Raw genomic sequence first — 57671 nt, 5'->3', positions numbered from 1 at the left:
CCTCGGGCTGATCGCGCTCGAGGCGCTCGCGCTCGCGCTCATCCACCGCTGGTCCGGCAAAGGACTGCCGCCGGCGGAGGTGATCGGCTTCCTGCTCTCCGGGGCCTTCCTGATGCTGGCGCTGCGCGCAGCCCTGACCGATGCCTGGTGGGGCTGGGTGGGGCTGTGGCTGACCGCCTCGCTGTTCGCCCACCTGTTCGATCTGATCCGACGCTGGCGCGACCACTGAAGCGCGCCCGAGCGGTGTCTCAGTGACCCGGCGTCCCGTCACCCTCGTCACGCCCCTCGCCGTCCTGGCGCTGGGCGGCATACCACAGCAGCCGCTCGAGCAGCGTGGTGGTATGACTCACCGAATGCTCGAAGCCCTCGAACACCGCAGGCACACGCTCCAGATCGACCCCGTCGGCGACCTCCTCGGCGGCGAGTCGGGCGTTGCCGATGATCGCGGCGAACAGTTCGCGATAGCGTTCGCCGTCGCCGCCGCACAGCGGCGCGCTGGTACGGTGTTGGCGCGCGGCGATCCCGGCATGGAGCCGCTGGCGGGCATCCTCGGCGGCCTTGATGCCGGTGAGGTCGGTGAACAGGAACATGAAGCCGAGCACCCGCCCCGGCGCCGAGAACACCGGGTCGGCGCGTAACAGCACCGGGGTCTTGCGCCCATCGGCGCCACACACCTCGAGCTCGGCGTGCCAGGGCTGGTAGTCGTCGCGGAGCGCGGCCAGCGCGGCACGCACCGTTGCAGGATCGCTCACCAGTCCGGGCAACGCGTCGAGAGACTCCAGACGTCCGGCGCCGAACAGCCGCTCGAGCGAGCGGGTGGCCAGTACCAGCCGCCCCTCGGGGTCGGTGATCAGCATCGGCTGATCGGAGATCCGCACCCGCGCCTGGGCCTCGGCGAGCTGCGCCTGGGCGATCAGCAACCGTACCGAGCGGAACTGCTGGAGCACGTCGGTCACCGATTCACCCAGCAACCGGGCGATGGCCGTCTGCCCCGAGTTCCAGGGCACCGCCCGGCCGCGCACCTCGCGCTGCTCACCGGCGAGCGCCGGGGCGCGGTTGAGTTCAGCCCCATCGGCACAGAGCAGCGGGCTGGCGCCGAGGATCAGGGTCCGCACCCGCTCGGGGCGAAACCACACCAGGTACTCGCCGCAGCCGCTCGACAGCGGCACCGCCAGCACCCCGCTGGCGGTCTCCTTGAGCGTGGCGAAGCGCGGGTCCTCGCGCATCAGCGAGGAGGTGGCGATCACCGCCGCGCGCGGCTGGCGATCGAGCCAGGCGCGGATGCGCAACAGTCCACCCTGCTCCGGGACCCGACCCAGGGTCTGCAGCTCACCGTCACAGAACAGCGCCGCGCCGCTCGCCTCGAGGCTCGCGAGCAGGGCATCACCATCGGTGACCAGCGCCGAGCGCCAGTCGCCGCTGCACGAGATCGCCTCGATCATCCCCCGCTCGAGGCGCCGCACCGCCAGCTCCGCCTGCTCCTGGATGAAGCTCTCCAGTGCCGCGATACGCGTGGCCACGGTCTCGGCGAGCAGCTCGCAGAGCGCGCGGATCTCGTAGTGGACGAAGCGCGGCGTGCGATGGTGACAGGCGATCAGACCCCACAGCCGTCCGCCCACCACCAGGGAGACGACCAGGGTGGCGCGCACGTCCATCATCTTGAGGATCTGGATGTGCAGCGGCGAGACACTGCGCAGGGTGCACAGCGACAGGTCGAGCGGCTCACCCAGAGGATGCATCGGCTGCAGCGGCACCGGCACGCTGTCGACATCGACCAGCAGCCGCACCCGTGGGCGGCGCCCCGGCTGGCGCGCCATCCGCGGCACGCAGGCCTCGGGATAACACTGGCCGAGATAGGCCGGCAGCGCCGGCTCGCGCGCCTCGGCGAAGACCTCGCCGTGACCGGCCTCGTCGAGCCGGTAGAGCATCACCCGGTCGTAGCCGGTGAGCCGCTTGAGGGTCGCGACGACCTCCTCGCCGAGCGCCCGCACCGAGGGCGCGGCGATGATCCGCTGCAGCGCCTCCTCGACCCGCCCGGAGAGTTGGAGCGACGGACCGGCGGGTTCGAGTTCGAGCACCAGCAGACCGCTGCCCGGTCGGTGTACCAGCACGTCGAACTCGGTCGCGCCGGCACCCAGGCGGCAGCGCAGCGCCAGCGCCACCGGGTTGAGCGGCGCGTCCAGATGGGGGCGCAACCGCTCGACCAGATCCTCCCCCAGCCAGCCGAGCCGGTGCCCGGGCAGCGCATCGTCGAGCCCCAGCATCCGCCGCGCATTGGTGCTCGCCTGCAGGATCTCGAGATCCTGCTCGCGCACGCTGATCAGGGCACCATGGGGCTGGATGGTCTGGATCGAATGCAGTGATTCGGGGTCACGACCCTCCGACCCGGCGATCGTGAACCTGGTCAAGGCGGAGAAACTGACACTCACAGACGGTAAACCTCCGTGCTCGGCGCCTGCCCGTGGCCACGGACGGCGGGGCAGGGCCTGCAGGCGGTGCGGGACTGGGCGGACGAACCGCCGCCCCGAACATCCGCCCGATGTCGGCGCCGACGGCGCACGACCGGGATTCGCAACCGGGCGCCGAGGGTCAGCAAGGGCGCCCCGGGCCCGGACATCTCAGACGATGGTACGTGAGCGACCCCAGGCATACCAGCGGGAGCACGGTCGACGTGACCCTCCGTCGCGCCTGAGTTACCATAATCGACTGACCCGCCCTCGTAGCTCAGCCGGATAGAGCAATCGCCTCCTAAGCGATAGGTCACAGGTTCGAATCCTGTCGAGGGCACCATCCCCCAGGCACCGGGACATCTCGCCGGCGGCCAGTATACCAGCCCCCCGCCGACACCCCGGCCGTGGCCCGCGCCGCCTGCGACCGCGCGCCGCCATGCCCGACTATGCCTGCCGGGCTCCGACCCGCGCCAGCCCGCGCAGCACCAGGTCGGGCACCGCCTCCCAGGGACGATCGAGCTGCCCGGCGAGCCGCGGCGCATCCCCCCCGGTCAGCAACAGCCGAGGCATCTCGCCGGTCTGCGAGACGAACTGGTCGTAGAGCCGGGTGGCAACGCCCAATACCGCTTGCAGGCTGCCGGCGGCCACCGCCGCACCGGTATCGCGCGCCCAGGACTCACCGCTCGGCTCGGCGGTGATCCGCGGGATCGCGGTGCCGGCGAGCAGACTCGCGCGCATCATCTCGATCCCCGGCAGGATCACCCCGCCGAGATGCTCGCCGTCGGCGGCGAGCAGATCGAAGGTCACCGCGGTACCGGCATCGAGGACGAGCTTGGCGCCCTCCCCCTCGGCCTCGGCCGCGACCAGACCCAGCCAGCGATCGACGCCGAGCCGGCTCGGCTCGTCATAGGCGATGCGCAGCCGCCCCCAGGTCGCGCGCGTGGCGACGAACTCCGGCTCGAGCGCCCAATAGGCGCGACTCACCCGACTCAGCGCCTCGGCCACCGCCGCGCCGCCGACATTGCTCACCAGCACGCGCTCGGGGCGCGGCGCCAACCGCTCCCAACTCGCCAACAGATCGAGCGGGATGCCGCCGTCGTGGCGCACCACCCCGACCTCGCCGAGCCCCTGCTCGTCAGCCAGGGTCCAGCGCAGATTGGTATTGCCGATATCGAGCAGCAACATCATCGGCCCTCCTCCGCGACCGGCCGCAGACTGACCTCGCCGGCCTGGAAGCGGCGCACCCCCTCGGCGGTCTCCAGTCGCAGCGCGCCATCGCTCTCGATCCCGGCATAGCGACCACGGATCACCCGCTCACCGAGGTGCAACGCCACCGGCTGGCCGCGCAAGGTGTCGAACCGCTCCCAGCGTGCAAGGAAGGGGGCGAGACCGACGCGCTCGTAGTCGGCCAGGGCCTCGAGCAAGGCCTCGGCGAGCCGCCCGGCCAGCGCATTGCGCACGCCCTCGACCTCGGCGGGCAAGGCCTCGGCGAGCGTCACCCAAGGCTGGTCGATCGCCGCCCCCTGGTCAGCCGCCATGCGCAGATTGATGCCGATGCCGACCACCAGATGGCTCGGCCCCTGCGACTCGCCGGCGACCTCGAGCAACAGCCCGGCGAGCTTGCGTCGCTCCCAGAGCACGTCGTTGGGCCATTTCAGCGTCACGCCCTCGACCCCGAGCGCGGCGAGCTGCTCGGCCACCACCACCCCGGCGACCAGGCTCGATGCCCCGAGCGCGGCCGGCGCCAGCGGCGAGCGCCACAGCAACGAGCCATAGAGATTGACCCCGAAGGGCGAGACCCAGGTCCGCCCCCGCCGCCCGCGCCCGGCGCTCTGCTGCTCGGCCAGACACAGGGTCGCCGAGGGCGCCCCGGCGGCGGCCTCGCGCATCAGCCAGGCGTTGGTCGAGTCGATCTGGTCATGGATGTCGAGCCGGGCGAGCCGCGCGCGCCCCTGTTCGGACATCGCCGCGAGCAGGCGCTCGCGCTCGAGCAGCTCCAGCGGCTGGGCGAGACGGTAGCCGCGCCCGCGCACCGATTCGAGCGCCAGACCGAAGCGCTCGGCGGCCTTGCGCAACGCCTTCCACACCGCCGCGCGGGTGATGCCGAGGTGCGCGGCGACGGCCTCGCCCGAGTGCACCTCGCCGTCGGCGAGCAGCCGGATCAACGCGATCTGACGATCCATCCCCGCCCCCTCAGACATGACTGGCCAGCCAGGCCGCGCGCGCTGCCTGCGCAGCGGCATCGGCCTCGGGCAGCAGACGCAGCTCGCAGGTGTCGGCCGGGGCCGGCTGCGGACGCACGGCGAGTTCGAGCAGCTCGTCGTCGCGGAAGACGTGCAGCGACACCGGCGCATCCAGCGCACCGAGCGCGGCCACCGCGCGCTCGAAGTCATCGGCGCCGATCCGCAGCCCATCGAGCGCGACCAGCCGGTCGCCGGGGGCAAGCCCGGCGCGCTCGCCCGGCGAGCCGGCGAGGACATGGCGCACCACCCCCTCGGGCGCACCCGGCGCCAGGCGCACCCCAAGGGTGGCCGGGGCCTCGACCGGGTCGAAGCGCTCGACACAACCGCCGAGATCCTTGCCATCGCGCGCCGGGCGCAACCGCATCTCGATCCCCAGGGAGGCGAACAGCGGCGCGAGATCGAGCTCGTCGGTGGAATCGAGCGCGGTGGCGAAGAAATCGCCCAGCTCGAGCCCGCTGACCTCCTCGGCCAGGGCCTCGATACCGCGCTCGGCGACACCGACCCCGGTCCGTCCGTGGCGGGTCCAGAGCGCGCGCATCACGGTATCGAGCGAACAGGCCCCGGCGCTGCGCTGGCGCAGCGTCAGATCGAGCGCCAGCGCCACCAGCGCGCCCTTGAGGTAATAGCTGACGATGACGTTGGGCGCACTCTCGTCCTGCTTGTAGAAGCGGGTCCAGGCATCGAAGCTCGACCCGGCCAGGGTCTGCAGATGCCGTCCCGGGTTGCGCTGCAAGCGGGTGATGGCGTTGGCGAGCAGGCCGAGATAGGTCGCGGTGTCGATACGACCGCTGCGCACCAGCGCCAGCTCGTCGTAGTAGGAGGTGATGCCCTCGAAGGCCCACAGCAGACGGGTGTGGACCTCGTGCTCCAGACCGCCGTCGATCAGCGCCTGGGGACGGATGCGCTTGACGTTCCAGAGATGGAAGTACTCGTGACTGCACAGCCCGAGGAAGCGGACATAGCCCTCGCGCGGCGGACGGTCGCGCTCGGCGCGTCGCGGCAGATCGGCGCGGGCGCACATCAGGCTGGTCGAGAAGCGGTGTTCGAGCCCACCGTAACCGGCGCCGGTGACGCTGGTGAGGAACAGATAGCGGTCGAGCGGCAGTTCGCCGAACAGCGCCGCATGCTCGCGGCAGATGTGCTCGAGGTCCTCGACCAGCCGCTCACCGTCGGCGCGATGCTGCCCGCTGAGCACCATGCGATGGGGTACGCCGTCGACATCGAAGGGGATCTCGGTAAACCGCCCCATCTCCACCGGATGGTCGATCAGGTCGGCATAGTCATCGGCGAGATAGCGCCCGAAGCCGCGCGTATCGACCGACTCGGGCCGGCAGGCGCAGGCCAGGCGCCAGTCGGCGCGCCCCTCGCCCGGCGGCGGCAGCAGCTCGAGCGCGCAGGGGCGCTCATCGGCGCCGTCGACCCGCAGCAACAGCCCGGGACCGTTGAAATAGGCATGGGTGGCATCGAGATGACAGCCGCGCACCGAGCGATCCCAGGCATGGACCCGATAGCGTACCCGCGCCGTGGCGACCGGCCGGTCGGCGACCCAGGTCTGCTTGTCGTGTTTCTCCAGCGCGAGCGGCGCACCCTCGCCATCGCTGGCGGCGATCTCGACGAGATTGCGGGCGAAGTCGCGGATCATATAGCTGCCCGGGATCCACGCCGGCAGACTCAGGCGCAACATGGCGGGCGCAGCGCGGGACAGCAACAACTCGACCTCGAAGAGATGGGCCTCGGGGTCGACAGGATGAACACGATAGGTCAGATCGACCGGTTGATTGCGGGTTTCAGGCATGGTCCGAAGGATTGCAGCGGATGAAGACGCCGCTACGGTAGCAGATGCCCAGGGTGCACGCAGCGTCCGGGATGCCGGGGGAGGCCCGTCGTGACACCAGCCCGACTGACGGGTGGAGGTGGAGCCTCGGCAAGCGGGTCATGTTGGGGAGGAGCAGGTCGGGGTCGGACGACCCCGCCTGATGGCGGACCGGGGATGGTCCGCCGGGCGTCCCGCCGACACCTCGGCAGGACACCGCGGGGGAGCGGCGGCAGCGCCCCTCCCCCTGAGGCGACGCCTTACCAGCGCGGTCCGCGAGACGGACGCTCACCACGGGGCTTGGCCTGGTTGACCTTCATGTTGCGCCCCTTGAGCGGGGTGTCGTTGAGGGCCTTGATGGCGGTATCGGCCTCGGAGTTGTTAGGCATCTCGACGAAGCCGAAACCCTTCGACTCACCGGTGAACTTGTCGGTGATCAAGTTCACGCTGGAGATCTCACCGTAGGCGGCGAACACGGCCTGAAGTTCTTCCTGAGTCACGCCGTAAGCGAGATTGCCAACATAAATATTCATATTCGGGATATCCATACGAGCGCGCATTGAAGAGAAAGAGAACAGCCGAAAAATCAACGCGCAACTGATTCGACAGTTTTTGTCTCCACCGTTGGAGACCAGGCCCACGTCTTCGGTACCGGCAACGGGGCATCCGGAATGGTGATCCGGAGCGATTGTCACGAGGCCGGCGTCCGATGTCCGGCGCGTCCGATCAACGGACGACGACCTGACGGCAGCGCACGGAAGCGCTGCATTGGGGCCAAGGCGGATGGACGCACCACCCGCCGATACGGACCGATCAGGCCCGTGTCGAGCCGCCTTGGCCGAGCCGGGCGCGCTTGGCGCCCTGACCGGACCGCGACTTGGATGCAGGACGCCCGGAGCGCTCCCGCTGTGCATTGCCGCCGTTACCCCGGCCGCCATTGCGACCGCCCGAACGACGGTGACGACCGCCCCGACCATGATCGAGGGTCTCGCTCGCCGGCGCCTCGGCCGAGGGCTCGAAACCGGCAACCGGCTGGAGCACGATCTCACGCTTGATCAGACGCTGGATGCCATTGAGCAGCTTGCGCTCGTCATGGCTGACCAGCGACAGCGCCCGACCACCGGCACCGGCGCGACCCGTGCGTCCGATGCGGTGAACGTAGTCTTCGGCAACGGCGGGCAGCTCGAAGTTCACCACCTGGGGCAGGTTGGCGATGTCGATGCCGCGCGCGGCGATGTCGGTCGCCACCAGCGCCCGCACCCGCCCCTGCTTGAACTCGCTCAGCGCTCGAGTGCGCGCCGACTGACTCTTGTTGCCATGGATCGCCGCTGCGGCAATCCCCTCGCGCCCCAGATACTCGGCCAAGCGGTTGGCACCGGCCTTGGTCCGGGTGAACACCAGCGCCTGCTCCCAACCCTCACGGTGGAAGAGATGGGCCAGCAGCTCACGCTTGCGCGACTTGTCGACCGGGTGCGCACCCTGCTCCACGGTCTCGGCGGCGGTATTGCGCCGGGCGACCTCGACCAGCTTGGGCTGATGGAGGATGCCGTCGGCGAGGCGCCGGATCTCGTCGGAATAGGTCGCCGAGAACAGCAGGTTCTGACGTTGCTTGGGCAGCAGCGCGAGCACCTTGCGGATATCGTGGATGAAGCCCATGTCGAGCATCCGATCGGCCTCGTCGAGGACCAGGATCTCGACCGCGGACAGGTCCAGGGTGCGGCGCGCGGCATGATCGAGCAGTCGCCCCGGCGTGGCCACCAGGATGTCGACGCCGCGCCGCAGTCGGTCGACCTGCGGCTGCATGCCGACACCACCGAAGATCACCGTCGAGCGCAGCGACACCTCACGACCATAGGCCTGGAAGCGCTCGCCGATCTGTGCCGCCAGTTCGCGAGTCGGCGACAGCACCAACGCACGGGGCAGGCGTCGTCCACCATTGCTCTTGCGGGCCGCGAGCAGCTGCAGTACGGGAAGCGCGAAGGCCGCCGTCTTGCCGGTGCCGGTCTGGGCGCCGGCGAGCAGATCATGGCCCGCCAGGACCGCAGGGATGGCCTGCTCTTGGATCGGGGTCGGGCGTGCATAGCCCTGACCTGCCACGGCACGCAGCAGATCGGCCCGCAGGCCGAGCGAATCGAAGGACATGAAGACTCCTGAAACCAGCCTAACCCAAGTCTTGAATGCTGGGGCCGGTCTAGGCAAAAAAGAGGGAGGACGTTCGAGGGTGAGGCCTTGATGGCAAGGTCGGTTCAGCCGCGAGACGACGCATCGACCGGTTGATGCGATGGATGCAGTCTACGCGCTCGGCAAGACGAAAGCCAGCGATCCATTGCAATGATCTCATCCATGAGCTGAAAACACGTCGAACCCGCCTCCGCATCGTCCGCGGCCTGCGCGGATGATATCCAGCGGCGCGGAAGGACGGAGGCGAAGCGATGCATCAACCGTTCTTGACCTGCAGATAGGTCTTTTTGAAGGTGTCGCGATCTTCCTTGGAGCTGTGGTCGAGACCCTTTTCCGTCATCTTGTCCTTCATCCAGCGCGGCAGCACGCCACGGACATAGACGTTTTCCGGGTTCTCGGGGTCGAAGTACTCGGTGTACTGGCGCGAGCCGGAGGACTTGCGGGCACCAGTGCGGCGGGGCTTCTTCCCATCGAGCAGCTCGACGATCTCGGCGAGATCATAGCCGCGCTGCTGAATCAGGTCGCGGACCTCCTGGGCCACTTCCTTCTTCGCCTCGCGACGACGGATCTCGAGTGCGCGCTTGAGCTCGGACTGCTTGCTCTCGGCCTCTTCCAGCTGGCGCCGGATTTCCTCGACGCTAAGGTTAGCGTACTCCACGTGGTCTACCTCCAATGGGGTTAGGGTGTTTTTCTTTGATGGACGCAAAAGACAGAATCTGCGCGCACCGCGTAATTTATTCGATTTATTACAAAAGTCAAGCAAAGACCTTTTATTGACCGGCCTTTTTAACTATAAAAAAACAACCACGACATCCGCTCATGCGCCTAACCGGCCATAGAGTGAACGATAAAGAACCCCCTCCTCCAGCAAATGCGGCATCCCGGCAATCTCACAAGGGGATTGCCATCGCACATTGACGAAAGGCGGGTTGATTTGGCAGGAAAAGATGATGCCGCCGGGGCGATGTCGTACACGAAAGAAGACATCCAGCTCCCCCGAACGACACCGACTCATTCAATGAGTGGAGGCTGGCGACTCGGATCCTCGCGCATGGCGGCAAGAAACATGGCATCGCCATAGCTGAAGAAGCGATAACGTTCGGCCACGGCATGACGGTAGGCCGCCATCATCCGCTGATACCCGGCAAAGGCGCACACCAGCATCAGCAGGGTCGACTCGGGCAGATGGAAATTGGTGACCATGGCATCGACCACGCGGAAGCGATAACCCGGACGAATGAACAACCGGCTCTCGCCGCGATAAGGACGCAGCTCGCCGCCGGCCGCAGCGGTCTCCAGCGCTCGCACACTGGTGGTGCCGACGGCGATCACCCGAGCGCCACGGGCGCGGGTCTCGGCCACCCGCGCGCACAGCGCCTCGTCGACCTCCAACCACTCCGAGTGCATGTGGTGCTGGTCGAGATCATCGACCCGTACCGGGCGGAAGGTCCCGGCACCGACATGCAGGGTGATCTCGGCACGCTCGACGCCGCGCGCATCGAGCCGATCGAGCAACGCCTCATCGAAGTGCAACCCGGCCGTCGGCGCCGCCACCGCGCCGGCATTGCGCGCATAGACGGTCTGATAGCGCGACTCGTCGGCGGCCTCGTCGGCGCGGGTGATATACGGCGGTAGCGGCATGTGCCCGAAGCGCTCCATCAATACCGCGAAGTCGTCATCGAGTGCGCGCAGCCGGAACAGGTCATCATCACGTCCGATCACCTCGATGCGCGGCACGCCGTCGATCGAGAGCCGGGCGCCGGGCTTGGGCGACTTGCTCGCGCGCAGATGCGCCAGCGCCACCCCGGGCTCGACCACCCGCTCGATCAGCAGCTCCACCCGCCCGCCGGTCTCCTTGACGGCGAACAGACGCGCGCGCATCACCCGGGTGTTGTTGAACACCAACAGATCGTTCGGTCGCAGCAGTGCGGGCAGGTCGAGAAAGCGTCGGTCACTCGGCCGCTCGGCCCCGGCCTCGAGCACCAGCAGGCGCGAGGCGGCACGCTCGGCGAGCGGATACTGCGCGATCAACTCGTCGGGAAGATCGAAATGGAAGTCTGAACGGCGCATCGCTTGGCAGTGCAAAAGAGATCGAGGGTCGACGGATAGCCACCGACCGGGAAACAGGGGCACGAGACGCCGCGAACACGGCATCCGCACGAATACGAAAGCATGGGGACCGCCGTCACGCCCGATCGGGCCGACGACATCCTTGCGGTCAGCGCACGACGTCTGGTCGCGACCGGGCTGCGCCGCCAGGAACTCGGCGCGACGAAAACGGATCATTGTCGCCGATCGGCGCGCACTTGTCCTTGGCCGGGATCAATCCAGCACCAAGCGGACCAGGCTCCATAGGCGATGGCCCGGACTCTGGTCTAACATGCCCGCTCCATCGCAACCGGCATCACAGCACCGAGATGATCAGCTACGGAATCGACCGCCTGCTCGCCGAGCCCGAGCTGCGCCGCCCACTGCACGGCCGGCGCCTCGCCCTGCTCGGCCACGCCGCCTCGCTGAGCGCCAGCGGCCAGCACAGCCTCGACGCCCTGATGGCGCTCCCCGACCTCGACCTGGTGGCCGCCTTCGGCCCCCAGCACGGGATGCGCGGCGACAAGCAGGACAACATGGTCGAGACCCCGGACGAGCGCGATCCGCGCCACGGCATCCCGGTCTACAGCCTCTATGGCGAGGCGCGCTATCCGACCGCGCGGATGCTCGAGAGTTTCGACGTGCTGCTGGTCGACCTGCAGGACGTCGGCACCCGCATCTACACCTACATCACCACCCTGGCCTATCTGATCGAGGCCTGCGCCCGCCATGGCAAGGCGCTGTGGGTGCTCGATCGCCCCAACCCCGCCGGGCGCCCGATCGAGGGCAGCATCCTCGAACCGGGCTGGGAGAGCTTCGTCGGCGCCGGGGCACTGATCATGCGCCACGGTCTCACCCTCGGCGAGCTGGCGCGCTGGTTCGCCGCGCGCGGCGGGCACGACCTCGAGCTCGAGGTGGTCGAGATGCAGGGCTATCGGCCCGAGCAGGGGCCCGGGTTCGGCTGGCCGTTGCACCAGCGCCCCTGGGTCAACCCCAGCCCCAACGCCGCCAGCCTCAACATGGCGCGCTGCTATCCCGGCACCGTGATGCTCGAGGGCACCACCCTCTCCGAGGGACGCGGCACCACCACCCCGCTGGAACTGGTCGGCGCCCCGGACCTCAACTTCAACCGCATCCTCGCGCGGATGGAGGCGCTGTGCCCGGCCTGGACCCGCGGCGCACTGCTGCGTCCCTGCTGGTTCGAGCCGACCTTCCACAAGCACCAGGGCGCGCGCTGCGCCGGGGTGCAGATCCACACCGATCAGGCCGGCTACGATCACGGCGCGTTCCGCCCCTACCGGCTGATCGCGCTGTTGTTCAAGGCGCTGCGTCTGGAGTCCCCCGACTATCCGCTGTGGCGTCACTTCGCCTATGAGTACGAGCACGAGCGCCTGGCCATCGACCTGATCTGCGGCGGCCCGCTGCTGCGCGAATGGGTCGACGACCCCGCGGCCACCCCCGCCGATCTCGAACGGCGCCTGAGCGCCGACGAGCACGCCTGGCGCGAGCAGATCGAGCCGCTGCTGATCTACCCCTGACCCCGGGAGGAGCCCCGCGTGCGCACCACCGTCGCCATCCTGCTGACCCTGCTGGGCCTCGCCGCCCCGGCGCTCGCCGAGACACGACCGGCGATCGGCCTGGCGCTCTCCGGCGGCGGCGCGCGCGGCGCCGCCCATGTCGGCGTGCTGCGCGAGCTCGAACGCCGCCGCATCCCCATCGACTACATCGCCGGCACCTCGATGGGCGCGGTCGTCGGTGGACTCTATGCCATGGGGATGTCGCCCGACGAGATCGAGCGGACGATCGAGGACATCGACTGGACGGCGATCTTTCAGGACGAGCCGGCCCGTGCCACGCGACGGATGCAGCGCAAGCTCGAGGACCGGAGCTTTCTGATCAAGAGCCGACCCGGGGTCGACGAGGAGGCCGGGCGGGTCAACCTGGTACCGGCGCTGATCCAGGGCCAGCGGCTGAAACTGGCGCTGCGCGAGTATACCCTGCCGGCCACCGCGATTCACGACTTCGACCGTCTGCGCATCCCCTTCCGCGCCATCGCCACCGATGTCGTCAGCGGCGAGGCGGTGGTGCTCGGCGGCGGTGATCTGGCCACCGCGATCCGCGCCAGCATGGCCGTCCCCGCGGTGTTCGCCCCGGTCGAGATCGGCGAGCGACTGCTGGTCGACGGCGGGCTGGCGATGAACCTGCCGATCGGGGGGGTGCGCGAGATGGGCGCCGAGATCGTCATTGCCGTCGACATCGGCGGCCCGCGCCGCGACCGCGAGTCGATCACCGACGTGCTGGAGATGCTCGATCAGGTCGCCAGCCTGGTGACCTGGCGCAACACCCAGGCCGAGATCGCCACCCTGGGCCCGCGCGACCTGCTGCTCACCCCGCCGCTCGGGCGCCGGATGCTGGCCAGCGACTTCGACAAGATGCTCGAGGCGATCGCCATCGGCGAGCAGGCCGCGCGCGCCACCGGGGCGCCGCTCGACGCCCTCGCCCTGCCCGCGGCGCGCTATGCCGCCTACCGCCAAGCCCACCGCCGCGCCGACTACCAGGCGCCAGTGATCACTCGGCTCGGCATCGACAACGACTCCGGGCTCGACGACGCGGTGCTCGCCCGGCGCATCCAGGTCACCCCCGGCGAGCGGTTCGACCCCGAGACGCTCGCCGAACAGATCGAGCGGGTCTACGACCAGGACGTGTTCGAGACGGTGCGCTACCGCATCGAGCCCGAACCGGGCGACGACGAGCGCGCCGCGCTGCACATCAGCGCGCGCGAGAAGCGCTGGGGCACCAGCTCGCTGCAGGGTGGGCTGGAGCTGAGTTCGAGCGGAGGCGGCAACTCCCGCTTCAACCTCGGCGCGGCCTATACCAAGGCCCCGCTCACCGATCTCAACGGCGAGTGGCGCACCGAGATCCGGCTCGGCGAGGAGCCGGGCATCCTCTCCAACCTCTATCTGCCGCTCGACCCCGCCGAGCGCTGGTTCGCCGGGCTGGGCGTCGGCTATCTCTCCGAGAGCCTGACCCTGTTCGACCCCAGCGCCCAGGACGCGCCGCTCGCCGAGTACCAGCTCAACCGGTTCGGCGCCAACGTCAAGCTCGGGCGCAATCTCGGCGACTGGGGCCGGATCGCGCTCGGCTACGCCCACTATCGCGGCGACGCCGACCTGCGCGTCGGCGATCCCGGCTTCGGCGGCTACAACTTCGACGTCGGCGCACTCGAGTTCAGGTTCGACATCGACACCCTCGACAGCGCCAACTTCCCCGCCAGCGGCTGGGCCGCGAGCGCCTTCGGCGAACACTCGCGCACCGCACTCGGCGCCACCAGCAACTACGACCAGGCCGGGATCGAGCTGGTGCACGCCCTGGGGCGCGGTCGTCACCGCCTGATCACCGCGCTGACCCTGGCCGGCAACTTCGGCGGCGAGACCCCGCTGCACGCCTACTACCGGCTCGGCGGCTTCCTCAACCTCTCCGGCTTCAACCAGCTCGAACTCTCCGGGGCCAACCTCGGGCTGGCGCGCGCGATCTATCTCCACGCCTTCGACACCGGGCTGGTGCCGACCTATGCCGGCGCCTCGCTCGAGGTCGGCAACACCTGGGCGCGGCGCGGCGACATCGGCGCCGACAGCCTGCGTCTGGGCAGCAGCCTGTTTCTCGGCGCCGACACCCCGATCGGCCCGCTCTATCTCGGCTACGGCTATGCCGACGGCGGCAACGACGCCCTCTATCTGTTCCTCGGTCGCCCCTGGAACCGGGCGCTGATCCACTAACCCTGGGGCGGCGCGGCGAAGTACAGCAGCGCGCGCAGCCCGGGCCGGTTGTCCTCGAGCACCACCCGCGCCCGATGCAGCTCGGCCACCGCCCGCACCAGACTCAGCCCCAGCCCGCTGCCCGGGGTCGAGCGGCTGTCGTCGGCGCGGAAGAAGCGGCGGAACACCGCCTCGCGCAGCGCCTCCGGGATGCCCGGCCCGTCGTCGGCGACACCGATGCAGGGGGCGCCATCGCGGGTGTCGAGACGGATCACGATGGCGCCCTCGGGCGGACCGTACTTGATGGCGTTGTCGACCAGATTGGCGAGCGCCTGGAACAGCAGGTCACGATCGCCGGCGAGCGTCGCCGGGGCGGCGATCTCCAGGGTCAGGCGCTGACCGCGCTCGGCGGCCACCGGCTCGTAGAGCTCGCGCAGATCCTCCAGCAGCGCCGCCAGCGCCACCGGGGCGAAGGCCGCGCGGCGTCCGCCCGACTCGATCCGGGCGATGCGCAACAGCGCATTGAAGGTCGCCAGCAGCTCGTCGGCGTCGGCGATCGCGGTCTCGGCCAGCGCCCGCGCCGCCTCGGGGTCGTCGAGCGCGGCGGCGAGCAGCTCCAGCCGGGTGCGCAGCCGGGTCAACGGGGTGCGCAGGTCGTGGGCGATGTTGTCCGAGACCTGCCGCACCCCGGCCATCAGCCCCTCGATACGATCGAGCATCTGGTTGAGGTTGCGCGCGAGCTGATCGAAATCGTCGTCGCTGCCGCCGAGCGGGATGCGCCGGGCCAGATCGCCGGCCATGATCTCGCGACTGGTGTGGTTGATCGCCTCGAGCCGGCGCACCACCCCGGCGCTCATCAGCCAGCCGCCGAGCAGCGCCAGCGCGGCGGTCATCGCCACCCCCCAGTAGAGCGCCCGCTCGATCAGGGTGCGCGTCGCCTCCAGCTCGCGGATGTCGCGCCCGACCAGCAGCCGCAGCCCGCCGCGCAGCCGGAACACCCGCGCCCGCGCGGCGTGCGCCGCACCGACATCATCGGGACCGCGCTCGCGCAGCCGGAAGCGCACCCAGCCCGACTCATCCGGGGTATCGGCCGGCCAGCGGTCGAGGTTGCCGAGGATCCACTGGCGCCGGGCATCGACCAGCAGATAGACGCTCGCCCCGCTGGGATCGCGACGGATGCGCTCCTCGATCAGTGTGCGCAGACCGGCCAGCCCGCGCTGGCGGTACTGCTCGGCCAGCCCCCGCACCTCGGCGGCGATGGTGGCGTCGGTCTGGCGGTCCATGTACCCGGCCGTCGACCAGTAGATGAAGCCGAGCAGGATCGCCGCCGAGGCGCAGGCGAGCAGGACGTGGAGCAGCGCGAGGCGAAAGATCGAGCTGTGGAGGATACGCCCGACCCGGCGCCGCGCCCGCGACCAGGTCGCCTGCGCCAGACGCATCGGGCTCATGCGGCGCGGATCATGTAGCCGGCGCCGCGCACTGTGTGCAGCAACGGGGTCGGGAAGTCCTTGTCGATCTTCGCCCGCAGCCGGCTGACATGGACGTCGATGACATTGGTCTGGGGGTCGAAGTGATAGTCCCAGACATGCTCGAGCAGCATGGTCCGGGTCACCACCTGACCGGCATGGCGCAGCAGGTACTCGAGCAGGCGGAACTCGCGCGGCTGCAGCACGATCGCGCGTCCGCCACGGGTCACCTCGCGCGCGAGCAGGTCCATCTCCAGATCGCCCACCCGCAGCCGCGTCTCCGGCGCCTCGCCGCCACCGCGCCGCAACAGCGCCTCGAGCCGGGCGTGCAGCTCGGAGAAGGCAAAGGGCTTGGTCAGATAGTCATCGCCGCCGGCGCGCAGCCCCTCGACGCGGTCGTCGACCTCGCCGAGGGCGCTGAGGATCAGCGCCGGGGTGTGATCGTCGGCGGCGCGCAGGGTGCGCACGATCGCCAGTCCGTCGAGCCCGGGGAGCATGCGATCGACGATCAGCGCGTCATAGCCGCCGCCGGCCGCCTGCAGCAACCCCTCGCGACCATCATCGGCATGGTCGACCAGGGCGCCGATCTCGCCCAGCGCCTTGCGCAGATAATCGGCCATCTGCGCATCATCCTCGATCAGCAGGATCCGCATCCCCGCGCCCGCCGCTCAGTCGGCCACCGGCAGGGCGACGAACAGCGCCGCACCGTCGCGCTCGAGGCGCACCACCACCGATTCGCGCCCGGCCTCGAGCGCAGTCTCCAGGGCCGCGCGCAGCGCCGCCGGCGAGTCGACCGGCGCGTTGCCGAACATCGAGATCAAGGCCCCGGGTCGCACCCCGGCACGCGCCGCAGGTCCTCCCGGCACCACCTCGCTCACCACCACCCCGGCACGCTCGGGGCCGATGCCGAGCTCGGCGCGCAGCTCCGGGCTCAGTGCCCGGACCCGCAGCCCCAGGTGCTCGAGTTCGAGCGGCGCGCCCGGCGCGGCCGTGGCCACCTGCGGGTTCGAGGCGGGCATCCGCCCGATCTCGACATCGAGGCGCTGGCGGCGCCCCTCGCGCCACACCTCCAGTTCGAGGGTGCTGCCCGCCGGGGTCGCCGCCACCAGCCGGGGCAGGTCGCGATAGTCCGTGATCGGCGTACCGCCGGCGCTGAGGATCAGGTCGCCGGCGCGCAGCGCGCTCGCCGCCGCCGGCGTACCCTCGAGCACCTCGGCCACCAGCACGCCATCGTCCGCCGCGCGCCCGAGCGCGGCGGCCAACTCCGGGGTCACCGCCTGGATCCGCACCCCGAGCCAGCCGCGCTCGACATGACCCTTGTCGCGCAGATCGTCGACCACTCGACGCACCATCTCGGCGGGGATGGCGAAGCCGATGCCGACGTTGCCCCCGGAGGGCGAGTAGATCGCGGTGTTGACCCCGATCACCCGGCCGCCGGCATCGAACAACGGACCGCCGGAGTTGCCGCGGTTGATCGCCGCGTCGATCTGCAGATAGTCGTCATAGGGGCCGGAGTGGATATCACGCCCGCGCGCCGAGATGATCCCGGCATTGACCGAGCCGCCGAGCCCGAAGGGGTTGCCCACCGCCAGCACCCAGTCGCCGACGCGCGCCTGCGCCGAATCGCCCAGCTCGACATGGGGCAGCGGCCCGTCGGTCTCGATCTTGAGCAGCGCCAGATCGGTCTTGTCGTCGCGCCCCACCACCCGGGCCTCGTGGCTGCTGCCGTCGTTGAGCACCACGGTGACCTCGGTGGCACCGTCGATGACATGATTGTTGGTGACGATATGACCCTCGGGGTCGATCAGGAAACCCGAGCCCTGACCGCGCACCCGGCGCGGCTGGGCGAGCCCGGGGGACTCGAAGAAGCGCCGGAAGAACTCCGGCACCGGCATCTCCTCGGGCCACTGCGGCAGCCCCTGCAGCCGCGTGCCGGTTTCGGCGACCACGGTGACGTTGACCACCGCCGGGACCACCCGCTCGGCGACATCGGCAAAGCTCGGCAGGCCCTGCACGGCGGCGGGGCCGGCCAGCGCCGGCGTCACGGCGAGCGTCGTCGCACCACCACCGAGCAGCGCTATGCTCAAGGCCACGGCGAGCGCACCGCGTCTGATCGGGACCTGTGGATCGCTGATTGCACGCATACCTGTCGACTCCTCCTCAATACCGCTGCCGGCCCGTCCCGTAACAGGTACCGGGACCTCACCGACGAGACTGGATGGTTCGACGATGAGTATCGCCAGGGTCGCCTTGCCAGCGCCTTGCGACAAGATTAACGATCGTTAAGGAAGCAGCGCCCGGCCCCTCTTGAGACCGCCCAGGGCGTGCCCTGGCGGCAAGAGGCGGGGACCGCCCGATGCCGACCACCCTTGCGTCGACGAGGTTTCGCACCAATCCTTGCACTGCACCCGGGACATGGGGACACAGCGCCCGGATCATGCTCACCGACACCAAAGGAGATCGCTTCACGATGAAGATCAGACCCGCCAGCCTGACCCTCGCCTCGGCCATTGCACTCGCCTCCGCCGGCCTCTCTCCGGTCGCGCTGGCCGAGCTGCGCGACGTGCCGGTGACCGGCGCCGCGGTCACCACCGAGCTGACCGGCACCGTCGAGGTGGTCAATCTCGACAAGCGCATGCTCACCATCCGCACCCCCGAGGGCGAGTTCGTGGTACTGCACGTCCCCGACGAGGTGACCCGGCTCGACGAGGTCAAGATCGGCAACACCCTCAACGTCAGCAAGACCGAGGCGGTGCTGATCGACCTGCAGAAGGGCTCGGACGCCGGCACCGTCGGCATGACCAAGGAGCGCGAGGTGGCGCGCGACCCGGGCGCCAAGCCCGCCGGCGCCATCGTCGACACCCTCACCCTCTACGGCAAGATCGAGGCGGTCGACCGCGAGGCCTCGACCGTCACCGTACGCGGCCCCAACCGCACCCTGGTGTTCACCGTCGAGGACCAGGCGCTGCTCGATAGCGTCGCCCCGGGCGACGGGGTGGTGGCCACCTATATCACCGCCATCGACGGCTTCGTCACCTTCGAATGATCCCACAGCCGGGGCGCCGCCCCGGCCCCGAACTCAGCCAGCGCCCTGCTGCATCCGCTCCAGGGCGCTGAGGATCGCCGCCGAGTCGAGCTCACCGCCGTCGGCGGCGAGCAGCGTCTCGAGATGGGCGGCGACCTGTGCGGCCAGCGGCAGCTCGAGCCCCTGCTCGCGCGCCCCCTCCTCGACCAGACGCATGTCCTTGCGGTGCAGCCGCGCCTTGAAGCCGGGCCGGTAGTCGCCATCGAGCATGCGCTGGCCGTGCAGCTCGAGCACCCGACTGGCGGCGAAGCCGCCGAGCAGCGCCTCGCGCACCCGCGCCGCGTCCACCCCCGAGGCACGCGCCAGCAGCAGCGCCTCGGCCACCGCGGCGATGGTGCCGCCGACCACCACCTGATTGCACGCCTTGCACACCTGTCCGGCGCCATGCTCGCCGATATGGACGATGTTGGTGCCCAGCACCTCGAACAGCGGGCGCACCCGCGCGAACACCTCCGGGTCGCCGCCGACCATGATCGACAGCCGCCCCTCGCGCGCGCCGACGTCGCCCCCCGAGACCGGGGCGTCGAGCATCGCCACCCCGCGCCCGGCCAGCCGCGCGGCGATGGCGCGGGTGGCCGAGGCCGAGATGGTGCTCATGTCGACCACCACGCTCCCCGGTCGCGCCCCCTCGATCACCCCGTCGGGGCCGAGCAGTACCTGCTCGACATCCTCGGTGTCGGAGACGATGGTGAACACCACGTCGACCGCGCGCGCCAGCGCCGCCGGGCTCGCACAGACCTCGGCGCCGGCCTCGCGCAACGGCGCCAGCGCCGTCTCGCGACGCGCATACACCGCCAGCCGGTGACCGGCGCGCAACAGGTTCAGCGCCATCGGCGCACCCATCAGGCCGAGGCCGATGAATCCAATCCGCTCTGTCATCTCTCAGGGGTCTCCTCGGGGGGCGCCGGGTCGAGCAGCTCCAGCCAGTGCACCACCGCCACCGAGGCGCCGGCGGCGAGCTGGAGCTGGCAGCCGACGTTGGCGGTGGCGATGAGCGCGGGCCGGCCGCCCTCCAGGGCGCCGAGCTTGTTCTCCAGCAGGCGGCGCGAGAGCACCGGCTGGGTGATCGAATAGGTCCCGGCCGAACCGCAGCACAGGTGCGCCTCGGGCACCGCGGTGAGGGTGAAGCCGAGACGCTCGAGCACCCCCTCGACCACGCCGTCGAGCCGCAGCACGTGCTGTTGGCTACAGGGCGCGTGATAGGCCACCCGCCGCCCGGCACCGGGCCGACCCAACGCGGTCAGGTCGGCGGCGGCGAGCACCTCGGCCGGGTCGCGGGCGAGCGCGGCGACCCGCGCCGCCCGCCCGGCATAGTCCGGGTCGTCGGCCAACGCCTCGCCGTACTCGCGCACCATGCTCGCACAACCGCTGGCGGTCACCAGGATCGCCTCGCAGCCGGCCTCGATCTCCGGCCACCAGGCGTCGATCGCCCGGCGCATCCGCGCCCGCCCGCCGGCCTGATCGTCGAGATGATACGCCAGCGCACCGCAACAGCCCGCCGCGGGCGCACGCACCAGCTCGATGCCGAGACGCGCGAACACCCGCGCCGCGGCGGCGTTGGTGCGCGGGGTCGCGCCCCCCTGCACGCAACCATCGAGCACCAGCATCCGCCGCCCCAGGCCGCGCGAGGCCGGCGCCGCACCCGGCGCGACCCGCGGCGGGATCCGCGCGGCCAGTCGCGCCGGCAACAACGGGCGCGCCAGCCGCCCGAGGGCGAGCAGCGCGCGCACCCGCCCCGCCCCCGAGAGACCGAGCACCAACGCCCGCCGCAGCAGACGCTGGCGCCAGGGGCGGCGCACCTGGGCGGCGACCAGTCCCCGCCCGATCTCGGCCAGCCGCGCATAACGCACCCCCGAGGGACAGGTGCGCTCGCAGGCGCGACAGCCGAGACAGCGATCGAGATGGCGCTGCACCACGGCGGTGGCCGGCGCGCCCTCCATCACCCGCTTGATCTGGTAGATGCGCCCGCGCGGCCCGTCGAGTTCGTCGCCGAGCAACTGATAGGTCGGACAGGTGGCGGTACAGAAGCCACAGTGGACGCAGGCACGGAGGATGGCATCGGCCTCGCGACCGGCGGCGGTGTCGAGCAGCTCGGGGAGCAGATCGGTACGCATGCGGACTCCGGGTCAAGGCGGCGGCGCCCCGCTAGAACTCGGCATGGAAGCGCCCCGGATTGAGGATGCCGTGGGGATCGAAGGCCTGCTTGAGGTTGCGATGCAAGGCGAGCAGTGACGGCGACAGCGGGGTGAAGGGGGAGCGCATCGCCTCGCCGCCGCGAAAACAGGTCGCGTGCCCGCCGAGCCGCGCGGCCTCGGCGCGCACCACCTCCGCGGGGTGGGCCGCGCGCAGCCAGCGCTGCGCCCCACCCCACTCGATCAGCTGGGGGGCGTCGAGCGCCAGCGCCGGGGCGTGCGGCGGCAGCGAGAGCCGCCACAGCGGCGCGCCCGGCGCGGTGAAGAAGGGGTGGCGCTGCTCGCGGATCAGCGTGTCCCAGAAGTCCTCGGCCCGCTCCGGCTCGACGCGCTCGCCACCGATCCCGGCGGCGGCGGGCGCGAGCGCGCGCTCGGCTCCGGAGAGTCGCAGCCACAGCCGCTCGCCGTCGTGACAGCTCGCGCTCAACGGCAACGGCCGACGCGCCAGCGCGCGCAGCCGGGCGAGCGCCTCGTCACCGTCGCAGTCGAGCACCTGGGTGCGCACCGCCTCGGGGCGCGGCAGCACCTTGAGGCTGATGTCGAGAAGGATGCCGAGGGTGCCGAAGGCGCCGGTCATCAGCCGGGCGATGTCGTAACCGGCGACGTTCTTCATCACCGCGCCGCCGAAGCGCAGCACCTCGCCGCGCCCGGTGAGCACCCGCGCGCCGAGCACCAGATCGCGCGCCGCCCCGGCATGGGGGCGCGCCGGCCCTGAGAGGCCACAGGCGATGGTGCCGCCGAGGGTGGCGCCGGGGCCGAAGTGCGGCGGCTCGAAGGGGAGACACTGCCCGGCCTCGGCGAGCGCCGTCTCGATCTCACGCAGCGGGGTGCCGGCGCGGGCGGTGAGGGTGAGTTCGCGCGGCTGGTGGTCGAGGATGCCGCGATGCCCGGCGAGCGCGAGCGGACGGCCCGCGCAGCGCCGACCAAGAAAGTCCTTGGTGCCGCCGCCACGCAGACACAGCGGCGTGGTGGCGGCGATCGCCGCAGTCACGCTGGCGCACAGCTCGGCGGTCAGGTCCTGGCTCATCCGGGGGCCTCGCGCATCCCTGGTCGTCGTCGCGACGAGCGACGATGGGATCGGGCGCGTTGACCGCACCCGATCGACGATGCCCCCTTAGATCAGGCCGGATTCACCGATCGCAATGCCAGGCGGATGATCTCCTCGGAGGTCTTGGCGCCGTCGTCGGCGGCGCGCGCCATGCGCGTCGCATCGGCCGGACGGAAGCCGAGCGCGACCAGGGCGCTGACCGCATCGGCGAGCGCCTGGTCGGTACCGGGAGCGCTCTCGCCCGCAGCCCCGGCGAGGGCCGGGGTGAGGGTCGCCTCGAGCCGATCGCGCATCTCCACCACCAGGCGCTGGGCGGTCTTCTTGCCGATCCCGGGGAGTTTGGTGAGGGCGGCGACGTCCTCGTACTCGACACACTGGGCGAAGCGCGCCGCGTCCATCCCCGAGAGGATCGCCAGCGCCATCCGCGCGCCCACCCCGGTGACCTTGAGCAGGTTGCGAAACAGTGCACGGTCCGACTCGCGGATGAAGCCGTAGAGCACCTGGGCGTCCTCGCGCACCGCCAGATGGGTGATCAGGGTGACCGTCTCGCCCACCGCCGGCAGCTCGTAGAAGGTCGACATCGGCGCCTCGAGTTCATAGCCGACGCCACCGACGTCGAGCATCAGCCGAGGCGGCTGCTTGTGGACCAGCTGTCCACGCAAACGTCCGATCATGGGTTCAGGGTCTCCAGTCGCGCCAGGAGGCGGCCATGCGCTTGCGCCCGGGGATGCCCATCGAGTGGGCGTGACAGAGCGCGATGGCGAGCGCGTCGGCCTCGTCCTCGCCGGGCGGGGTGTCCATGGTCAGCAGGATCTGCACCATGTGCTGGACCTGCGACTTCTGCGCCCCGCCGGTGCCGACCACCGCCAGCTTGACCGACTTGGGGCTGTATTCGTGCACCGACAGCTCGCCGCGCAGCGCCGCGCACAGCGCAGCACCGCGCGCCTGACCGAGCTTGAGCGCGGCGCTGGGGTCACGGGCGAAGATCAGCTGCTCGACGGCCAGCTCGTGCGGACGGTGATCGAGCACCAGCTGCTCGACCTCGTCGAAGATCAGCCGCAGCCGGTCCGGCCAGGGGGCCTTGTCGACGCGGATACAGCCACTGGCCACGCGGCGGCTGTGATGACCGTCGGTGTCGATGATGCCGTAGCCGGTGAAGCGCGAGCCCGGATCGATACCGAGGATACGGTGCGCCAGGCGTGGCGGGGCCGAGCGGGGGGCACGGGCCATCGCGTCAGCGCCCCCGGACGCGTGCCGGATCAGGCATCGAGCGCCGCCATGATCTCGTCGGCGATGTCGGCGTTGTGATAGACCTCCTGGACGTCGTCGAGGTCCTCGAGCGCGTCGATCATCTTCAACAGCTTCTCGGCGGTGTCGCGGTCGAGTTCGGCGGAGGTCGAGGCGTTGAAGGTGACCTCGGCGGCCTCGGTGTCGAAACCGGCGGCGATCAGCGCATCCTTGACCTCGGAGAAGGCCTCGGGGGTGGTGATCACGTCGAGCGAGGTGTCGTCGTTGGTGACCACGTCATCGGCGCCGGCCTCGATGGCCGCCTCCATCACCGCATCCTCGTCGCTCCCGGGCTGGAAGCTGATGATCCCCTGCTTGGTGAACAGATAGGCCACCGAGCCGTCGGTGCCGAGGTTGCCGCCGTGCTTGGTGAAGGCGTGACGGACCTCGGAGGCGGTGCGGTTGCGGTTGTCGGACATGCAGTCGACCATCACCGCCACGCCGCCCGGGCCATAGCCCTCGTAGCGGATCTCCTCGTAGTTGTCGCCCTCGGTGCCGCCGGCGCCGCGCTTGATCGCACGCTCGACGGTGTCGCGCGGCATGTTGGCGCCGAAGGCCTTGTCCATCGCCAGACGCAGCCGCGGGTTGGCCGCCGGATCACCGCCCCCCTCACGCGCCGCGACCGTGACCTCGCGGATCAGTTTGGTCCAGATCTTGCCACGACGCTTGTCCTGCGCGGCCTTGCGATGCTTGATATTGGCCCACTTACTATGACCTGCCATCGATTGGGTTGCTCCTGAAGCTGAATACTGGGCCGATATTCTAACATTCTGCGCCGATCGGACGTTAAGCGCCCCTCTGCGAGGCCCTGTTCGAGTGCCGCACGAAGAACGGGAATCACCCCGCCACACAGGCACGAATCGTGCACGATAAAACATTTTTGACTTAGCTATACTCGGACGCGCAACCAGCTGGCCGCGGCCAGCGCGGCGGGGTCATGCGCCTCCGCTCGAAACATGGCTCACGACCTTGCGGGGTCGAGGCCCTGACTCGTTGCTTGCCGACAAAGAGAGCGAGGGCAATCAGATCCTTGCCACAGGATGACGTGATGCACGCACGCCGGAATCAGACAGACGACCCTTCGTCGTTCTCCCCTGCCGGGTCATTCCCAGCCCACGCTCCCATGCCTCATGCCCGTCTCTCGCCAGACGTGCGACTCAACGCCAGGAAGGCCCCGCTCGTCACCGCAGCGGGTACACGTCATCTGCTGCCGGACGACTGACGCACCGTCCGAAGGATGCCGGACCGGGTCTCCCCGGCCATTCCCAACAACGATAACGACAGCGAGAACGAAGATGTCGGGTTCCAGATCCTCGATGCGCGGCTTCACCCTGGTGGAGATGTCGCTGGTGCTGGTGGTGATCGGGCTGATCCTCGGCGCCGTATCCATCGGGCGCGACATGCAGCGCAGCGCCGAGTACGTGAAGATCAAGCAGAAGTTCGTCGACCAGTGGGTCTCGGCCTACAACAACCACTACTCGCGCACCGGGGTGGTGGTCGGCGACGACCAGACCGCGCCGCGCTATATGGTCAATGGCGCCAAGTACAACAGCGGCGCGACCTCGGGCTCGACGATCTCGGGCGGCGACATGTCGGGCGTCACCGCCCCTGGCGCCATCTGCGAGGGTGCGCGCCCGACCACCCAGGCCGCGGCCGGCGCCGGACAGGCCGCCGACAACAACGTCTCGCTGCACCAGCAGATGCTGCGCCACGGTATCCAGCTCCCACCCGGTCGTGCCGAGGGCTTCGAGGATCGCTACGTCTATCTCGACACCAACGGCAACCCGCAGGAGATCCAGGTCTGCTTCCAGTGGAACCCGCCCGGTGCCGCCAGCGGCGAGCCCTCGGGCAACGTCATGGTGATCACCGGACTGACCCCGGACCTGGCGCGCGCGCTCGACCAGATGATCGACGGTAAGGCCGACGCCCGCGAAGGGGTGTTCCGCCAGGAGAACATCGGCGCACGCACTGAAGGCTCGCGGGTACCGCAGAGCGAGTGGCAGGGCAACAACACCTTCGAGATCGCCGCCGCGAACCCCGACGGGGTCAGCGAGGGCGACCGCGAGGACGAGGATCAGGTGATGACCCTGGTCGCCCACTACAAGATGAACCAGTGACGCGTCCCGGCGTACCTCGGTGGAGTAACGCAATGCAGCAGCGCACCCCCGCCGCCCGTCGCGCACAGGGCGGCTTCACCCTGGTCGAGCTGACCGTGGTGCTGGTGGTCATCGGCATGATCCTCGGCGGCATCGCCATCTCCAAGGACATCGTCCGCGAGGCCCAGTCGAAACGCATCTTCCAGTTCGTCAGCGGCTGGAAGCGCGCCTACGACATCCACTTCCAGCGCACCGGCGTGGTGGTCGGCGACAGCCAGATCGCCCCGACCTACATGGTCAGCGGCGCCGACGCCCGACTCAACAACCGCTACGGCCAGGTCGCCGGTATCCCCGCCAACTACAGCCGCACCGGCCAGCGGCTGTGTCATGGGCAGGGCTACCCGGCCAACTCGGTCGGGCTCGGCGACCCCGCCGCACTCTCCGAGCAGAACCTCCACCACCTGATGGAGCGCGCCGGCATCGCCATGCCGGCCGGACGCGCCGAGGGGCAGGAGGATCGTTATCTCTACACCGACAGCAACGGCAACCCGGTGGAGCTGCAGATCTGCTTCCAGTGGAACCCCGACACCACCGCCAGCGGCTCGGGCAACGTGATGGTGCTGCGCGGGCTCACCCCGGATCTGGCGCGCAGCCTCGACCAGATGATCGACGGCGCGCCGGACGCGCGCGAGGGCCGCTTCCGCGAGCAGACCACCCTGAGCAACCATGCCCAGACCAATGTCCGCGAGCCCGGCTACGAATGGGGCGGCAACAACACCTTCCGTCGTGACAGCGGCCTCAACGCCACCGCCGAGGACATCGGCGAGAACCGTGACGAGGATGCGGTGATGCTGCTGACCGCGCACTGGCGGATGGACCAATGATCCGCGGCTCGATCAACGGCACCACCCAGGCCGCCTTCACCCTCGGCGCGGCCCTGCTGCTGGCAGCCGGCTCCTGGTACGCGAGCGACGCCCAGCAGCGACTGCAACAGGCCAGATACGATTACCAGAGCGCAAGCCAGACACTCTCCAGCGCCGCCGGCGGACTGGCCACGCTGGAGCGCTGGACGCAGGCGGCTGCCGGCTTCGAGCGCTGGCGCCCGATGATCGAGGCGCAGTCACTGCGCCGCGCCGACTGGAGCGAGCGCCAGTTGCGGGTAGAGAGCCGGATGCTCTCACGCCAGCAGGTCGACGCCTATCTGCTGAGCACCGCGCCCGACGCCGACGGCTTCTTCATCACCGACGCGCTGAGTATCCGCGCCAATGGTGGCGAGCCGGGGCTGTTCACCCAGGATCAGGACGACGACGGCCCCCAGGCGCTGCAGTTCACCCTGCTCGGCACCTACTACTCCCGCTAACCCCGACCAGGAGTCCGCCGTCATCAACTGGACCAAGGCAATCGATCTCGGTGGCCGCGCACTGCGCATCGCCGGCGATCGGGCACAGCCACTCGACCTCGACGCCCCGCCGACCGCCCCGCTGTGGCTGCTCACCGACTACCAGGGCGCCGCCTTCGGGGTGATGCTGGTCAACAGCCGGGTCGCCGACATCGCACCGATCATCGAGAAGCGCCTGCGAGATCAAGGCGAGATCGACGCCTATTCGCGGGTGATCGTCCATCAGCGCACCCGTCTGCGCGATGCCTACCGGGTGTTCTACACCGTGGTGCCGCTCGATGTCTGGACCCGCTACCAGAAGCGCGTCAAGACCAGCGACCAGCATCAGGTGCTGATCCCGCTGGGCGCGGCGATGCTCGCCTGGGCGCTGAGACGCGGGCGCGCGAGCCATCTGCTGGTGCTGCTCCAGCCCGACGACATCAGCTTCATGGTGGTGATCGACAAACAGGTGATGCTCGCCGAGCGCATGCCGGTGCTCGCCGGCTCCGACCCGACCCTGGTCGCCGAGCGGCTCTATCGCCAGCTCAACGACCAGGGCTTCGGTCGCGCCTATCCGCTGCCTCCCCACGCCACCCTGATCGGTCACGGCGAATTCACCGAGGAGACCGGGACGCGGCTGCTCGACGCGCTGCAGCGACGCTTCCCGGGGATGGACTGGGGCCGCCTGGATACTGCCTGCACCATCGATCACGACCCCGACTTCCAGAGCGCGCTGCCGGCGCTGCTCGAGACCAGCAGCGAGGCGATCGCCGATGCCACCCCGGCGCAGCGCGCGCAACTGTTGCTGCTGTCGCTGCTGCCGTGGATGGGGCTGAGCTTCCTGGTGCTGGCCGCGGCGCTCGCCTGGCAGGGGACGCGCTGGAGCGAACAGGCGCGGACGCTCGAGCAACGGCTCGCCGAGCAGCGCATCGCCGTCGCCGACCTCGACGAGGTCGAGGCGCGACTGCAGCGCACCCACCAGGGCTCGATCGCCACCGCCGAGCAGGCCGCCGACGTGCTCGCGCTGCTCGAGCTGCAGTCGCTGCGCGATCGCGTCCCGCCGCTGCCGCGGCTGGTCCGCGATGTCCAGCGCAGCCTCCCCGAGGGGCTGGCACTGCAGGAGCTCTCGGTGGTGGTCGAGGACGGCGTGGCGATGGTGGTGCTCACCGGAAGCAGCGCGGCCTTCTACCCGACCATGGAGAAGGAGCGTCACCTGGTCGAGGCGCTCGGCCAGCGTGGCTATCGGGTCGTCGACCAGACGATCCAGGCCGGCAACAGCGGCGAGAACACCTTCAGCCTCGCCGCGATCTGGCGCGGCGCGCGCGGAGAGGACAGCGACGACACGCCGGCGACAACGGGGGCACGACCATGAACAAGCCCACCACCCGAGTCTTCATCGGGCTGATCGGCGCCGCGCTGGTGGCGGCGATCGTGCCGCACCTCGACCACTCGCGCCAGGCGTTCATCCAGCGCGGCTCGGCGCAGCAGCTCGCGCGCATGGAGCGTGAACTCGCCGCACACCTGCGACTGCTCGAGCAACTCGAGGCGCGGCTCGCCGCAACCGGCCTGACCCCGCCCCCGGCGGCGACCACGCAAGCCCTGCTGGCGAGCCCGGGGTCGCGATCGCAGCCCCCGGCGCCACGGCTCGGCGACAGCGCCACCCTCGCCGCCGCGGGCACCAGCGAGCGCTCCAGGCTACTGACGAGCGAGACCACCGCACGCCCCGCCAGCCGCACCATGACGCCGCCACTGCCCGAGGATGTCGAGCCCTGGTGGCTGGACTACGAGGTCGGGCTGATCTACGCCGCGCGACACAACAGCCATGCACTGGTCAATGGCCGGCTGCTCGCCCCGGGCGAGGCGGTCGACGCGCGGGTGCGGCTCGTCGCCATCGAGTCGGCGGCGGTGTGGCTCGATCGCGACGGCCAGCGCCGGCGCATCGAGCTGCGCCTGGCCGAGGAGATGCTGACCCGCCCGGCGATCGCGCCGGACGCGGAGGTGCGATGATCGACCGGCCACCGCGCCGCCCGATCCGGGGGCGCGCATGAACAGTACCTATCAGTGGTCCCGACTGGCACTGGCGATCGTGCTCGGTGTGGCCACCGGCCTCGCGCTGTGGTGGATCTTCACCCCACCGCGCGACCTCGAGGCGCTCGAGGCGCTCCATCGCGCACCGCCACCGGCGATCGCGGTGGTGCCGCCGCGCGCGCCTGAGACGGTGGTGAGGCGGATCCCCGAACCACCCCCGCCGCCGCCCCTGCCCGAGGACGCGCCGCCGCAGCTCGAGGCGCTGATGGCGCGCTATCGCGCGCTCAGCGACGCCGGGCGCCAGGCACAGCAGACCCAGCAACAGGCGGCCAGTCTCGCGGACGACCCGGCGATCGGACAGCCGACCACGACGACGAGCACACCGCCTGCCACCGCGCGCCCCGCAACGCCGGACGATGACACCGAGACACGGGTGGCGAGGCTGCGCGACGAACTCATCGCCTACAGTCAGCGCGGACTCTCGGGCGAGCCCCCGGCGCTCGGCGAGCTCGCCGGGATGATCGAGGCGCTCGACGACGGTCTGCGCGAGCGGGGGCGCGACAGCGTGCTCGACCTCGCGGCGCTGGCCGGGATACTGCGCACCTCCGAGCGCATGGTCGAGCTCAACGGACTGATCCAACGCGAGGCGGCCCGCGGCGAGCAGGCCGACATCGCGCGGCTGCGCCAGTACACCAGCGAGCTCGAATCCCTGGCCCCACAGCTCAACCGCCCGGTGGTCGATCTCTCGTCGCTACGGAGCCGGGACCATGACTAGCCCGCACCGCAACCGCGGTCTCTCCACCCTGGAGATGGCCTTCGTGCTGGTGATCACCGGGCTGCTGGTGGCGATCAGCGTCGGGCGCGCCTCGCTGCCGAGCTATCCGCGCGACGGCAGCGACGCCCAGGCGCTCGCCGCGCTGCAGCGCGAGGTCTTCGACGCCGTGCTTGAATACGCGCGGCGCTATCACCGCCTGCCCTGCGCCGATGGCAACATCGGCGCTGGGCTCGACCCCGACGGGCGCGAGGGCGCGGGCGAGCTCGGTTGCGGCGACGTCTCCGCCAACCGGCTCGGCCATGTCCCCTTCCGCACCCTCGGGCTGGATGCCCCCAGCGCCGATGAGACCCGGCTCTACACCCGACTGCGTTACGCCGTCTATCGCAGTGGCGCGGTCGACCTGACCAGCGCCCAGCCGCCGTCGTGGCAACAGGACGCCGCCCCGCGCATGCTCCCCGGCGACGGCCCCTATGCCGGACGCGGCGCCTTCCTGCGCGCACTGCGCCTCGCCGCCGCCCAGCCGCGCGACGACACCAACCCCTACCTGACCGGTGACGACGGCCCGCTGGGCACGCTCGACTGTGTCGGCAACAAGCGGCCCAACGTCGCCTTCCTGGTGCTCAGCGCCGGGACGCGCGACGCCGACCTCGACGGTGATCTGTTCGACGGCCCGCACACCCCGCTGACCATCAACTCGCGCTGCTTCGCCGCCCCCGGCACCCCGACGACCGAACACTATGACGACACCGTGATCGCGATCGGCTTCGACCGGCTGGCCGGCGAGCTGCTGACGGTGGGGCGTCGCTGACCCGGTCCAAGAGACCCCGCAACGAATCGTTCTGCCCTGGAAAACCATGCACATGATCAACAACACGGCGCCCCTGATCGCCCTCGCGCTCATCCTCCTCACCGGCTGCTCCGGGCCGGCCAAGGTCGACCTCGACCGCACCGTCGACATCGACGAGGAGTCCCAGCGCGCACTGCAGGAGCGCCTGGTGGCCGAGTCGCGCAAGCTCAGCACCTTGCAGCGTGCGCTGCAGGAGCGGGTCGAGGAGCGCTCGGTCGCCCCGCCGCCGCAACCGATCGCACCGCGCTACAACCCGCTCGACGCCATCCGCGTGACCCTGGTGGTCGAGGACACCGACGCGCGCAGCATCCTCCAGGCGGTGGCGCGCCAGGCCGAGCTCAGCCTGGCGCTGCCCGACTCGCTCGGCAGCCAGCCGCGCTATCTCACCCTGGAGCTGCGCGACATGCCCGCCTCCAAGGTGCTGCAGGTGGTGCTCGACAAGATCGACATGTCGGCGCGGATCAACGACCGCTTGATCGAGGTCTACGAGCACGAGAGCCGGGTGTTCCACCTCGGCTTCCTGCAGACCGTCTCGACGGCCAGCTTCAACGCCGGCGGCGACGTCTTCGGCGCCAGCGCCATGAACGACATCGGCAGCAGCAGCAACAGCGGCAGCAGCGGCTCCTCGGGGATCACCAGCAGCTTCCAGCTCGACGGGCGCAATACCAACACCGCCGACCCCTACGACCAGATCGAGGCGATGCTCGGGGTGATCCTCGGCACCACCCCCGGCGTCGTCGACCCGGCCACCGCCCAGGGGTCGAACTACACCCTCAACCGCAACACCGGGGTGCTCTTCGTCCGCGCCCGCCCCTCACAGCTCGAGGCCATCGACGACCTGATCTCGCGCTACAAGCGGGTGATGCAGCGTCAGGTGCTGATCGAGGCGCAGCTGATCGATGTCGAACTCAGCGACAAGTTCCGCTTCGGCGTCAACTGGTCGCAGCTCGAGAGCAACATCGCCGCGCTCTACGGCCCCGAGGCCATCGGGCTCGGCTCGATCGACTCGGCCCTGCCCAACGAGGGCGGCATCGGACGCGCCATCACCATCCCCGGCACCAGCATCGGCGACAGCGGCAACCCGGGGCTGGGACTGGTCGCCGGCAACGACAACTACAGCGTCGCGGTCAACCTGCTGCGCACCTTCGGCAACGTCCACGTGCTCTCCAACCCCTCGCTGCGGGTCAAGAACACCCAGCCGGCGCTGGTCAGCGTCGGCAGCAACTCGAGCTTCCTCAAGGAGGTCTCGCGCACCTCGCTGGGCACCGCCGACAACCCCGAGAGCACCTGGGAGACCAAGACCGGCAACGTCTTCGACGGCGTACTGCTCGGGGTCATCCCCTTCATCGCCGACGACGGCACCATCAGCCTGGTGATCAACCCGATGCAGACCCAGGTCGAGCCGGGCAGCACCGACCCCGTCGACATCGGCAACGACCAGTCGATCTCGCTGCCCAAGGTCAGCTTCAAGGGCATGACCACCTCGCTGAACATGCGCGACGGCGACCTGGTGATCCTCGGCGGCATGATCAGCGAGACCGGCAGCCGCTCGAAGGACGGCATCCCGCCGTTCACCGAGATCCCCGGGGTCGAGTATCTGTTCGGCGGGCGCGGTCACTCCACCACCGCCCGCGAGCTGGTCATCGCGCTGCGCGTCACCCTGCTGTGAGCCTGATCTTCACCAGTCTGCGCGCACGCGAGGCCCCGCACCTGAGCGCCCTGGGCGATACCGCACGGCGCCGACACGGCTGGCCGCTCGGCATCGCCGGCGGAGCGCTGGTCGGCGCCGGCGTACTGCTGTGGCCACTGGCCGGCAGCCAACCGACAGGCCCCGAGCCACCGCCGTCACTGGCGATCGCGACCCCGGCGCCGGCACCGTCGACGGAGACGCACGCGTCGCGCGGACCGTCCCCCGCGCCCCCGGCGGCGCCCGAGCAGACGCCGGCGATCGACTCCGTGCCGACGCCGGACAGCGGGACGATCGAGTCACCGCTGTTCGACGCGCCCGATCCGGCGCTGCTGGCGATGCGCCAGATCGCCGCCGACTTCGCGCGCGCCTGCGCGGCCGATCGGCTCGACGAGGCCGACCAGCTGCTCGCCCAGGCCGAGGCGATGATCGGCCCGGACAGCCTGGCGGTGGTGCGCATGCGCGCTTTCCTGCAGCTGCGCCGCGGCGAGCTGGAGGCCGCGCGTCAGGCCTACCAGGAGGTGCTCGGCTACGACGCCGACGACCTCGAGGCCAACCTCAACCTCGCCGCCATCGACTGGCGCGAGGGCGCGCTCGCCGAGGCGAGACAGCGGGTCGCGCGTCTCTACAGCCGCCACCCGAACAACCCCGATGTCAGACAGCACCACGATGCCTACAGCCACTGAGCGCGATACCGTCCCCGGCGGGGCACCGCCCTATCTCGACGAGCTGGGACTGAGTCGCGACCCCTTCCCGGTGACGCCGACCGAGACCCGCTTCTTCCCCAGCCGGCGGACCTATCAGGGCTATCGCGAGCTGCTGCACCTGATCGAGCGACGCAAGGGCTTCATGCTGGTCACCGGCGAGGTCGGGATCGGCAAGACCACGCTGATGCGGCGGCTGATGCGCGAGCTCGAGGCCGCCGGCGAGCGGGTCGCGCTGATCCTCCACGGCGTCCCCCAGGAGCGCGAGCTGATCGCCGCGATCCACCGCGGCTTCGGGCTCGCCGAGCTGCCGCCGCCGCAGCTCGGTATCCAGCCCTACTTCGAGGCCCTGCACCACTTCTTCCGCGCCGAGCAGGCGGCCGGGCGCAACTGCGTGCTGATCCTCGACGACGCCCAGAACCTCGACGCCGCGACCCTCGAGCTGGTGCGCCAGCTCTCCAACCTCGAGACCAGCGACACCAAGCTGGTGCAGGTGGTACTGGTCGCCCAGCCCGAGATCCTCGGCCTGCTCGGGCGCTTCGAGATGCGACCGCTCAACAGCCGCATCACCCTGCACGTCCATCTCGCCCCGCTCAGCCGCGCCGAGACCCGGGGCTATGTGCTCAATCGGCTCGATCAGGCCGGCGCGGCCCAGCGCATCGGTCTCGATCGCGCGGCGCTGCGCCTGCTGCACCGGGCCAGCGGTGGTCTGCCCAGACGCATCAACCTGATCATGGATCGCTGTCTCTACGGTCTGCTCCACCAGCCGCGTCTGCGCATCGACCAACGACTGATGCGGCTGGCCGTCGCCGAGGCCGATACCGGGCTGCGGACCCTGCCGACGCGCACCACCAGCGCCCCGCGCTGGCGTCTCGCGCTGCTGCTGACACTGCTGCTCGCCGCGCTCGTCAGCCTCGGCTGGAGCCGTCAGCAACAACTCCGTCCCTGGCTGGAGACACAGCTCGCGGCGCTCGGCGCGCACCTGCCCAGCGCGGACGCCGGGGCGACGGCGCAACAGGGCGCCTCGACCGACGCGAGACCGACGGCCGACGCCGACGCCGACGCCGACGCCCCAATGAGCATGCGCGAACCTCCGACCAGCCCCGCCGACAGCGGCGCGCCGCCGAGCGCGCCCGCCGGCGCCGGCGCGACGGGCGCCGACCTCGCGACCCTGATGGCCGCCTACCCGAGGCTGTTCGGTCTCGACGACGGCGCCACCGATGAGCCTGACGACGGGGCGATGTGGGTCGCTTGGCGCAGCCGCGAGACGATCACCGAGAACTGTCAGGGACGGCCCGCGCTCGATCTCGGCGAGGGCGAGCGGCTGTCCTTCTATCGCACCGCGATTGCCGCCACCCAGCCGACCTTCGGCGAGCGCTCGCACGCCGCGCGCCTGCTCCAGGAGCGGCTCGCCGCGCTCGGCCACCTCGCGCCCGACGCCGTCGACGGCATCATGGGCAGCTCGACCCTGGCGGCGCTGCGCGCCTTCCAGTCCGCCCAGGGCCTGGCCGCGAGCGGGGTGGTCGATCCGCCGACCCGTTACCGGCTGAGCTGTCCCTCACCCTGAGTCGCGCCATGCACTATTTCCTCTATCGCTATGCCGACGACCTCGGCCGCCCCGGATGGCGGCTGGAGAAGTTCCAGTTCAGCGACACCCTGACCGCGCGCGCGATGATCGAGCAGCGTCACGACGACACCGTACTGCGGCTGTGGCGCCTGCCCGGGCCGGCCAGCGGGCTGATCGACCTGATGATCGGCCTGACCCGCCGCCCGGTGCCCACCGAGGTGCTCGCCGAGTTCCTCCACAACCTCGGGGTGATGCTGCGCTGCGGCCTGCCGATCGACCAGGCGCTGGTCGAGCTGCGCGAGGAGAACCGACGCAGCCCGATGGCGCGGGTGATCAACGAACTCCACATCGGGGTCAGCGGCGGCAGCGCGCTGAGCGCGGTGATGGAGCGCCATCGCGAGATCATCCCCGGCACCGTGCTGTCGCTGATCGCCATCGGCGAGCAGTCGGGCAACCTCGACCGGGTGCTGCTCGACGGCGCGGCGCACCTCAACCGGGTGCGCGGCATCCGTCAGGACGTGCAGAAGGCGCTGATCTATCCGGTCTTCGTCACCCTGGTGGTGCTGCTCGCGGCGCTGTTCTGGATCGACTACGTGCTGCCCAACATCCAGCAGATGTTCCTGCAGATGAACGCCCATCTGCCACCACTGACGATCAAGGCGATGGCGGTCGCCGGCTGGCTGCAGCGGCTGATCGAGGACTGGTTCTGGGCGCTGCTCGCGGGCCTGGCGCTGACCATCCTGCTCATCACCCGCACCACCTGGCTGCGCCAGCGGCTCTACGCGCTGCTGTGGCGGTTGCCGATCTCGGGGCGGCTGATCCGCGACTCGGCGCTGGCCTTCATGACCGAATACCTGAGCCTGCTGATCCGCGCCGGGGTCAACCTCAGCGAGGCGCTGGCGGTGCTCGAGGAGGCGATGCGCAACCCGCACTATCGCGGCCACCTGCAGCGGGTACGCGAGGGCATCCGCAACGGCAGCCGGCTCAGCGACGAACTCCAGGCCACCGGCGTCTTCCCGCGGCTGATGATCCGTCTGGTGAGCGTCGGCGAGCAGTCGGGCAACCTCGACGAGCAGCTCGACTATCTCGCCGTCGAGTACCGCCGCCGGCTGCATCACACCGTCGACTCCCTGGCCGAGATCCTCAAGCCGCTGATGATCTCGATCGCCGGCGTCTTCTTCATCTTCGTGGTGGCCGTGTTCCTGCTCCCGGTCTACCAGTTGATCTCGCAGACCACCATGTACTGAGTCTCGCCCCAGGCCGCACCATGATCCCAGCACACTCGCACCCCAGCCCCCAACCTCCCCGACCGCGACCACCCGAGCGCGGCTTCGGGCTGATCGAGATGCTGCTGATCCTGACCTTCACCGCCAGCGCCATCTGGGGGGTGATGTATCTCACCCAGCAGACCCGCGACCGCAACGCCGAGGTCAAGGGGCAGGCGCTGCTCGAACTCGCCGATCGTCAATTGCTGCAGTTCATGGTGCGCGAACGCCGCCTGCCCTGTCCCGACGGCGACGGCGACGGCCACGAGGACTGCGCCGTCGACAAGGGCTATCTGCCCTACCGCACCCTGGGAATGGCCGCCGGCACCTACTCCGCCGGCGAGGTGCCGCTGCTCTACGGCGTCTATCGCGACAGCGCCGGCATCGACCTCACCCGTCACGATCACTTCTTCCACCCGCGCAACAGCGACGGCACCGAGTACCCTTTCACCGACGGCGCCGGGCACATCAATCTGCTCGACTACTGCATGGCGCTCGACACCGCCGCCGGCAAGGCGCTCGACACCGCGCTGCTGCACACCGAGGCAAGCGACGGGGCGCAACACAACGTCGCCTATGCGCTCGCCGTCCCCGGCCGGCTCAACGCCGACGGCCAGGGCAGCGACACCCTGGGGCTCTACGACGGGCTCAACCAGGCTCTCGACCGCCCGGTGTTCCACGCCCCCGGTACCCCGCTCACCCGCAACCGCTACGACGACTCGACCCTGGTACGCGGCTTCGCCGAGGTCGAGGGGGTGCTCACCTGCGACATCGTGCGCCGCAGCCTCAACCTGATGGCCGACGCGCTCGCCGTCCAGCAGGAGGTCTGCGACTTCACCAACTCGAACGTCGAATCGGCCTTCCTCGGCACCATCCTCGCCGGTGTCGGCACCGCGCGCAGCGCCGTCGACATCTACTCCACCGGGACCGGGATCGGCGCGGCCACCGAGCAGGTCACCGAGTCCGGCGTGCAGATCGCCCGCTCGGCGGCGACCTGCATCCCACCCTTCGTGCTGCCCGGTTGCGTCACCCTGCCGATCCACACCGCCGCCCTGGTGCTCGCCTCGACCGGGACCGGCCTGGCCTCGGTCGCGCTGGGTCTGTCCTCGGTCACCACCGCTGCGGCGGGCGTCTACACCGTCCAGTACGGGCTCATCTACGACAAGATCAAGGCCGGCTGCGATGCCGACTTCAACCCGCCGGAGGCCCCTGCGCCCGACTTCAGCGACAAGATCGCCGAGCTCGGTGACGACCTCGTCCAGGCGCGCGCCGACCTCGCCGCGGCGCTGATCCCCCGCGATGCCGCGCAGACCAAGGTGGAAACCAGAAAGACCGAGTGGGACGCGGCCACCGCCGCGATCCAGCCCAAGCTCGACGCCATGAACGCGCGCATCCCCGAGCAGATGGCGCCTTGGCTCGAACGCCTCGGCGACCTCGACCCCGACCTCGGCGCCGACCCCGCCGTCGAGGCCTGCATGCAGCAACAGATCGAGGGCGGCGCCACGCTGGAGGACGCCCGCGCCGCCTGCGGCATCAGCCTGGAGGAGGACCCCGGCGAGCCGGGCATGATCATCGCGCTCAACGGCCATGTCACGGCGCTGGAGGCCGAGATCAGCGCCCAGCGCATGATCGACATCAGCCAGGAGCCGTGCGACACCGGCAAGGCCAATGGCGCGACGCTCGACAGCGACGCCCGCGACAGCTTCTGCTCGACGCTTGCCGCCGGACGCGACGCCAGGGCCGACGCCCGCGCCCAGCAGACCGAGACGCTCGCCCAGGCCGATGCCCAGAAGACCTGGCTCGAGCAGGAGGCCGACAAATTCAAGACCTATGACGCCGCGCTGATCGCCGAGTACGCCGCGCGTCAGCCCCACTTCACCGCCCGCGCCGCGCTGAACACGGCGATCCAGACGGTGCTCGCCGACAGCGGTATCTGCAGCGGCGCCTCGAGCACCGACTGCGACACCCTGCGCAACCAGATCAACGCCGCGCCCGAGAGCACCGACTACACCGCCATCGGCACCGCGCTCACCAACCTCAAGGGCGCCTGCGGCGACTGTCAGAAGGTCAAGGACGCCGCCGCGCTCCGGCCCAACGCCAGCACCACCCAGCAGACCTGGATCAGCGCGCTCAACGCACTCAAGAGCGCCGGTCTCGCGCTCGAACCGCCGAAGACCGACGGCTTCGGCGACGGCGGCATGTGCGACGACGCCCAGCCCTGTGACCTCGCGCAACACATCCAGACCCTCTACGACCGCTATCTCGCGCTCGGCAATGCCCAGATCGAGCTGAGCCAGGCACAGATCGAGGTCGATCGCCTGACCGACGAGGTCACCAACCTGGAGCAGGAGATCGAGGGCTATCGCTGCGGCGAGCAGGGCAAGCAGTACGACCCGGACAGCGGCCAGTGCATCGCCCGGGTCGAGCCGGACCCGGGCGCGATCGGCGCCGACCCCAACCCGGACCTGCCCGACGAGTTCGACGACGTCGAGGCCCCCAGCCCGCTGCCCGATCGCTTCGAGCAAGAGGCCGGACTCGAGATCCTGGGCACCGCCGACGAACTGGGGACGGGACGATGAACACCAAGCAGCGCGGCTTCACCCTGGTCGAGATGTCGGTGGCACTGCTGGTCGGCGGACTGACCTTCATGGCCATGCCGCCACTGCTCGAGGCGCTCGGCGAACTCAATCGCGCCGAGCGCCCGGGGGGCGATCTCGAGCGGGTGCGTGAGGCGCTGATCGGCCATCTCGTCAGTCACGACCGACTGCCCTGTCCGGCGACGAGCGCGGCCAGCGGCGAGGCCGCAGCCGCCTGTGGCGGCGAGGTGGCGAGCGGGTTCGTGCCCTATCGCACCCTCGGGCTGACCGAACCGCCGCGCAACCCCCAGGGCTTCGCGTTGCGCTACGCCGTCGCCGGCCTGCTCACCGAGCCGACCGAACACTTCCACCCGCAACTCCCCGCCGCCGCCGGCTGGACCGCCCCCGGCCCGTGGAACCCGAGCACCAACGAAAGCGGGATCACCCAGCCCTCGGGCAGCGCGCCACCGACCTACAGCCCGCCGACGCCGGGGATCAACGGTCTCGATCTCTGCGTGGCGCTGGTCGAGGGCGCCCGCGAGACGCCGGCGGAGATGCTCGCGGTGCGCGCCCTCGACCGGCCCGACACCCGGGTGCGGATGGCGGTGGTGCTGGTCGACCCCGGCGCCGACGGGGTGGTCGACAGCGACAACCGGGCCACGCCATTCGCCTCGCCCGGACGGCGCGAACGCGACGCCCCGTCGGTCTACGACGACCGCGTCGAGGCGCTCGGCTTCACCACGCTGGCCGCGCTGCTCGACTGTCCCCGCCTGATCGCACGGGTCAACGCCTCGGCGCGCGACGCCTATGCCGCCGACGACCTCGCCCGCGCCCAGCAATGGTTCGAGGACTTCCGCCGCCTCGGTTACGAGATCCGTCACGACAACCTCGACCACGCCGAGACGGCACAGGAACATGCCATCGGCAGCGCGGTGTTCGACGTCGTCGGCAACCTCATCGGCACCGGTGATGCCTTGGCCACGGCCACCGGCGCCGCGGCCAAGGGCGGCGCGATCGCGTTGAGTGCCTATGCGATGGGCATGGCCGCCTACTCGATCACCACCGGCGCGCAGGACATCGAGGAGAAGAAGGAGGAGAAGGCGACCGCGCTGGAGCAGGCGCGCAACGCGCGCGACAACCTGCTGGAGGTGATCGACGATCGCAACACACGGGTCAACAACACCATGACCCTGGAACGACGCGGCTGGTACCAATGAACGCTTATCAACAAAAGGGCCTGAGCCTGATCGAGCTGTCGGTGGCGATGCTCGCGCTCGGCGCGGTGGCGATGCTCGCGGTCAAGCTGCTGCCGGCAACCCGCGAGGCGGTGCGCGAGTCCGAGGTCGCGCCACGCGTCGTCAGCACCCATGCCGCGCTCGAGGGCTTCGCCTTCGTTCATGCCCGTCTGCCCTGGGCGGACGCCGACGGCGACGGTCACGAGGACGAGGACACCGTCATCGGCCTGCTGCCCTATGTCGATCTCGGGCTCGGCGCGCCGCTGCGCAATGCCAGCGACTACGACTTCCTCTATGCCGTCTATGTCCGCCCGGACAGCGCCGACCCGCGCCTCGATACCGCGCTGACCGTCCGGCGCGACCGCCTCCACCCCTATCTCGCCGCGGGCCTGCCGCCGACCGGCGCGCCGCGCGCGCTCGGCGTGGCCAACAGCCTCGATCTCTGTCAGGCGCTCGGCACCGCACAGGACCAGACCTTCTCGACCGACCATGTGCACATCGCCTCGAGTACGGCGCAGGAGCACGTCGCCTATCTGCTGGTCGACCCCGGGACCGCCGATCGCGACGCCGACGGCTCGCTGTTCGACGGGCGCAACTCGCCCAACACCGCCACCCGCACCGCCTTCGAGCACCCCACCAGCCCGATCTCGGCGAGCAACGACGACCGGGTACACGTGCGCTATTTCAACGAGCTGCGCGAGCGCATGGGCTGCACCGGGGTGATCGCGGCGAGTGGACACGCTCACCCCAACGTCGAGACCACGCTGGCGATCTTCCGCCAGGCCGCACGCGACTATCGCGAGCAGCTCAAGGTGGTCAAGGAGATGGCCAGCGCCGACGTCCTCGGCGGCGCCTCCGACGTCGCCGCCGCCGCCTCCGGGATCGCCAGCGCCAGCGCCTCGCTGACCGTGGCCATCGCCGCCACCATGAACAGCTACGGCGCCAAGTCGGGCGCCGTCGTGGTGGCCACCAGCGGCGTCGCCGCCGCCGCCGGCGGGGCGGTGTTCGCCGCCCTGGCGCTGGTCGAGAAGGTCGAGATCGAGGACGAGGTCAAGGGCCGGCTCGACGAGCTCGACGACCTCATCGACAACCAGCTCGACCCGCTCTACGACTCCGTCAGGAACAATGTCCGCGCCCAGGACGCACTGGGCGTCTTCGATGACCAGCACCCGTGACCCCGCGATGAACCGACCAACCACCCCGCCACGCCGCGCCGCCGGCTTCACCCTGCTCGAACTGTCGATCGCGCTGATCGTGATCGGCATGCTGATCAGCATGGCCAAGGTCGGCGGCGATCTGATGCGCCAGTCGACCTATGTCAAGCTGATCAACGACTTCATCTTCATCGGCGGCTGGCACAACGCCTACGGCAGCTACACCGTCGGCCAGGGCCACGTGCTGCTCGACAACCCGGCCAGCCCCACCGGGCTGGTCAACGAGGGCAAGGGCGAGAGAAAGGAAGAGAACGCGGTCTGCGACAATGACCTGGTCAACGCCATGCTCGCCGCCGGCGTCAGCCTGCCCTCGGGGCGGGGAGTCGGGTTCGAGACCCACTACGGCTATCAGGACAGCAACGGCAACCCGCAGGACATGGAGGTCTGCTTCCAGGCCCTCGACTGGGCCGTCCCCGACGGCGCGATCGGCAGTTATCGCAAGGACACGCACAACGTGATGATCCTGACACGGGTCACCCCCGACCTGGCACGGATGATCGACGCCCAGAAGGATGGACTGGTCGATGCTCGCTTCGGCTGCGTACGCGAAGAGCAATACGCCGATCGTGACGACATCACCAGCAGTCGGAGCTGGAGTCTAGACAACAACACGGTCGACGAGGCGCAGATCGCGACCCTCACCGTCCATGTCTCGATGGACTGCAACTGACCCGCCCCGAACCCGAACCGTACGAGAGCCGAGCCCGCATCATGCCCGCCGATATCACCCCCAGCACCCCGCCAGGCCCCATCCAGCACAAGCGTCCGCTGCTCGGCGAGCAGCTCCTCGCCAGCGGCGCGGTCAACCGCTCGCAGATCGTCTATGCGTTGCAGAAACAGCGCGTCAGCGGTGAGCCGCTCGGCGCCCTGCTGATCCGGCTCGGACTGGTCACCGAGCAGGAGGTGGCGCGCTGTCTGGCGGTGCAGTACGACCTGCCCTACTGCCCCTTCGAGCAGTTGCCGCCACCACACGAGGAGGTCCGCGAGCTGTTCCGTCGCGAGCTCTGCATCAACCACGGGATGTGTCCCATCGACGTGGTCGACGGCGAGCTGCGGGTAGCGATGGGCAACGCCGACCCGCAGCGACTGATGGCGTTGATCGACCGGCGCACCGGGATGCGGGTCCGGCTGCTGCAGACCGAGTTCTCCGCCGTCCCCAAGCTGATCGCACAGCTCGGCGGGGACGAGTCGAGCGCCCTCGAGCGCGCCTTCGTGCAGGAGTACGAGAAGCTCCGGCTCGACCAGCAGAACACCCTCTCGACCGACACCCTGCTCGCGCGCATCCTCCACTATGCCGTGGCCGAACGCGCCACCGACATCCACATCCAGCCCGAGTCGCGCTCGATCCATCTCTCCTTCCGCATCGACGGGGTACTGCTGCCGGTCTACTGCATGGAGCCGGTGCTGGCGCGGCTAACCGCCGCGATCAAGGTGCGTGCCGGCATGGACATCGCCGACAGCCTGCTGCCGCAGGACGGTCGCTTCACCACCACCGTCAATGACGACACCTACGACGTCCGCGTCTCCACCGTGGTCACCCCGCACGGCGAGAACGTGGTGCTGCGTCTGCTGCCCACCGGGGCCTATATCAGCGGGCTCGACGAACTCGGCTTCCTGCCCGCGCACCTGCCGCTGCTCCAGGCGCTCTTCGAACAACCCCACGGCATCATCCTGATGACCGGTCCCACCGGCTCGGGCAAGACCACCACCCTCTATGCCGGACTGCGCGCCCAGGGGCTCACGGGCAAGAACATCATCACCGTCGAGGACCCGATCGAGTACTCCCTGCCCTTCGCCACCCAGACCCAGGTCAACCGCCGCGCCGGCTACGGCTTCGACCAGGCCATCACCCATTTCCTGCGCCACGACCCCGACATCATGCTGGTCGGCGAGATCCGCGACGGCGAGACGGCCGAGGCGGCGATGCGCGCGGCCGAGACCGGCCACCTGGTGCTCTCCACCCTGCACGTCAACGGCGTGTTTGCGGTGGTCAACCGGCTGCGCACCCTCAAGATCCCCGCCGCGACCATCGCCGAGGCACTGATCGGCGTGGTCAACCAACGTCTCGCCCGACGGCTCTGCGAGCACTGTCGCCAGCCCGACCTCGGCGACGACCTCGCCCGCGACCTGGCCGAGCGCGGCGAGCCGCTGTATCGCGGCGTCGGCTGCCCACGGTGCCGCCACACCGGCTATCACGGCCGGGTGCTGGTCTATGAACTCCTGCTGATCGACGAGACCCTGGCGCACTGGATCGGCGAGGGCGCACCGCGCGGCGGCGTGGAGATGCTGGAGCGACCCGGACGCTATGTGGCGATGCGCGAGGTCGCGCTGCAGCGACTGCGCACCGGTCAGACCAGTCGCGAGGAGCTGCGCCGACTGTTCGGCCCCCAGTTCATGGAGACACTGGAGCAGCCCGCGGCCTGAGCCACGCCACAGAACGGTCACGCAATCGTCACGCCCAGGCCAACACCCACTGGTCGCGCGAGCGGGGATGGAGGCGTACCATCGATCGGGTCGCCTTCCCTGACACCATCGTTTCAGGATGCTGCCATGTACGCCACTCCACAGACCAGCGACGGCTGGATCACCAAGGTCGTCGAGCGCACCGACGAGGGATTCCTGGTCGAGGCCCGTTTCGCACTCGGCCCCGAGTTCCGCTCCCGCGTCGCCGGGCGTGAGTCCGAGCTGCTGTTCGCCGCGCGCAGCCGACTGGCGCGACTGGGGATCAACATCGTCCCCGCCGCGCCGGCCCCGACCTTCGACCACACCTATTGCGACCTGCGCCTGCAGATCGTCGCCGCCATCGCCTCCTACGGCATCGGCGAGCATCTCGAGCGCATCGTCGTCCCCGGACTGCGCGTCGGGCGACTGGTGTTCTGTCCCGAGGACACCCGACTCGACTCGACCGAGATCCACCGACTGATCCGCGACAACGCCATCCAGGTACCCTCCGGCTTCTCGATCGACAGCAACGGCTATCTGATCCTGCGCCCGCAGCGCCAGATCTTCCATTTCGCCCAGCCGCTCGGTATCGAGCAGGTCACCGCCATCGCCACCCATGCCGACGGCAAGGACCTGCTCAACCGGTTGCAGATCCGCGAGCCGGTCGAGCACATCGAGCTGCCCCCGCGCGACGGGCTGGTCACCGCCTGCTCGATGTTCCTCCATCGTCACTACGTGGTGCTGCGCAACCTCGACGAGGCGCTGGGGCTGCACCTGCAGGCCACGGTGCTCGATCCGATCACCACCCGGGGCACCAACATCTATCTCGAGTTCATCAACCGCTCCGACCAGCTCATCATCAACCCCAGCGTCGCCGCCACCGTCCACGAGGCGATCGCACTCGAACCCCGTCGTCGCTACTGGCACGGCGGCCCCGAGCGTCAGGGCGAGCCGGGCAACCAGCCCGACCCGGAGTTCGAGACCCTCAAGGCGGTGTTCGACCGGCTCGAGAGCGGCGCCAACCGCGACCACTACTCCCACCGGATGATGGCGATCAGCCACGCCCCCGCGCGACTGCGCGTCGGCGACGAGCCCGAGCACATCTGGACCCAGCCGCAGACCCCGCCGGATCCGCGTCGCGGCACCGAGCTCGCCGCCGGGCTGGTGGCCGAGGGACTGAGGCTCGACACCCGCCCCGAGTGCGGCACCTCGGTGCTCTCCGAACTCCCCGACGGCGCGCGCGCCACCCTGCTGCTGGGCTACTTCCCCAACCTGGTCGAGCACACCGAGATCTGCGCCGCCGCGCTGCAGCAACGCATCGGCCGGATCATCTTCCGCCGCGCCTCGTTCGAGCACGGACACTTTCTCTCGGCACGCGATCATGGCCGGCTGGCCGACTACGAGGGACTGGGGATCGAGGTGTTCTGGTGCAACGACGCACGGGGGCACGTGGTCAAGCACGTCTTCCGCGGGCTGCGCGGCTACTTCACCGCACCGGAGAACGTCTCGCGCTTCCACGACACCCTGGTGTTCGCCATCTACGGCTCGACCAGACCGCTCAACGACCACGGCATCGCCCAGGTCGAGCGCCTGCTCACCAACCTGCGCGGACTCTTCGGCAACGACATCAGCATCCTCACCGGCGGCGGCCCCGGGGCCATGCAGCAGGTCACCGACGTGGCCCACGAGATGGGGCTGATGGTCGGCTCGAGCTTCATCGAGACCATCGATCAGAAGCCCAACGACAGCGCCGACTTCTACCAGACCTTCCAGAGCCGCAGCCGACAGTCGCGCCAGCGCTGGTTCGAGATCGCCAGCTTCCACATCTTCCTCACCGGCGGCGTCGGCACCCTCGAGGAGATCGGCCTGACCCTCACCGACATGAAGCTCGGGGTGATCGAATCCGGCCCCCTGGTGTTCTTCGACGGCTGCGGCGACGGCTTCTACTGGGAGGGCCTGCAGACCCAGCTCGCGCACATGGCCGACCAGGGCCGGATGCCGCACTGGCTGCTCGACGACATCCTCATGACCAGCGACCCCGACGCCGTGCCCAGGTTCTACAAGCAGGCGTTGCGGCTGGGTTGAGAAAGGGGGATCAGCGATCAGCCACCAGCGGTCAGCCTCCAGTAGGGAAAGGTCGGCCTTCACTCATCGCTGCGGCTGAATGCACACGCCCGCTGGTAGTTGGTGACTGGTGACTGGTGGCTGGTAGCTGGTAGCTGGTAGCTGGTAGCTGGTAGCTGGTAGCTGGTAGCTGGTGACTGGCAGCTGGCGGCTGGCGGCTGGCGGCTGGCGGCTGGCAGCCATAGCCCGATCCCCCCGTGACTTCTGTGAACAAAAGCCGCACAATCGAGCGAGGGGCCGACGCCCGCCGGGCGTCGGTGGTCAATGTCAGCCGGGGGCCGCGCACCGCGCCAGCCACCGAGAGCCAAGGGTCGAATTGATCCCGAGACATCCGCCGTGCCGACAGTCCTGACCTTCGAACATCCGCTCAACGAGCGCACCCGGACCTTCCTCCGGCTCGAACACCTGTTCGAGCGCTTCGATCACTTCGCGCCCCAGCCCGAGGATTGGGCGACGCGCGCCGCGCTCGAGAGCCTGATCGAGATCGTCGCCATCACCGCCCGCGCCGATGTGCGCAACGAGCTGCTCAAGGAACTCGAACGCACGCTCGAGACCCTGCGCCGCATCGCCTCGCGGCCCGGCGTCGACCCCGGCGCCCTGGAGCGCGTGCTCAGCGACCTGGAGCGCTCGCGTAACGCCATCCTCGCCATCGATGGTCCAATCGGCCAGATCGCCCGCGAGGACGACTTCCTCAAGGGCGTCGCCCAGCGCAACAGCATCCCCGGCGGCAGCTGCAGCTTCGATCTGCCGCAACTCCACCACTGGCTGCTGCAACCGCCCGAACAGCGTCAACAGCGTCTGGCCGACTGGCTCGAGGACCTGCGCCCGGCCCACCAGGCGATCGCGCTGACACTCTCGCTGGTACGCGCCAGCGCCCCGCCGCGTCAGGCCATGGCCGAGGCGGGCTTCTATCAGGAGGCGCTGGAGACCCAGGTGCCGCCACAACTGGTGCGCATCGGCGTCGATGCCAACAGCGGACTCTACCCCGAGGTCAGCGGTCACAAGAACCGCTTCAGCATCCGCTTCATGACCATCGAGAGTGAAGAGCGCCCGGCCCAGACCAGCGACGACATCCCCTTCCGACTGACCTGCTGTCTTTTCTGATCCATGTCCATCACCGTCCCCTGCCCCAACTGCGCCGCCCCCGTCGAATGGAGCGAGCACTCGCCCTGGCGCCCCTTCTGCAGCGAGCGCTGCCGCCTCATCGACCTCGGCGAGTGGTTCAACGAGAACCACCGCATCAGCGAACCGACCGACCCCGAGATCCCGCCCCAGCAGACATCGCCGGAGCATTGAGTCGGCCCAGGCCAGCGGCCAGCGGCCAGCGGCCAGCGGCCAGCGGCCAGCGGCCAGCGGCCAGCGGCCAGCGGCCAGCGGCCAGCGGCCAGCGGGATTGAACCGCAAAGCCGCCAAGGACGCAAAGACACTGACCGACCTTCAGCGAGCGGCCTGAAGTCTAGGTTTGCAGTCAACTGCGGCGCACAAGACGATCCAGCCTCCTCACTGGAGGCTGGCAGCTGGAAGCCCTTCTTCTCTTCGCGCCCTTTGCGGCTTTGCGGTTCAACCCGCTGGCGGCTGGTCGCTGGAAGCTGACTCGAACCGCGAAGACACCAAGGACACGAAGGGGTTTTGGGCGTGGATGACGGTCGATTCCCGGCCAACAGCGACCCGTCCCGGGCAAAGCGCAGCGTGCTCGGTGCCTGCGTGCGCCTCGATGGGCACGCTGCGCTTTGCCCATCCTACGACGCTGGCGGCAAGTAGCTGGTGGCCGGTAGCTGATGGCTGGCGGCTGGCCGCTGAAAGCTAGTCGCCGGGCCACAGCCCGCGGATGGCGGCGATGCCCTGGGCGCCGAGGTCCCAGGCGGTGTCGAGGTCGTCGCGGGTCATGCCGCCGAGGGCGTAGACCGGAACATTGGCGGTGGCGGCGATGGCGGCGAAACGCGACCAGCCGAGGGCCGCGGCGCCGGGGTGGGTGGCGGTCGTCTTGACCGGTGAGAGCAGCGCGTAGTCGAGCCCGAGGGTGGCGATACGATCGAGCTCGGCGGCATCGTGACAGGCGGCGCCGACCAGCTCGCCGGGCGCGCCGGGACGCGCGCCCAGCCGCGCGAGCAGGCTCGAGCCCAGGTGCAGCCCGTGACGCGGCACCCCGACGACCTCCTCCGGGGCGCGATTGAGGAGCAGCCTGGCACCATGACGCTCGCAGCGCTCGAACGCCTGCTCGGCCAGCGCGCGATAGGCGGCGGCGCCGAGCGCATGCGCGCGCAGCTGCACCAGTCGCACCCCGTCCTCCAGGGCGCGCTCGAGCCGGCGCAGGAACTGCCCGGTGTGCTCGGGATCGGCCCCGGTGATCAGCATCAGCGGGGGCAGGCGCAGCGCGGTGATGATCGGCCGGTCGGCGGCGGGGAAGTCGTCGGGGTCCATCGTCTCGGGGTGTACCCAGTCGAGCGGTTGGCCTTCGCGCCCCTCGGGCGTGCCGGCATAGCGCTCGACCCGGTGGACGTCGAGCAGCACCCGCCGGTCGCCGTAGTGATGACGCACCCGGATCAGCGGTCGGCTGTGCTCGACACGGATACCGAGTTCCTCGTCGAGTTCACGGGCGAGCCCGGCGATGGGCGACTCGCCCGTCTCGAGCTTGCCGCCGGGGAACTCCCACAGCCCGCCCTGGTGCACGCCCTCGGGACGGCGGGCGATGAGGATCCGGCCCTCGTGGTCGGCGATGGCGCCGACCATGACATGGATCTCGGCGGGATCGCGATCAGCTGCGGTATTCGGCGTTGATGCGGACATAGTCGTAGGACAGATCGCAGGTGAGTACCTGGGCCTCGGCCTCACCGCGGCCGAGATCGACACGGATGAGGATCTCGGACTCGGCCATCACCGCAGCGCCGGCGGCCTCCTCGTAGTCGGCGGCACGCCCGCCGTCGCGCACGATCGCCACATCACCGAGCCACACCTGCACCCGGTCGATGTCGAGCGACTCGACCCCGGCGCGACCGATCGCGGCGAGGATCCGGCCCCAGTTGGGATCGGAGGCGAAGAGCGCGGTCTTGACCAGCGGCGAGTGGGCGATGGTATAGCCGACCCGACGCGCCTCGTGCCAGTCGCGCGCGCCCTCGACGGCGATGGTGACCAGTTTGGTCGCGCCCTCGCCGTCCTTGACGATGGCCCGCGCCAGCTCGGTGCAGAGCGACTCCAGCGCCTCCTGCAGGGCCGTCGCGTCGGCGCTCGCCGGATCGCTGACCGGCGCATTGCCGAGCGCGCCGGTGGCGGCGAGCACGCAGGCGTCGTTGGTCGAGGTGTCGCCGTCGACGCTGACGGCATTGAAGGAGCGATCACTGGCCGTCTGCAACGCCTGCTGCAGCACCTCGGGGGCGATGGCGGCGTCGGTGGCGATAAAGGCGAGCATGGTCGCCATGTCGGGGCAGATCATCCCCGAGCCCTTGGCCATCCCGGTGAGGGTCGCGGTCTGTCCGCCGCACTGGAAGCGGCGTGAGGCGAGCTTGGGGAAGGTGTCGGTGGTCATGATCGCGCGTGCCGCCGCCGGCCAGGCGTCGGCGGCGAGCACCGGCAGCAGCCCCGGCAGCGCGGCGCTGAAGCGCTCGACCGGCAGGTGCTCGCCGATCACCCCGGTGGAGAAGGGCAGCACCTGCTCCGAAGCGCAGCCGGCCAGGCCGGCCAGCGCGCTGCAGCTCGCCTGCGCCGCCTCCAGCCCCTGTCGACCGGTGCCGGCGTTGGCATTGCCGGCGTTGATCAGCAGATAGCGCGGCGCGGCGCTCGCGAGATGGCGGCGCGCCAGGGTCACCGGTGCGGCACAGAAGGCGTTGCGGGTGAACACCGCGGCGCAGGTCGTCCCCTCGGCCAGTTCCATCGCCACCAGGTCGTCACGCCCCTGGTAGCGGATACCGGCGGCACAGGCGCCGAGACGGATGCCGGAGACCGGCAGGAAGTCGATCGTGTCGGTGCTGGTCATGGTCTCAGTTCGCCTTGCCGTGACACTGCTTGTATTTCTTGCCCGAGCCACAGGGACAGGGCTCGTTGCGCCCGATCTTGCGACCGTCGCGGACATAGGGCGCATCGCCCTCGGGTTGCGCGGCGCGTGCCGCCGGGTCGGCGTCGGGCTTGGGCTCGGCCTGGTCGGTGTCGAGTCCGGTGAAGGTCTCGTGCTTGAACTCGAAGTCGGCGCTCGGCGCGGACTGGCGCTCGGGCAGGTCGGCGGCGGTCTGGATCTGCAGCTTGGCGAGGGTGCCGATCACCTCCTGCTTGATCGCCTCGAGCATCGCCGAGAACATCTCGAAGGCCTCGCGCTTGTACTCCTGCTTGGGGTTCTTCTGCGCATAGCCGCGCAGATGGATGCCCTGGCGCAGATAGTCCATCGCGGCGAGGTGGTCCTTCCACTGCGCGTCGAGCGTCTGCAGCATCACCGCCTTCTCGAGCTGGCGCATGTTGTCGGCGCCGATGAGCTGCTCCTTCTCGCCGTTGCGCGTCTCCAGGGTCTGGGCGATGCGCGCGCGCAGCGTCTCCTCATGGAGCGAGTCGTCCTCCTCGAGCCAACGGCGCAGCGGCCAATCACCGCCGAAGTGCTCGGCCAGGGCCTCCTCGAGACCGGGCAGGTCCCACTGCTCCTCGAAGCTCTCCGGCGGGATGTAGCCGTTGATCACCTCGGTGAGGACGTCGGCGCGCATCGCGGCGACGGTCGCGCTGACGTCGTTGACGTCCATCAGCTCGCGACGCTGGCGATAGATCACCTTGCGCTGATCGTTGGCGACGTCGTCGTACTCGAGCAGCTGCTTGCGGATGTCGAAGTTGCGTCCCTCGACCTTGCGCTGGGCGTTCTCGATCGCGCGGGTCACCCAGGGGTGCTCGATCGCCTCGCCCTTCTGCATGCCGAGACGCTTCATCAGCGCGCCGACCCGCTCGGAGGCGAAGATGCGCATCAGATTGTCTTCGAGCGAGAGATAGAAGCGGGTCGAGCCCGGATCGCCCTGACGCCCGGAGCGGCCGCGCAGCTGGTTGTCGATGCGCCGCGACTCGTGACGCTCGGTGCCGATCACGTGCAGACCGCCGGCCTCGCGCACCGCCGCGTGACGCTGCTCCCAGTCGGCGCGCAGCGCCTCGACGTCGGCATCGGGGCCGGCGGCCTCGAGTTCGGCCTCGAGGTTGCCGCCGAGGACGATGTCGGTCCCTCGACCGGCCATGTTGGTGGCGATGGTCACCGCGCCGGGGCGACCGGCCTGGGCGATGATGCCGGCCTCGCGCTCGTGCTGCTTGGCGTTGAGCACCTCGTGGCCGAGTCCCTCCTTGGTGAGCAGCCGGTCGACCAGCTCGGAGGTCTCGATCGAGGCGGTGCCGACCAGCACCGGCTGACCGCGCGCAACGCAGTCACGCACGTCCTCGATGATCGCCTGATACTTCTCGTCCTGGGTGAGATAGACCAGGTCGCCACGGTCGTCGCGGATCATCGGCTGGTTGGTGGGGATCACCACCACCTCGAGGCCATAGATCTGCTGGAACTCGTAGGCCTCGGTGTCGGCGGTGCCGGTCATGCCCGAGAGCTTGGGGTAGAGCCGGAACAGGTTCTGGAAGGTGATCGAGGCCATCGTCTGGTTTTCGGGCTGGATGTCCACGCCCTCCTTCGCCTCGACCGCCTGATGCAGCCCCTCCGACCAGCGCCGCCCCGGCATGGTACGGCCGGTGAACTCGTCGACGATGATCACCTGACCGTCACGCACGATATAGTCGACGTTCTTCTGGAACAGGGCGTGCGCACGCAGCGCCGCGTAGACATGGTGCATCAGCGCGATGTTGCCGGGGTCGTAGAGGCTCGCGCCGGCCTCGAGCAGTCCGGCCTCGAGCAGCATCTGCTCGACGCGCTCGTGGCCCTCCTCGCTGAGATAGACCTGGCGCATCTTCTCGTCGACCGAGTAATCACCGGGACCGAAATCGGGCTGACCGTCCTCGTTGGTGGTCGGCTCCTGACGGGTCAGCCGCGGGATCAGCGCGTTGACCTGGTTGTAGAGCTCGGTGTTGCCGTCCGAGGGACCGGAGATGATCAGCGGCGTGCGCGCCTCGTCGATGAGGATCGAGTCGACCTCGTCGACGATGGCGTAGAAGGGATCGCGCTGCACCCGCTGCTCGGCCGAGAAGGCCATGTTGTCGCGCAGGTAGTCGAAGCCGTATTCGTTGTTGGTGCCGTAGGTGATGTCGGCGGCATAGGTCTCGCGCCGGGTGACCGGGCGCAGGTGACGGTAGCCGGCGTCCCCGCTGGGCACGTAGTCGGGATCGAAGCGGTAGGAGGCGGCGTCCGGCCCCATGCCGCCGGAGGAGTTGATGACGCCGACCGAGAGCCCGAGGAAGTGATAGAGACGTCCCATCCAGGCCGCGTCGCGACGCGCCAGATAGTCGTTGACGGTCACCACGTGCACGCCCTTGCCGGGCAGCGCATTGAGATAGGCGGCGAGGGTCGCGACCAGGGTCTTGCCCTCACCGGTGCGCATCTCGGCGATCTTGCCGTCGTTGAGCACCATGGCGCCGACCATCTGGACGTCGAAGTGACGCATGCCGAGCACCCGTCGTCCGGCCTCGCGCACCACCGCGAAGGCCTCGGGGAGCAGCGCCTCGAGGGCTTCGCCGCCGGCCAGCCGCTGGCGAAACTCGGGCGTCTTGGCCGCGAGCGCCTCGTCCGACAACCGCTCGAGTTCGGGTTCGAGTGCATTGATCTTCGCGACCGATTTCAGCAGCGACTTGACCAGGCGATCGTTGCGGCTGCCGAAGACCTTCTTGAGCAGTTGAGTGACCATCGAATTGACTGAAACCTGTCCTGGGAAAATCGGGAAATTGTACCGGATTTACTTGACCCTTGCGGGACCGCCGGGGGCGGAGCGAACGAGGCCCCCGCAGGGCGCACGGCATGACGAGGGACGCGTGACACGCCCCGGTGAAGCTGCAGACGACGCTCAGCCGCCCGACTGATCGGCACCGGCGTCGGCCAGGGTGCGCTTGGGCGTCTTGCCGAGATAGGCCATGGGGTCGACCGGCTCGCCGTCCTTGAGCACCTCGAAGTGCACGTGCGGACCGGTGGCGACGCCCGACGAGCCGACGGTGGCGATCTTCTGGCCCCGGCGCACCATCTGCCCGACCTCGACCAGGTTCTTGCTGTTATGGGCGTAGCGGGTGATCAGCCCGTCCATGTGACGGATATCGACCACCCAACCGTAGCCATTGCGCCGGCCGCTGAACTCGACCACGCCATCGGCAGCCGCAGCGATCGGGGTGCCGCGCGGACTGGCGAAGTCGACACCGCTGTGGAACAACCGCACCTTGCGTGTCGGATGGATGCGATAGCCGAAGTTGGAGGTGATATAACCGGAGGCGACCGGCCAGTTGGTCGGCAACGCCTGCGCCTTGAGCCCCTGCTCCATCACCACGCCCTCGATCACCCCGAGCTTGCGCTGGCGATCATCGATGAGGCTGGCGACGCTGCCGAGTTCGCTGACCAGCTCCTTGATGGTGTAGTCGCGCACCGGTCCCTCGGCGGGTCCACCCTGCGGCGGCGGTCGATCGAAGTCGAACTCCTCGGCGTCGAGCCCGGACATCTGCACCAGCCGCGCGCCGAGCGCATTGAGTCGCAGCAGTTCGGCCTGCATCTCACCGAGACGGGCGGCGAGCGCGTTGATTTCATCGGTGGAGGGGTTGGCGGGGATCGAGAGGGTGGATGCGGAGGCGGGCGGTGGAGCAGGCGGCTCGATGCGGGTGAGGGACTGACCGGTCAGGAATCCGATCCCGCCGCCACCGAGGGCGCAGGCCCCGAGGGCCAGCAGGATCACCTGGCCGCGCAGGGCCTTGCTTCGATCGAGATGATGCATCGCTTCTCTCTACGGTTGGGCTCACGCCAGAGGGCGCGAGTTTATACTATGGCGACGTGATTTGATCATGGCTTTGCCGAGACGGCCCCATTGGCGATCGACCGGAAACGCCCGATGATTGAATACCTACGCCTCATGGATATCATCGGGCACCAGTGCACGCCTCATCCTCGACACAGCGACAGCCCGCAGTGATGCCCGACCGGCCCAAGACGATCCACGACCTGCTCTGGAACAACCCCATGGTGCGCGACCGGCTCGCCCGGCGACAGCGTGAGCTCGAGCTGCTCGAGGCCGCTCGTCAACGCGTCCCCGGTGGGTTGCAGCGTCACTGCATCGACGCCCACCTCGAGGACACCACCCTGGTGCTGGTACTCGACTCGCCGGCGTGGGCCACCCGCGCGCGCTTTCTCGCCCGCGATCTCGGCGCCGCGCTGGCCGCGCGCGACCTCACCGCGGTGCGCATCCAGACCCGGCCGCCGCAACCTCAGCGCCAGCACGCTCCCAAGGCCCAGGTCGGTACTCCGCGTCGACTCTCAGCGGCAACCGTCGAACACCTGCGCACCGCCGCCGAACACCTCGACGACCCCGAGCTCGCCGCCACGCTCAGACGGCTCGCCGAGCATCATGCCGAGGACGACACCTCGAGCGACTGAGCGCAGGGGCACGGGCGCACGCAAACGACCGATCGATGCCTCGGCATCGATCGGTCGTTGCTGCAGTGGATTGGCTTGGGCGGGGCACGGTCATCATCGTCGCCCCGCCCCGACCCGGCGACTCAGATCGCGGCCACCGGCTGACCATAACCGATGGGAGCGCACTCACCGTCCTCGAAGCTGACCTCCTCCCAGGCGGCGGTGTCGGCAACCAGGGCGCGGACCAGCATGTTGTTGAGTGCGTGTCCGGACTTGTGACCGCAGAAGGCGCCGACCAGCGAGTGGCCGAGCAGGTACAGGTCACCGATGGCGTCGAGCATCTTGTGACGCACGAACTCGTCGTCGTAGCGCAGGCCTTCCTCGTTGAGCACCCGGTACTCGTCGACCACCACGGCGTTGTCGAGACTGCCGCCGAGGGCGAGATTCTGCTGACGCAGCGCCTCGATCTCCTTGAGGAAACCGAAGGTCCGGGCGCGGCTGACCTCGCGCACGAAGGAGTGGGTCGAGAGGTCGATACTGGCGCGATTGACCCGGGCGTGGAAGGCCGGATGATCGAAATCGATGGAGAAATCGACCCGGAAGCCGTGATAAGGCGTGAAGCGGGCGAACTTGTCACCGTCACGCACCTCGACCGGGCGCTTGATGCGGATGAAGCGCTTGGCCCTGGGCTGCTCCTCGACACCGGCCGACTGGATGAGGAAGACGAAGGGCGCGGCGCTGCCGTCCATGATCGGTACCTCGGCGGCACCGAGGTCGACATAGGCGTTGTCGATGCCGAAGCCGGCGAAGGCGGCGAGCAGATGCTCGACGGTGGAGACCCGCACGTCGCCGCGCACCAGGGTGGTGGAGAGCCGGGTGTCGCCGACATTGAAGGGCGTGGCCTGGATCTCGACCGGGGTGTCGAGATCCACCCGCCGGAACACGATACCGGTATCCGGGGCGGCCGGACGCAGGGTGAGCGCGACCTTCTCACCGGTGTGGAGTCCCACGCCGGTGGTCTGGATCACGGTCTTCAAGGTGCGTTGCTTGATCATCGCCCGGGTTACCCCTCGCTATCCACGGCGGCCGACGGCGATCCCTGCCGGTTGCCGTTCGAGTACCGCGCGGGACCGGTTCAACCGATCCCGCGCCGTTCGTCCTGTGCTCGATTCATGTGCACGCGCGTCATCACGACGGGTGCGGTTTCGGATAGCTTAGGGTTTTCCCGAAGATTTATCAAGTTTCGCACGCGACAAGACACGACCCCCCCTGTTTTAAAACGCCTTTCAGATACAGGGAAACCCCTGATCAGTCGGCCTGACGACGCAGGAACGCGGGGATGTCGAGATAGTCCAGGTCGCTCTCCCCGACCGACTCCGAGGCCGCCTGGGCACCCGCCTTGCGCGCAACCGCCGGACGGCGATCGAGCTCGCGATAGTCGGGCGCACCCTCACCGCCGTCACCGCTGACCAGACGCATCGCCGGCTCCTGCAGCCCGGGGCGGCGGGCCTTGGCGCGATTGCCGCCGAGTCCGGTAGCGACCACGGTCACCCGCAGCTCGTCCTCGAGCTCGGGGTCGACCACGGTCCCGACCACCACGGTGGCGTCATCGTCGGCGAACTCGCGCACCGTGCTGCCGACCTCGTCGAACTCGCCGATGGTGAGGCTCATCCCGGCGGTGATGTTGACCAGGATGCCGCGAGCGCCGGCGAGATCGATGTCCTCCAGCAGCGGGCTGCGGATCGCCGCCTCGGCCGCCTCGCGGGCGCGGTTCTCGCCCTGGGCCGCGCCGGTGCCCATCATCGCCACGCCCATCTCCGACATCACCGTCTTGACGTCGGCGAAGTCGACGTTGATCAGCCCCGGACGGGTGATCAGCTCGGCGATGCCCTGGGTGGCGTTGAACAGCACGTCGTTGGCTGCACGGAAGGCATCGAGCAGGCTCATCTCCTTACCGAGCACCGCCAGCAGCTTCTCGTTGGGGATGGTGATCAGCGAATCGACATTGGTCGCCAGCTCGGCGATGCCCGCCTCGGCCACGCGACTGCGCTTGCCGCCCTCGAAGGGGAAGGGCTTGGTGACCACGGCGACGGTGAGGATGCCCAGCTCCTTGGCCACCTGGGCGACCACCGGCGCGGCGCCGGTACCGGTACCGCCGCCCATGCCGGCGGTGATGAAGACCATGTCGGCGCCCTCGAGCGCGTCCTGGATGCGATCACGGTCCTCCATCGCGGCGTTGCGCCCGACCTCGGGGTCGGCGCCCGCACCCAGCCCCTTGGTGATGCCCGCGCCGAGCTGCAGGATGGTCTTGACGTTGGAATTCTTCAGCGCCTGGGCGTCGGTGTTGGCGCAGATGAAGTCGACCCCCTCGATGGTCGAGGCGACCATGTGGTTGACCGCGTTGCCGCCGCCACCGCCGACGCCGATGACCTTGATGACCGCGTTCTGGCTATGGGTGTCCATCAGTTCGAACATGTGAAATCTCCTCTCTTGTTGCAGTGCGCAAAAACCTGAAACCTCGTCGGTGTCGCGCTCCAGGCGACACCGCCCCCCGACATCCCCGGCGTCCTCCGGACACCGGGCCCTGAGACCGCAGGCCGCGGTCCATCCCGACTACGGTGCCGCTCGCGACACCGCCCTGCCGACACCACCGCCCCGGAGCGACCGAAGCGGCGGCATCGTCCCTCTAGAACGTGCCCTGGAACCAGCCGCGCATGCGCGACCACATCCCCTGCAACCCCGGCCCCTCGGCCATCTCGGGGGCACGGGCGAAGCGGTGCTGGCGCGCATACATCAGCAGCCCCACCCCGGTCGCATAGGCCGGGTTGTCGACCACCTCGGGCATGCCGACGACGTGCTGCGGCACACCGAGACGCACCGGCATGTCGAACACCGACTCGGCCAGCTCGACCAGTCCCTCCATCTTGGCCCCGCCGCCGGTGAGCACCACACCGCCGGCGACCACCTCTTCCAGCCCGCTGCGCCGCAGCTCGTTCTTCAGCAGGGTCAGCAGCTCCTCGTAACGCGGCTCGGCGACCTCGGCGAGCATCTGCCGCGAGAGCCGGCGCGGCGGCCGATCGCCGATGCTCGGCACCTCGATCGCCTCGCTGTCGGTGGCGAGCTGGGCAAGCGCGCAGGCATGCTCGACCTTGATCTGCTCGGCGTACTGGGTGGGCGTGCGCAGCGCCACGGCGATGTCGTTGGTGACCTGGTCGCCGGCGATCGGGATCACCGAGGTGTGACGGATGGCGCCATTGGTGAACACCGCCATATCGGTCGTGCCGGCACCGATGTCGACCAGACAGACGCCGAGCTCCTTCTCGTCCTCGCCGAGCACCGAGTAGCTCGAGCTCAGCTGCGAGAGCACCAGATCGTCGACATCGAGTCCGCAGCGGCGGATGCATCGGGTGAGATTCTGCGCCGCGCTCGCCGCGCCGGTGACGATATGCACCTTGGCCTCGAGCCGCACCCCGCACATGCCGATCGGCTCGCGCACCCCGCCCTGCTCGTCGATGATGAACTCCTGCGGCAGGATGTGCAGGGTCTTCTGATCGGCCGGGATCGCCACCGCGCGCGCCGAGTCGATCACCTGATCGACATCGGCCTGGGTGACCTCGCCCTCGTTGAC

48 protein-coding genes and 1 tRNA gene (2 of these 49 only partly in view) are annotated in these 57671 nt (G+C 69.6%); 25 read left to right on the top strand and 24 right to left on the bottom strand.

Annotated features, from left to right (window positions below):
• A protein-coding gene (locus tag EDC29_RS03790; protein WP_123139970.1) for a hypothetical protein crosses the window boundary here: on the top strand, positions 1–229 show its 3' portion. Its footprint begins 41 nt before the window's first position; only the last 229 of its 270 coding nucleotides appear in the window; its start codon lies off the left edge, out of view; it ends in the stop codon at positions 227–229.
• Positions 230–248: 19 nt separating this feature from the next.
• Here EDC29_RS03790 and EDC29_RS03785 read toward each other — a convergent pair whose 3' ends face one another.
• Entirely contained in the window at positions 249–2408 is a 2160-nt protein-coding gene (locus EDC29_RS03785; protein ID WP_223806960.1) for a GAF domain-containing protein, read from the bottom strand.
• Positions 2409–2713: 305 nt separating this feature from the next.
• Here EDC29_RS03785 and EDC29_RS03780 point away from each other — a divergent pair.
• Positions 2714–2790, top strand: a tRNA-Arg gene (locus EDC29_RS03780).
• A gap of 104 nt (positions 2791–2894) precedes the next feature.
• On the opposite strand, the gene EDC29_RS03775 is transcribed toward EDC29_RS03780, so the two are convergent.
• From EDC29_RS03775 to queA, 7 genes are all read right to left on the bottom strand, one after another.
• Positions 2895–3635 carry a type III pantothenate kinase gene (locus tag EDC29_RS03775; RefSeq protein ID WP_341777148.1) on the bottom strand — a complete coding sequence of 247 codons (741 nt, stop codon included), beginning with the start codon at positions 3633–3635 and terminating at the stop codon, positions 2895–2897.
• Positions 3635–4633 (bottom strand): bifunctional biotin--[acetyl-CoA-carboxylase] ligase/biotin operon repressor BirA, encoded by a 999-nt coding sequence (birA, locus tag EDC29_RS03770; RefSeq protein WP_132228633.1) that lies wholly within the window; start codon positions 4631–4633, stop codon positions 3635–3637. Before birA ends, EDC29_RS03775 begins: the two co-directional genes overlap by 1 nt.
• A gap of 10 nt (positions 4634–4643) precedes the next feature.
• Positions 4644–6488, bottom strand: coding sequence for a M61 family metallopeptidase (locus tag EDC29_RS03765; RefSeq protein ID WP_132228631.1), 1845 nt, complete (start codon positions 6486–6488; stop codon positions 4644–4646).
• Between the two features lie 278 nt (positions 6489–6766).
• Complete coding sequence (locus tag EDC29_RS03760; protein WP_005221201.1) at positions 6767–7039, bottom strand: RNA recognition motif domain-containing protein; 273 nt, start codon at positions 7037–7039, stop codon at positions 6767–6769.
• A 280-nt stretch (positions 7040–7319) separates the two neighbouring features.
• Entirely contained in the window at positions 7320–8648 is a 1329-nt protein-coding gene (locus EDC29_RS03755; protein ID WP_123139975.1) for a DEAD/DEAH box helicase, read from the bottom strand.
• 295 nt (positions 8649–8943) lie between these two features.
• A complete protein-coding gene (locus EDC29_RS03750) occupies positions 8944–9345 on the bottom strand; it encodes an H-NS histone family protein (protein WP_123139976.1) in 402 nt (133 codons plus the stop codon).
• Between the two features lie 353 nt (positions 9346–9698).
• The gene (queA, locus tag EDC29_RS03745; RefSeq protein ID WP_123142034.1) at positions 9699–10757 is read right to left on the bottom strand and encodes a tRNA preQ1(34) S-adenosylmethionine ribosyltransferase-isomerase QueA; all 1059 of its coding nucleotides are present in this window, start codon (positions 10755–10757) and stop codon (positions 9699–9701) included.
• A 347-nt stretch (positions 10758–11104) separates the two neighbouring features.
• Here queA and EDC29_RS03740 point away from each other — a divergent pair, with 347 nt between their 5' ends.
• Positions 11105–12313: an exo-beta-N-acetylmuramidase NamZ family protein gene (locus EDC29_RS03740; RefSeq protein WP_132228629.1), complete on the top strand. Its 1209-nt coding sequence runs from the start codon at positions 11105–11107 to the stop codon at positions 12311–12313.
• An 18-nt stretch (positions 12314–12331) separates the two neighbouring features.
• Positions 12332–14551 carry a patatin-like phospholipase family protein gene (locus EDC29_RS03735; RefSeq protein WP_132228627.1) on the top strand — a complete coding sequence of 740 codons (2220 nt, stop codon included), beginning with the start codon at positions 12332–12334 and terminating at the stop codon, positions 14549–14551.
• Here the strand turns inward: EDC29_RS03735 and EDC29_RS03730 are convergent.
• Genes EDC29_RS03730 through EDC29_RS03720 form a run of 3 tightly spaced genes read right to left on the bottom strand, consistent with a single transcriptional unit; the run spans position 14548 to position 18140 of the window.
• A complete protein-coding gene (locus tag EDC29_RS03730) occupies positions 14548–15978 on the bottom strand; it encodes a sensor histidine kinase (protein WP_338086182.1) in 1431 nt (476 codons plus the stop codon). The genes EDC29_RS03735 and EDC29_RS03730 overlap by 4 nt on opposite strands.
• A complete protein-coding gene (locus EDC29_RS03725; RefSeq protein WP_062272425.1) occupies positions 15975–16649 on the bottom strand; it encodes a response regulator transcription factor in 675 nt (224 codons plus the stop codon). Before EDC29_RS03725 ends, EDC29_RS03730 begins: the two co-directional genes overlap by 4 nt.
• Positions 16650–16664: 15 nt before the next feature.
• Complete coding sequence (locus tag EDC29_RS03720) at positions 16665–18140, bottom strand: Do family serine endopeptidase (protein WP_132228624.1); 1476 nt, start codon at positions 18138–18140, stop codon at positions 16665–16667.
• A 326-nt stretch (positions 18141–18466) separates the two neighbouring features.
• Here EDC29_RS03720 and EDC29_RS03715 point away from each other — a divergent pair, with 326 nt between their 5' ends.
• Positions 18467–19042: a copper-binding protein gene (locus tag EDC29_RS03715; RefSeq protein ID WP_132228622.1), complete on the top strand. Its 576-nt coding sequence runs from the start codon at positions 18467–18469 to the stop codon at positions 19040–19042.
• Positions 19043–19075: 33 nt separating this feature from the next.
• Here the strand turns inward: EDC29_RS03715 and EDC29_RS03710 are convergent, their stop codons facing one another.
• The 6 genes from EDC29_RS03710 to EDC29_RS03685 all read right to left on the bottom strand — a co-directional run bounded on the left by EDC29_RS03710 (position 19076) and on the right by EDC29_RS03685 (position 24330).
• Entirely contained in the window at positions 19076–19960 is an 885-nt protein-coding gene (locus EDC29_RS03710) for an NAD(P)-dependent oxidoreductase (protein WP_123142032.1), read from the bottom strand.
• Complete coding sequence (gene glcF, locus EDC29_RS03705) at positions 19957–21195, bottom strand: glycolate oxidase subunit GlcF (protein WP_132228620.1); 1239 nt, start codon at positions 21193–21195, stop codon at positions 19957–19959. The genes EDC29_RS03710 and glcF overlap by 4 nt, the downstream gene beginning before the upstream one ends.
• 31 nt (positions 21196–21226) lie before the next feature.
• Complete coding sequence (gene glcE, locus EDC29_RS03700; RefSeq protein WP_132228618.1) at positions 21227–22300, bottom strand: glycolate oxidase subunit GlcE; 1074 nt, start codon at positions 22298–22300, stop codon at positions 21227–21229.
• A 92-nt stretch (positions 22301–22392) separates the two neighbouring features.
• Positions 22393–22995: a Holliday junction branch migration protein RuvA gene (gene ruvA / locus EDC29_RS03695; protein ID WP_123142029.1), complete on the bottom strand. Its 603-nt coding sequence runs from the start codon at positions 22993–22995 to the stop codon at positions 22393–22395.
• A gap of 4 nt (positions 22996–22999) precedes the next feature.
• Positions 23000–23551, bottom strand: a complete 552-nt coding sequence (ruvC, locus tag EDC29_RS03690) for a crossover junction endodeoxyribonuclease RuvC (RefSeq protein ID WP_123139986.1) — start codon at positions 23549–23551, stop codon at positions 23000–23002.
• 29 nt (positions 23552–23580) lie between these two features.
• Positions 23581–24330: a YebC/PmpR family DNA-binding transcriptional regulator gene (locus tag EDC29_RS03685; protein WP_123139987.1), complete on the bottom strand. Its 750-nt coding sequence runs from the start codon at positions 24328–24330 to the stop codon at positions 23581–23583.
• A gap of 573 nt (positions 24331–24903) precedes the next feature.
• Between EDC29_RS03685 and EDC29_RS03680 the strand changes: the two genes are divergently transcribed.
• The 19 genes from EDC29_RS03680 to EDC29_RS03585 all read left to right on the top strand — a co-directional run bounded on the left by EDC29_RS03680 (position 24904) and on the right by EDC29_RS03585 (position 46842).
• Entirely contained in the window at positions 24904–25725 is an 822-nt protein-coding gene (locus EDC29_RS03680) for a type II secretion system protein (RefSeq protein WP_132228616.1), read from the top strand.
• Positions 25726–25757: 32 nt separating this feature from the next.
• Positions 25758–26588, top strand: a complete 831-nt coding sequence (locus EDC29_RS03675) for a prepilin-type N-terminal cleavage/methylation domain-containing protein (RefSeq protein ID WP_123139989.1) — start codon at positions 25758–25760, stop codon at positions 26586–26588.
• The gene (locus tag EDC29_RS03670) at positions 26585–27064 is read left to right on the top strand and encodes a hypothetical protein (protein WP_123139990.1); all 480 of its coding nucleotides are present in this window, start codon (positions 26585–26587) and stop codon (positions 27062–27064) included. Before EDC29_RS03675 ends, EDC29_RS03670 begins: the two co-directional genes overlap by 4 nt.
• The gene (locus EDC29_RS03665) at positions 26970–28454 is read left to right on the top strand and encodes a hypothetical protein (protein ID WP_132228614.1); all 1485 of its coding nucleotides are present in this window, start codon (positions 26970–26972) and stop codon (positions 28452–28454) included. The genes EDC29_RS03670 and EDC29_RS03665 overlap by 95 nt, the downstream gene beginning before the upstream one ends.
• Positions 28451–29089: a hypothetical protein gene (locus EDC29_RS03660; protein ID WP_123142026.1), complete on the top strand. Its 639-nt coding sequence runs from the start codon at positions 28451–28453 to the stop codon at positions 29087–29089. The genes EDC29_RS03665 and EDC29_RS03660 overlap by 4 nt, the downstream gene beginning before the upstream one ends.
• A gap of 37 nt (positions 29090–29126) precedes the next feature.
• Positions 29127–29885 (top strand): hypothetical protein, encoded by a 759-nt coding sequence (locus EDC29_RS03655; protein ID WP_132228612.1) that lies wholly within the window; start codon positions 29127–29129, stop codon positions 29883–29885.
• Positions 29878–30693: a pilus assembly FimT family protein gene (locus EDC29_RS03650; RefSeq protein WP_132228610.1), complete on the top strand. Its 816-nt coding sequence runs from the start codon at positions 29878–29880 to the stop codon at positions 30691–30693. The genes EDC29_RS03655 and EDC29_RS03650 overlap by 8 nt, the downstream gene beginning before the upstream one ends.
• Before the next feature lie 52 nt (positions 30694–30745).
• Positions 30746–32401, top strand: a complete 1656-nt coding sequence (mshL, locus tag EDC29_RS03645; protein WP_132228608.1) for a pilus (MSHA type) biogenesis protein MshL — start codon at positions 30746–30748, stop codon at positions 32399–32401.
• Positions 32398–33105, top strand: a complete 708-nt coding sequence (locus EDC29_RS03640; protein ID WP_132228606.1) for a tetratricopeptide repeat protein — start codon at positions 32398–32400, stop codon at positions 33103–33105. The genes mshL and EDC29_RS03640 overlap by 4 nt, the downstream gene beginning before the upstream one ends.
• Positions 33089–34690, top strand: a complete 1602-nt coding sequence (locus EDC29_RS03635) for an ExeA family protein (protein WP_165913430.1) — start codon at positions 33089–33091, stop codon at positions 34688–34690. Before EDC29_RS03640 ends, EDC29_RS03635 begins: the two co-directional genes overlap by 17 nt.
• 8 nt (positions 34691–34698) lie before the next feature.
• Positions 34699–35937, top strand: coding sequence for a type II secretion system F family protein (locus EDC29_RS03630; protein WP_123139998.1), 1239 nt, complete (start codon positions 34699–34701; stop codon positions 35935–35937).
• Positions 35938–35957: 20 nt separating this feature from the next.
• Positions 35958–38534 carry a PulJ/GspJ family protein gene (locus tag EDC29_RS03625; protein ID WP_132228602.1) on the top strand — a complete coding sequence of 859 codons (2577 nt, stop codon included), beginning with the start codon at positions 35958–35960 and terminating at the stop codon, positions 38532–38534.
• Positions 38531–39748: a type II secretion system protein gene (locus EDC29_RS03620; RefSeq protein WP_132228600.1), complete on the top strand. Its 1218-nt coding sequence runs from the start codon at positions 38531–38533 to the stop codon at positions 39746–39748. Before EDC29_RS03625 ends, EDC29_RS03620 begins: the two co-directional genes overlap by 4 nt.
• A complete protein-coding gene (locus tag EDC29_RS03615; protein ID WP_123140001.1) occupies positions 39745–40941 on the top strand; it encodes a type II secretion system protein in 1197 nt (398 codons plus the stop codon). The genes EDC29_RS03620 and EDC29_RS03615 overlap by 4 nt, the downstream gene beginning before the upstream one ends.
• A gap of 7 nt (positions 40942–40948) precedes the next feature.
• Positions 40949–41650: a type II secretion system protein gene (locus EDC29_RS03610; RefSeq protein ID WP_165913429.1), complete on the top strand. Its 702-nt coding sequence runs from the start codon at positions 40949–40951 to the stop codon at positions 41648–41650.
• Positions 41651–41691: 41 nt separating this feature from the next.
• Entirely contained in the window at positions 41692–43404 is a 1713-nt protein-coding gene (locus EDC29_RS03605) for a GspE/PulE family protein (protein ID WP_132228596.1), read from the top strand.
• A 126-nt stretch (positions 43405–43530) separates the two neighbouring features.
• Positions 43531–45507, top strand: coding sequence for an LOG family protein (locus tag EDC29_RS03600; RefSeq protein WP_123140004.1), 1977 nt, complete (start codon positions 43531–43533; stop codon positions 45505–45507).
• 375 nt (positions 45508–45882) lie between these two features.
• Positions 45883–46650, top strand: coding sequence for a cell division protein ZapD (gene zapD / locus EDC29_RS03590; RefSeq protein ID WP_123142015.1), 768 nt, complete (start codon positions 45883–45885; stop codon positions 46648–46650).
• Positions 46651–46653: 3 nt separating this feature from the next.
• The gene (locus EDC29_RS03585) at positions 46654–46842 is read left to right on the top strand and encodes a DNA gyrase inhibitor YacG (RefSeq protein ID WP_123140006.1); all 189 of its coding nucleotides are present in this window, start codon (positions 46654–46656) and stop codon (positions 46840–46842) included.
• Between the two features lie 507 nt (positions 46843–47349).
• Here EDC29_RS03585 and EDC29_RS03580 read toward each other — a convergent pair.
• The 4 genes from EDC29_RS03580 to EDC29_RS03565 all read right to left on the bottom strand — a co-directional run bounded on the left by EDC29_RS03580 (position 47350) and on the right by EDC29_RS03565 (position 53408).
• A complete protein-coding gene (locus EDC29_RS03580; RefSeq protein ID WP_123140007.1) occupies positions 47350–48276 on the bottom strand; it encodes a Nudix family hydrolase in 927 nt (308 codons plus the stop codon).
• A 25-nt stretch (positions 48277–48301) separates the two neighbouring features.
• Positions 48302–49516 carry a bifunctional glutamate N-acetyltransferase/amino-acid acetyltransferase ArgJ gene (gene argJ, locus EDC29_RS03575; protein ID WP_123140008.1) on the bottom strand — a complete coding sequence of 405 codons (1215 nt, stop codon included), beginning with the start codon at positions 49514–49516 and terminating at the stop codon, positions 48302–48304.
• Between the two features lie 4 nt (positions 49517–49520).
• The gene (gene secA / locus EDC29_RS03570) at positions 49521–52343 is read right to left on the bottom strand and encodes a preprotein translocase subunit SecA (protein ID WP_123140009.1); all 2823 of its coding nucleotides are present in this window, start codon (positions 52341–52343) and stop codon (positions 49521–49523) included.
• 156 nt (positions 52344–52499) lie between these two features.
• Complete coding sequence (locus tag EDC29_RS03565) at positions 52500–53408, bottom strand: M23 family metallopeptidase (RefSeq protein WP_123140010.1); 909 nt, start codon at positions 53406–53408, stop codon at positions 52500–52502.
• A gap of 194 nt (positions 53409–53602) precedes the next feature.
• Between EDC29_RS03565 and EDC29_RS03560 the strand changes: the two genes are divergently transcribed.
• A complete protein-coding gene (locus EDC29_RS03560; protein ID WP_123140011.1) occupies positions 53603–54064 on the top strand; it encodes a DciA family protein in 462 nt (153 codons plus the stop codon).
• A gap of 122 nt (positions 54065–54186) precedes the next feature.
• Here EDC29_RS03560 and lpxC read toward each other — a convergent pair whose 3' ends face one another.
• From lpxC to ftsA, 3 genes are all read right to left on the bottom strand, one after another.
• Positions 54187–55098: a UDP-3-O-acyl-N-acetylglucosamine deacetylase gene (lpxC, locus tag EDC29_RS03555; protein ID WP_062277320.1), complete on the bottom strand. Its 912-nt coding sequence runs from the start codon at positions 55096–55098 to the stop codon at positions 54187–54189.
• Between the two features lie 253 nt (positions 55099–55351).
• Entirely contained in the window at positions 55352–56518 is a 1167-nt protein-coding gene (gene ftsZ, locus EDC29_RS03550; RefSeq protein WP_123140012.1) for a cell division protein FtsZ, read from the bottom strand.
• Positions 56519–56729: 211 nt separating this feature from the next.
• Positions 56730–57671, bottom strand: the 3' portion of a protein-coding gene (ftsA, locus tag EDC29_RS03545; protein ID WP_123140013.1) for a cell division protein FtsA. It continues 294 nt past the right edge of the window; 942 of the gene's 1236 nt are visible here — the last part of the coding sequence; its start codon lies beyond the right edge, outside the window — the gene reads right to left on this strand; the stop codon is at positions 56730–56732.

The organism is Marichromatium gracile, from assembly GCF_004343155.1.
In the GTDB taxonomy this organism is placed as follows: domain Bacteria; phylum Pseudomonadota; class Gammaproteobacteria; order Chromatiales; family Chromatiaceae; genus Marichromatium; species Marichromatium gracile.
The sequence above is the reverse complement of the archived record's forward strand: the minus strand, read 5'-3'. Positions and strand labels throughout refer to the sequence as shown.

Excerpts from the sequence above, each read along its gene's own strand:
- glcF (WP_132228620.1), bottom strand. The coding sequence starts at position 21,195 with ATGCGTACCGATCTGCTCCCCGAGCTGCTCGACACCGCCGCCGGTCGC.
- EDC29_RS03725 (WP_062272425.1), bottom strand. The coding sequence starts at position 16,649 with ATGCGGATCCTGCTGATCGAGGATGATGCGCAGATGGCCGATTATCTG.
- EDC29_RS03585 (WP_123140006.1), top strand. The coding sequence starts at position 46,654 with ATGTCCATCACCGTCCCCTGCCCCAACTGCGCCGCCCCCGTCGAATGG.
- EDC29_RS03675 (WP_123139989.1), top strand. The coding sequence starts at position 25,758 with ATGCAGCAGCGCACCCCCGCCGCCCGTCGCGCACAGGGCGGCTTCACC.
- EDC29_RS03635 (WP_165913430.1), top strand. The coding sequence starts at position 33,089 with ATGCCTACAGCCACTGAGCGCGATACCGTCCCCGGCGGGGCACCGCCC.
- EDC29_RS03650 (WP_132228610.1), top strand. The coding sequence starts at position 29,878 with ATGACTAGCCCGCACCGCAACCGCGGTCTCTCCACCCTGGAGATGGCC.
- EDC29_RS03580 (WP_123140007.1), bottom strand. The coding sequence starts at position 48,276 with ATGGTCGGCGCCATCGCCGACCACGAGGGCCGGATCCTCATCGCCCGC.
- ruvA (WP_123142029.1), bottom strand. The coding sequence starts at position 22,995 with ATGATCGGACGTTTGCGTGGACAGCTGGTCCACAAGCAGCCGCCTCGG.
- EDC29_RS03760 (WP_005221201.1), bottom strand. The coding sequence starts at position 7,039 with ATGAATATTTATGTTGGCAATCTCGCTTACGGCGTGACTCAGGAAGAA.
- queA (WP_123142034.1), bottom strand. The coding sequence starts at position 10,757 with ATGCGCCGTTCAGACTTCCATTTCGATCTTCCCGACGAGTTGATCGCG.
- ftsZ (WP_123140012.1), bottom strand. The coding sequence starts at position 56,518 with ATGTTCGAACTGATGGACACCCATAGCCAGAACGCGGTCATCAAGGTC.
- EDC29_RS03755 (WP_123139975.1), bottom strand. The coding sequence starts at position 8,648 with ATGTCCTTCGATTCGCTCGGCCTGCGGGCCGATCTGCTGCGTGCCGTG.
- EDC29_RS03720 (WP_132228624.1), bottom strand. The coding sequence starts at position 18,140 with ATGCGTGCAATCAGCGATCCACAGGTCCCGATCAGACGCGGTGCGCTC.
- mshL (WP_132228608.1), top strand. The coding sequence starts at position 30,746 with ATGATCAACAACACGGCGCCCCTGATCGCCCTCGCGCTCATCCTCCTC.
- EDC29_RS03680 (WP_132228616.1), top strand. The coding sequence starts at position 24,904 with ATGTCGGGTTCCAGATCCTCGATGCGCGGCTTCACCCTGGTGGAGATG.
- secA (WP_123140009.1), bottom strand. The coding sequence starts at position 52,343 with ATGGTCACTCAACTGCTCAAGAAGGTCTTCGGCAGCCGCAACGATCGC.
- EDC29_RS03740 (WP_132228629.1), top strand. The coding sequence starts at position 11,105 with ATGATCAGCTACGGAATCGACCGCCTGCTCGCCGAGCCCGAGCTGCGC.
- EDC29_RS03605 (WP_132228596.1), top strand. The coding sequence starts at position 41,692 with ATGCCCGCCGATATCACCCCCAGCACCCCGCCAGGCCCCATCCAGCAC.
- lpxC (WP_062277320.1), bottom strand. The coding sequence starts at position 55,098 with ATGATCAAGCAACGCACCTTGAAGACCGTGATCCAGACCACCGGCGTG.
- EDC29_RS03560 (WP_123140011.1), top strand. The coding sequence starts at position 53,603 with ATGCCCGACCGGCCCAAGACGATCCACGACCTGCTCTGGAACAACCCC.
- EDC29_RS03715 (WP_132228622.1), top strand. The coding sequence starts at position 18,467 with ATGAAGATCAGACCCGCCAGCCTGACCCTCGCCTCGGCCATTGCACTC.
- EDC29_RS03565 (WP_123140010.1), bottom strand. The coding sequence starts at position 53,408 with ATGCATCATCTCGATCGAAGCAAGGCCCTGCGCGGCCAGGTGATCCTG.
- argJ (WP_123140008.1), bottom strand. The coding sequence starts at position 49,516 with ATGACCAGCACCGACACGATCGACTTCCTGCCGGTCTCCGGCATCCGT.
- glcE (WP_132228618.1), bottom strand. The coding sequence starts at position 22,300 with ATGAGCCAGGACCTGACCGCCGAGCTGTGCGCCAGCGTGACTGCGGCG.
- EDC29_RS03660 (WP_123142026.1), top strand. The coding sequence starts at position 28,451 with ATGAACAAGCCCACCACCCGAGTCTTCATCGGGCTGATCGGCGCCGCG.
- birA (WP_132228633.1), bottom strand. The coding sequence starts at position 4,633 with ATGGATCGTCAGATCGCGTTGATCCGGCTGCTCGCCGACGGCGAGGTG.
- EDC29_RS03630 (WP_123139998.1), top strand. The coding sequence starts at position 34,699 with ATGCACTATTTCCTCTATCGCTATGCCGACGACCTCGGCCGCCCCGGA.
- EDC29_RS03765 (WP_132228631.1), bottom strand. The coding sequence starts at position 6,488 with ATGCCTGAAACCCGCAATCAACCGGTCGATCTGACCTATCGTGTTCAT.
- EDC29_RS03665 (WP_132228614.1), top strand. The coding sequence starts at position 26,970 with ATGGTGGCGAGCCGGGGCTGTTCACCCAGGATCAGGACGACGACGGCC.
- EDC29_RS03655 (WP_132228612.1), top strand. The coding sequence starts at position 29,127 with ATGAACAGTACCTATCAGTGGTCCCGACTGGCACTGGCGATCGTGCTC.
- EDC29_RS03600 (WP_123140004.1), top strand. The coding sequence starts at position 43,531 with ATGTACGCCACTCCACAGACCAGCGACGGCTGGATCACCAAGGTCGTC.
- EDC29_RS03775 (WP_341777148.1), bottom strand. The coding sequence starts at position 3,635 with ATGTTGCTGCTCGATATCGGCAATACCAATCTGCGCTGGACCCTGGCT.
- EDC29_RS03620 (WP_132228600.1), top strand. The coding sequence starts at position 38,531 with ATGAACACCAAGCAGCGCGGCTTCACCCTGGTCGAGATGTCGGTGGCA.
- EDC29_RS03670 (WP_123139990.1), top strand. The coding sequence starts at position 26,585 with ATGATCCGCGGCTCGATCAACGGCACCACCCAGGCCGCCTTCACCCTC.
- EDC29_RS03730 (WP_338086182.1), bottom strand. The coding sequence starts at position 15,978 with ATGAGCCCGATGCGTCTGGCGCAGGCGACCTGGTCGCGGGCGCGGCGC.
- EDC29_RS03710 (WP_123142032.1), bottom strand. The coding sequence starts at position 19,960 with ATGACAGAGCGGATTGGATTCATCGGCCTCGGCCTGATGGGTGCGCCG.
- ruvC (WP_123139986.1), bottom strand. The coding sequence starts at position 23,551 with ATGGCCCGTGCCCCCCGCTCGGCCCCGCCACGCCTGGCGCACCGTATC.
- EDC29_RS03625 (WP_132228602.1), top strand. The coding sequence starts at position 35,958 with ATGATCCCAGCACACTCGCACCCCAGCCCCCAACCTCCCCGACCGCGA.
- EDC29_RS03685 (WP_123139987.1), bottom strand. The coding sequence starts at position 24,330 with ATGGCAGGTCATAGTAAGTGGGCCAATATCAAGCATCGCAAGGCCGCG.
- EDC29_RS03615 (WP_123140001.1), top strand. The coding sequence starts at position 39,745 with ATGAACGCTTATCAACAAAAGGGCCTGAGCCTGATCGAGCTGTCGGTG.
- EDC29_RS03610 (WP_165913429.1), top strand. The coding sequence starts at position 40,949 with ATGAACCGACCAACCACCCCGCCACGCCGCGCCGCCGGCTTCACCCTG.